This window comes from Jeongeupia chitinilytica, from assembly GCF_014652315.1.
Classification (GTDB): Bacteria; Pseudomonadota; Gammaproteobacteria; order Burkholderiales; family Chitinibacteraceae; genus Jeongeupia; species Jeongeupia chitinilytica.
In genome coordinates, this window is the sequence record NZ_BMYO01000001.1 from 110,674 (window position 1) to 167,046 (window position 56,373).

51 protein-coding genes and 4 tRNA genes (1 of these 55 only partly in view) are annotated in these 56,373 nt (G+C 66.5%); 32 read left to right on the forward strand and 23 right to left on the reverse strand.

The features are described from left to right. The 5 genes in view from IE097_RS00550 to flhF are tightly spaced (at most 33 nt apart) and all read right to left on the reverse strand, a layout consistent with a single transcriptional unit that may run on beyond the window. Window positions 1-464, reverse strand: partial view of an ABC transporter ATP-binding protein gene (locus IE097_RS00550; protein ID WP_229797338.1) — the 5' portion only. The gene continues 289 nt to the left of window position 1, outside the view; only the first 464 of its 753 coding nucleotides appear in the window; its start codon is at window positions 462-464; the stop codon falls past the left edge of the window. Window positions 465-466: 2 nt separating this feature from the next. Next, window positions 467-1,537 carry an ABC transporter permease gene (locus IE097_RS00555; RefSeq protein ID WP_189458203.1) on the reverse strand — a complete coding sequence of 357 codons (1,071 nt, stop codon included), beginning with the start codon at window positions 1,535-1,537 and terminating at the stop codon, window positions 467-469. Between the two features lies 1 nt (window position 1,538). After that, on the reverse strand, window positions 1,539-2,036 hold the full coding sequence (locus IE097_RS00560; RefSeq protein WP_189458204.1) for a GNAT family N-acetyltransferase: 498 nt from the start codon (window positions 2,034-2,036) through the stop codon (window positions 1,539-1,541). A gap of 33 nt (window positions 2,037-2,069) precedes the next feature. Further along, window positions 2,070-2,960, reverse strand: coding sequence for a MinD/ParA family ATP-binding protein (locus tag IE097_RS00565; protein ID WP_189458205.1), 891 nt, complete (start codon window positions 2,958-2,960; stop codon window positions 2,070-2,072). An 11-nt stretch (window positions 2,961-2,971) separates the two neighbouring features. Further along, window positions 2,972-4,471: a flagellar biosynthesis GTPase FlhF gene (gene flhF / locus IE097_RS00570; RefSeq protein WP_189458206.1), complete on the reverse strand. Its 1,500-nt coding sequence runs from the start codon at window positions 4,469-4,471 to the stop codon at window positions 2,972-2,974. A 115-nt stretch (window positions 4,472-4,586) separates the two neighbouring features. On the opposite strand from flhF, the gene IE097_RS00575 reads away from it, so the two are divergent. Further along, window positions 4,587-5,252: an RluA family pseudouridine synthase gene (locus IE097_RS00575; RefSeq protein WP_189458207.1), complete on the forward strand. Its 666-nt coding sequence runs from the start codon at window positions 4,587-4,589 to the stop codon at window positions 5,250-5,252. 57 nt (window positions 5,253-5,309) lie between these two features. Here the strand turns inward: IE097_RS00575 and flhA are convergent, their stop codons facing one another. Further along, a complete protein-coding gene (gene flhA / locus IE097_RS00580) occupies window positions 5,310-7,370 on the reverse strand; it encodes a flagellar biosynthesis protein FlhA (RefSeq protein ID WP_229797340.1) in 2,061 nt (686 codons plus the stop codon). Between the two features lie 27 nt (window positions 7,371-7,397). Continuing rightward, a complete protein-coding gene (flhB, locus tag IE097_RS00585) occupies window positions 7,398-8,534 on the reverse strand; it encodes a flagellar biosynthesis protein FlhB (protein WP_189458208.1) in 1,137 nt (378 codons plus the stop codon). Window positions 8,535-8,654: 120 nt separating this feature from the next. On the opposite strand from flhB, the gene IE097_RS00590 reads away from it, so the two are divergent. The 9 genes from IE097_RS00590 to folE2 all read left to right on the forward strand — a co-directional run bounded on the left by IE097_RS00590 (window position 8,655) and on the right by folE2 (window position 15,068). Further along, window positions 8,655-9,722 carry a flagellar hook-length control protein FliK gene (locus tag IE097_RS00590; protein WP_189458209.1) on the forward strand — a complete coding sequence of 356 codons (1,068 nt, stop codon included), beginning with the start codon at window positions 8,655-8,657 and terminating at the stop codon, window positions 9,720-9,722. Between the two features lie 146 nt (window positions 9,723-9,868). Continuing rightward, window positions 9,869-10,381, forward strand: coding sequence for a flagellar basal body-associated FliL family protein (locus IE097_RS00595; RefSeq protein WP_189458210.1), 513 nt, complete (start codon window positions 9,869-9,871; stop codon window positions 10,379-10,381). Between the two features lie 40 nt (window positions 10,382-10,421). Then, entirely contained in the window at window positions 10,422-11,432 is a 1,011-nt protein-coding gene (fliM, locus tag IE097_RS00600; RefSeq protein WP_189458211.1) for a flagellar motor switch protein FliM, read from the forward strand. Further along, the gene (fliN, locus tag IE097_RS00605; RefSeq protein ID WP_189458212.1) at window positions 11,425-11,865 is read left to right on the forward strand and encodes a flagellar motor switch protein FliN; all 441 of its coding nucleotides are present in this window, start codon (window positions 11,425-11,427) and stop codon (window positions 11,863-11,865) included. The genes fliM and fliN overlap by 8 nt, the downstream gene beginning before the upstream one ends. Window positions 11,866-11,870: 5 nt before the next feature. Beyond that, window positions 11,871-12,296, forward strand: coding sequence for a flagellar biosynthetic protein FliO (fliO, locus tag IE097_RS00610; RefSeq protein ID WP_189458213.1), 426 nt, complete (start codon window positions 11,871-11,873; stop codon window positions 12,294-12,296). Next, window positions 12,293-13,033 carry a flagellar type III secretion system pore protein FliP gene (fliP, locus tag IE097_RS00615; RefSeq protein ID WP_189458214.1) on the forward strand — a complete coding sequence of 247 codons (741 nt, stop codon included), beginning with the start codon at window positions 12,293-12,295 and terminating at the stop codon, window positions 13,031-13,033. The genes fliO and fliP overlap by 4 nt, the downstream gene beginning before the upstream one ends. Before the next feature lie 3 nt (window positions 13,034-13,036). After that, window positions 13,037-13,306: a flagellar biosynthesis protein FliQ gene (fliQ, locus tag IE097_RS00620; RefSeq protein WP_189458215.1), complete on the forward strand. Its 270-nt coding sequence runs from the start codon at window positions 13,037-13,039 to the stop codon at window positions 13,304-13,306. Beyond that, the gene (gene fliR, locus IE097_RS00625) at window positions 13,306-14,094 is read left to right on the forward strand and encodes a flagellar biosynthetic protein FliR (protein WP_189458216.1); all 789 of its coding nucleotides are present in this window, start codon (window positions 13,306-13,308) and stop codon (window positions 14,092-14,094) included. Before fliQ ends, fliR begins: the two co-directional genes overlap by 1 nt. 179 nt (window positions 14,095-14,273) lie before the next feature. Further along, a complete protein-coding gene (folE2, locus tag IE097_RS00630; RefSeq protein ID WP_189458217.1) occupies window positions 14,274-15,068 on the forward strand; it encodes a GTP cyclohydrolase FolE2 in 795 nt (264 codons plus the stop codon). A 46-nt stretch (window positions 15,069-15,114) separates the two neighbouring features. Here folE2 and IE097_RS00635 read toward each other — a convergent pair whose 3' ends face one another. The 5 genes from IE097_RS00635 to rluD form a co-directional block, all read right to left on the reverse strand. Beyond that, the gene (locus tag IE097_RS00635; protein ID WP_189458218.1) at window positions 15,115-16,377 is read right to left on the reverse strand and encodes an inverse autotransporter beta domain-containing protein; all 1,263 of its coding nucleotides are present in this window, start codon (window positions 16,375-16,377) and stop codon (window positions 15,115-15,117) included. 165 nt (window positions 16,378-16,542) lie between these two features. Next, window positions 16,543-16,695, reverse strand: coding sequence for a hypothetical protein (locus tag IE097_RS00640; protein ID WP_189458219.1), 153 nt, complete (start codon window positions 16,693-16,695; stop codon window positions 16,543-16,545). Window positions 16,696-16,743: 48 nt separating this feature from the next. Then, a complete protein-coding gene (locus IE097_RS00645) occupies window positions 16,744-17,325 on the reverse strand; it encodes a hypothetical protein (RefSeq protein ID WP_189458220.1) in 582 nt (193 codons plus the stop codon). Window positions 17,326-17,331: 6 nt separating this feature from the next. Further along, window positions 17,332-18,087: a peptidoglycan editing factor PgeF gene (pgeF, locus tag IE097_RS00650; protein ID WP_189458221.1), complete on the reverse strand. Its 756-nt coding sequence runs from the start codon at window positions 18,085-18,087 to the stop codon at window positions 17,332-17,334. Further along, window positions 18,074-19,123, reverse strand: coding sequence for a 23S rRNA pseudouridine(1911/1915/1917) synthase RluD (gene rluD, locus IE097_RS00655; RefSeq protein WP_189458222.1), 1,050 nt, complete (start codon window positions 19,121-19,123; stop codon window positions 18,074-18,076). The genes pgeF and rluD overlap by 14 nt, the downstream gene beginning before the upstream one ends. On the opposite strand from rluD, the gene IE097_RS00660 reads away from it, so the two are divergent. The 5 genes from IE097_RS00660 (at window position 19,122) to IE097_RS00680 (ending at window position 20,427) form a co-directional block, all read left to right on the forward strand. Further along, window positions 19,122-19,922 (forward strand): outer membrane protein assembly factor BamD, encoded by an 801-nt coding sequence (locus IE097_RS00660; protein WP_189458223.1) that lies wholly within the window; start codon window positions 19,122-19,124, stop codon window positions 19,920-19,922. The two genes, rluD and IE097_RS00660, sit on opposite strands and share 2 nt — an antisense overlap. A 92-nt stretch (window positions 19,923-20,014) precedes the next feature. Continuing rightward, window positions 20,015-20,090, forward strand: a tRNA-Ala gene (locus IE097_RS00665). Between the two features lie 67 nt (window positions 20,091-20,157). Next, window positions 20,158-20,233 (forward strand) — tRNA-Glu (locus IE097_RS00670). A 27-nt stretch (window positions 20,234-20,260) separates the two neighbouring features. After that, window positions 20,261-20,337: transfer RNA gene (locus IE097_RS00675), tRNA-Arg, on the forward strand. A 14-nt stretch (window positions 20,338-20,351) separates the two neighbouring features. Then, window positions 20,352-20,427, forward strand: a tRNA-Glu gene (locus IE097_RS00680). Between the two features lie 59 nt (window positions 20,428-20,486). Here the strand turns inward: IE097_RS00680 and IE097_RS00685 are convergent. After that, the gene (locus IE097_RS00685) at window positions 20,487-21,170 is read right to left on the reverse strand and encodes an alpha/beta hydrolase (protein WP_189458224.1); all 684 of its coding nucleotides are present in this window, start codon (window positions 21,168-21,170) and stop codon (window positions 20,487-20,489) included. A 211-nt stretch (window positions 21,171-21,381) separates the two neighbouring features. Here IE097_RS00685 and glpD point away from each other — a divergent pair, with 211 nt between their 5' ends. From glpD to tpiA, 3 genes are all read left to right on the forward strand, one after another. After that, a complete protein-coding gene (glpD, locus tag IE097_RS00690) occupies window positions 21,382-22,923 on the forward strand; it encodes a glycerol-3-phosphate dehydrogenase (protein WP_189458225.1) in 1,542 nt (513 codons plus the stop codon). Between the two features lie 162 nt (window positions 22,924-23,085). Beyond that, the gene (gene glpK / locus IE097_RS00695; RefSeq protein ID WP_189458226.1) at window positions 23,086-24,591 is read left to right on the forward strand and encodes a glycerol kinase GlpK; all 1,506 of its coding nucleotides are present in this window, start codon (window positions 23,086-23,088) and stop codon (window positions 24,589-24,591) included. Window positions 24,592-24,601: 10 nt separating this feature from the next. Next, the gene (gene tpiA / locus IE097_RS00700) at window positions 24,602-25,351 is read left to right on the forward strand and encodes a triose-phosphate isomerase (RefSeq protein WP_189458227.1); all 750 of its coding nucleotides are present in this window, start codon (window positions 24,602-24,604) and stop codon (window positions 25,349-25,351) included. A 143-nt stretch (window positions 25,352-25,494) separates the two neighbouring features. Here tpiA and IE097_RS00705 read toward each other — a convergent pair whose 3' ends face one another. Beyond that, entirely contained in the window at window positions 25,495-26,865 is a 1,371-nt protein-coding gene (locus IE097_RS00705) for an ATP-binding protein (protein ID WP_189458228.1), read from the reverse strand. Next, window positions 26,862-27,575, reverse strand: a complete 714-nt coding sequence (locus tag IE097_RS00710) for a response regulator (RefSeq protein WP_189458229.1) — start codon at window positions 27,573-27,575, stop codon at window positions 26,862-26,864. Before IE097_RS00710 ends, IE097_RS00705 begins: the two co-directional genes overlap by 4 nt. A gap of 181 nt (window positions 27,576-27,756) precedes the next feature. Here IE097_RS00710 and IE097_RS00715 point away from each other — a divergent pair, with 181 nt between their 5' ends. From IE097_RS00715 to IE097_RS00750, 8 genes are all read left to right on the forward strand, one after another. Beyond that, complete coding sequence (locus IE097_RS00715) at window positions 27,757-28,269, forward strand: Spy/CpxP family protein refolding chaperone (protein WP_189458230.1); 513 nt, start codon at window positions 27,757-27,759, stop codon at window positions 28,267-28,269. An 86-nt stretch (window positions 28,270-28,355) separates the two neighbouring features. Next, window positions 28,356-29,585 carry an MdtA/MuxA family multidrug efflux RND transporter periplasmic adaptor subunit gene (locus tag IE097_RS00720; RefSeq protein WP_189458231.1) on the forward strand — a complete coding sequence of 410 codons (1,230 nt, stop codon included), beginning with the start codon at window positions 28,356-28,358 and terminating at the stop codon, window positions 29,583-29,585. A 31-nt stretch (window positions 29,586-29,616) separates the two neighbouring features. Further along, the gene (locus IE097_RS00725) at window positions 29,617-32,709 is read left to right on the forward strand and encodes an MdtB/MuxB family multidrug efflux RND transporter permease subunit (protein WP_189458232.1); all 3,093 of its coding nucleotides are present in this window, start codon (window positions 29,617-29,619) and stop codon (window positions 32,707-32,709) included. After that, window positions 32,706-35,801: a multidrug efflux RND transporter permease subunit gene (locus IE097_RS00730; protein WP_189458233.1), complete on the forward strand. Its 3,096-nt coding sequence runs from the start codon at window positions 32,706-32,708 to the stop codon at window positions 35,799-35,801. The genes IE097_RS00725 and IE097_RS00730 overlap by 4 nt, the downstream gene beginning before the upstream one ends. Before the next feature lie 3 nt (window positions 35,802-35,804). Next, window positions 35,805-37,250, forward strand: a complete 1,446-nt coding sequence (locus IE097_RS00735) for an efflux transporter outer membrane subunit (protein WP_189458234.1) — start codon at window positions 35,805-35,807, stop codon at window positions 37,248-37,250. A gap of 98 nt (window positions 37,251-37,348) precedes the next feature. Continuing rightward, a complete protein-coding gene (macA, locus tag IE097_RS00740) occupies window positions 37,349-38,515 on the forward strand; it encodes a macrolide transporter subunit MacA (protein WP_189458235.1) in 1,167 nt (388 codons plus the stop codon). Beyond that, on the forward strand, window positions 38,515-40,473 hold the full coding sequence (gene macB / locus IE097_RS00745; protein ID WP_189458236.1) for a macrolide ABC transporter ATP-binding protein/permease MacB: 1,959 nt from the start codon (window positions 38,515-38,517) through the stop codon (window positions 40,471-40,473). Before macA ends, macB begins: the two co-directional genes overlap by 1 nt. A 13-nt stretch (window positions 40,474-40,486) precedes the next feature. After that, the gene (locus tag IE097_RS00750; RefSeq protein WP_229797341.1) at window positions 40,487-41,872 is read left to right on the forward strand and encodes an efflux transporter outer membrane subunit; all 1,386 of its coding nucleotides are present in this window, start codon (window positions 40,487-40,489) and stop codon (window positions 41,870-41,872) included. A gap of 197 nt (window positions 41,873-42,069) precedes the next feature. Here the strand turns inward: IE097_RS00750 and IE097_RS00755 are convergent, their stop codons facing one another. Further along, a complete protein-coding gene (locus tag IE097_RS00755; RefSeq protein ID WP_189458238.1) occupies window positions 42,070-43,068 on the reverse strand; it encodes a zinc-dependent alcohol dehydrogenase family protein in 999 nt (332 codons plus the stop codon). A gap of 108 nt (window positions 43,069-43,176) precedes the next feature. Here IE097_RS00755 and IE097_RS00760 point away from each other — a divergent pair, with 108 nt between their 5' ends. After that, entirely contained in the window at window positions 43,177-44,109 is a 933-nt protein-coding gene (locus IE097_RS00760; protein WP_189458239.1) for a LysR family transcriptional regulator, read from the forward strand. Here IE097_RS00760 and IE097_RS00765 read toward each other — a convergent pair. Further along, window positions 44,097-45,254, reverse strand: coding sequence for a serine hydrolase domain-containing protein (locus tag IE097_RS00765; protein WP_189458240.1), 1,158 nt, complete (start codon window positions 45,252-45,254; stop codon window positions 44,097-44,099). The genes IE097_RS00760 and IE097_RS00765 overlap by 13 nt on opposite strands. A gap of 389 nt (window positions 45,255-45,643) precedes the next feature. Here IE097_RS00765 and IE097_RS00770 point away from each other — a divergent pair, with 389 nt between their 5' ends. The 3 genes from IE097_RS00770 to IE097_RS00780 all read left to right on the forward strand — a co-directional run bounded on the left by IE097_RS00770 (window position 45,644) and on the right by IE097_RS00780 (window position 48,634). Then, entirely contained in the window at window positions 45,644-46,912 is a 1,269-nt protein-coding gene (locus tag IE097_RS00770) for a GDSL-type esterase/lipase family protein (RefSeq protein WP_189458241.1), read from the forward strand. 167 nt (window positions 46,913-47,079) lie between these two features. Continuing rightward, entirely contained in the window at window positions 47,080-48,075 is a 996-nt protein-coding gene (locus IE097_RS00775) for a tetratricopeptide repeat protein (protein WP_189458242.1), read from the forward strand. A 31-nt stretch (window positions 48,076-48,106) separates the two neighbouring features. Next, window positions 48,107-48,634, forward strand: a complete 528-nt coding sequence (locus IE097_RS00780; RefSeq protein WP_229797344.1) for a DUF1697 domain-containing protein — start codon at window positions 48,107-48,109, stop codon at window positions 48,632-48,634. Between the two features lie 9 nt (window positions 48,635-48,643). On the opposite strand, the gene IE097_RS00785 is transcribed toward IE097_RS00780, so the two are convergent. Further along, a complete protein-coding gene (locus IE097_RS00785) occupies window positions 48,644-49,537 on the reverse strand; it encodes a LysR family transcriptional regulator (RefSeq protein WP_189458244.1) in 894 nt (297 codons plus the stop codon). A gap of 122 nt (window positions 49,538-49,659) precedes the next feature. Here IE097_RS00785 and bla point away from each other — a divergent pair, with 122 nt between their 5' ends. Both bla and IE097_RS00795 read left to right on the forward strand, forming a co-directional pair. Further along, window positions 49,660-50,559 (forward strand): class A beta-lactamase, encoded by a 900-nt coding sequence (gene bla / locus IE097_RS00790; protein ID WP_189458245.1) that lies wholly within the window; start codon window positions 49,660-49,662, stop codon window positions 50,557-50,559. Between the two features lie 314 nt (window positions 50,560-50,873). Further along, the gene (locus tag IE097_RS00795; RefSeq protein ID WP_189458246.1) at window positions 50,874-51,311 is read left to right on the forward strand and encodes an Lrp/AsnC family transcriptional regulator; all 438 of its coding nucleotides are present in this window, start codon (window positions 50,874-50,876) and stop codon (window positions 51,309-51,311) included. A gap of 35 nt (window positions 51,312-51,346) precedes the next feature. Here IE097_RS00795 and IE097_RS00800 read toward each other — a convergent pair whose 3' ends face one another. From IE097_RS00800 to IE097_RS00820, 5 genes are all read right to left on the reverse strand, one after another. Beyond that, a complete protein-coding gene (locus tag IE097_RS00800) occupies window positions 51,347-52,048 on the reverse strand; it encodes a phenylalanine--tRNA ligase beta subunit-related protein (RefSeq protein WP_189458247.1) in 702 nt (233 codons plus the stop codon). A 55-nt stretch (window positions 52,049-52,103) separates the two neighbouring features. Then, on the reverse strand, window positions 52,104-53,324 hold the full coding sequence (locus IE097_RS00805; protein WP_189458248.1) for an ATP-grasp domain-containing protein: 1,221 nt from the start codon (window positions 53,322-53,324) through the stop codon (window positions 52,104-52,106). Between the two features lie 79 nt (window positions 53,325-53,403). Then, window positions 53,404-54,609, reverse strand: coding sequence for a hypothetical protein (locus IE097_RS00810; protein ID WP_189458249.1), 1,206 nt, complete (start codon window positions 54,607-54,609; stop codon window positions 53,404-53,406). Beyond that, on the reverse strand, window positions 54,609-54,947 hold the full coding sequence (locus IE097_RS00815) for a Rieske 2Fe-2S domain-containing protein (RefSeq protein WP_189458250.1): 339 nt from the start codon (window positions 54,945-54,947) through the stop codon (window positions 54,609-54,611). The genes IE097_RS00810 and IE097_RS00815 overlap by 1 nt, the downstream gene beginning before the upstream one ends. After that, window positions 54,944-56,332: an iron-containing redox enzyme family protein gene (locus IE097_RS00820; RefSeq protein WP_189458251.1), complete on the reverse strand. Its 1,389-nt coding sequence runs from the start codon at window positions 56,330-56,332 to the stop codon at window positions 54,944-54,946. Before IE097_RS00820 ends, IE097_RS00815 begins: the two co-directional genes overlap by 4 nt. Between the last annotated feature and the right edge of the window lie 41 nt (window positions 56,333-56,373).

A 56,373-nucleotide genomic window follows, 5' to 3' on the forward strand; every position in this document is an offset into this window, starting at 1 on the left:
GCGCGGGCGATGGCGACGCGCTTCTGCATCCCGCCCGAGAGCGACGCCGGCACGTAGTCGGCAAAGGCTTCGAGGCCGACGAGGCGCAGCTTGAGCCGGGCAATCAGCTCGACGGCCGCGGCGTCGAGCGTCGTGTGTTCGGTCAGCGGCAACATCACGTTCTCGAGGACCGAGAGCGAGCCGAACAGCGCGCCGGACTGATAGGCCACACCGAAACGCCGGTACAGCGCCAGCCGCGCCGCGCCGTCGAGCGCGGTCAGCTCTTCGCCGGCCAGCCAGATCCGTCCCGAAAGCGGCCGGTACAGGCCGATCAGGTTCTTCAACAGCGTCGACTTGCCGCAACCGGAGCCGCCGAGAATGACGAAGACTTCACCGCGTTTCACCTCGAACGACACGTCGTCGAGGATCACTTTGTCGTCGTAGCCGCAAACGAGGTGTTCGGCACGGATGATGGGTTCGCTCATCGTCACCACCCGAGGATGTAGAACATGACGGCGAACAGCCCGTCGACGACGACGAGCATGACGATGCTGCTGACGACGGCGCGTGTGGTCGATTCGCCGACCGCCGCCGCACCGGCGCCGGTACGCAGGCCGCGCAGGCAGCCGATGGCGGCGATGAAGAAACCGAACACCATCGACTTGCCGAGGCCGCCGAAAAAATCGCTGAAACCGACGATGGCGGTGGCGCGGTGCAGCGACGTCGCCAGCGGCACGTCGAAGCTCGCCATCACCAGCGCCATCCCGGCCAGGCCGATGACTTCGGCACAAACGGTCAGCATCGGCATGATCAGCGCGACGGCCAGCAGCCTAGGGATCACCAGAAAGCGGAAAGGATCGAGCCCGAGCGTGACCAGCGCGTTGATTTCCTCGTTGACCTTCATCGTGCCGAGTTCGGCGGCGAACGCCGCGCCGGTACGGCCGGCCAGCAGGATCGCGGTCATCAGCGGCGCCAGTTCGCGGACCAGCGACAGGCCGACGAGGTCGGCGACGAACAGTTCGGCGCCGAACTGGCGCATCGGCACCGCCGACTGGAACGACAGGATCACGCCGAACAGGAAGGCGACGAGCGCGATGATCGGCAGCGCATCGGCGCCGGCGCTGCTGGCGACGGCGAAGCCGTTGCGCCAGCGGATCTTGCCGCGTGCGGTGAAGATGCGTGCGATGTCGGCGGTGAAAACACCGATGAAGGCCATCGTCAGCGTGAATTCGCTGGTGACCGCCTTGCCGAAGTCGGCCAGTTCGTCGGCAATGCCGTGCGGTTTGGGAGACTGGACGGTCAGCGGTTTGTCCGGGTTCAGGTCTGCCAGCAAGGCCGCGTAGCGCTCGGGCAGCCCGTCGACGCGCGCACCGCGCTGGATCAGGTCGAACAGCAGGGCGCTGCCGGCACCGTCGCAGTAGTCGACGCCGCTGGCATCGACGACGCACCCGGCGGTGACGGCGCTGCGCGCCTGTGCCCAGATGGCCGCGGCGCCGCCGGCGTCGAGCCGCCCGCGCAATTGCAGTGTGTCGGGACCGACGATCAGCTCGGCGCTCATTTCAGGCCCCGATGTCGTCGAGGAAGCGGTGCATGACCAGCGCGTCGACCAGCCCGAGCCGGGCGTGGCGGAAGGCCTTGGGGAGCGTGCCGACGACAACGAAGCCGAGCTTGCGCCACAGCGCGACCGCCGCATCGTTGGTCGCCACGACGAAGTTGAACTGCATCGCGGCAAACCCGGCACGTTTGGCTTCGATCAGGCAGTGGCGGCCCAGTGCCATGCCCAGGCCACGGCCGTGCGCGCGGGGGGCGATCATGAACGACGCATTGGCAACGTGGTCGCCAAGGTCGCGCTGGTTGGCGACCAGTCTGTAGACGCCGACGACTTCGCCGTCGATCTCGGCCACCCAGCTGCGCACGCCGGGGCCGAACCAGTAGGCATGGGCGTCGTCGCGGCCGGTGCCGGGTGCGAACACATAGCTGTCGCCGTCGGCGACGACGGCGCGGAAGATCGTCCAGATGGCGTCGGCGTCATGCTCGGTGGCGGGGCGGATCGTCATGCGGTTTCCCGTGTTGGCGCCGGCGGCGCCACGCTAACGTTGTAGTCGGTCGGCAAGGATGCGGCTCGACTCGACCAGCCGGTAGGCAAAATCGGCGGCACTGTCGGCTGCGCCGGCCGGGCGGCGCCAGCGCAGCATGGCGTCGGCGAGCTGCCGGAAGGCATGGGCCGATTCGGCATCGGGGAAGGCGTCGAACACCGTTCGCCCCAGTCTTGCGGCGCGCGCCAGTTTTTCGTCCTCCGGCACGAAGCCGATCAGCCGCAGTCTGACCCGGTTGCCGAGATAGCGCGAGGCAACTTGTTGCAGTCGCTCGAACAGCGCACCGGCTTCGCGCGCGCTGCCGACCCGGTTGATCAGGATGCGGAACTCGCTGCGGGCGTATTCGGTGGCCATCAGCTTGATGGCGGCATAGGCATCGGTCAGCGACTCGGCGCGCTCCGACACGATCAGGACGACATCATCGGCGGCCAGCGACAGGCTGGGCACGCCGGGCTCGGTTGCCGGCCGGGTGTCGAGCAGCAGCCAGTCGGTGTCGACGCTGACTGCATCGAATTCGCGTGCCAGCCATGCCGCTTCGGCCTCGTTGAGCCGGGCCAGGACCTGAGGCCGCGCGGCGGCCGGCAGCAGCGAGAAACCGCCCGGCGCCGGGACGATGACGTCGGCGAGCGTGACCTCGCGCCGGAGCGCTTCCTCGAAATCGTACTGCGGCGACAGGCGCAGCCGTTGCGTGGCATTGCCGCTGCCGGTGTGTTCGTCGAGCAGCAGTACCGCGCGTTCGCGCTCGGCCAATGCTGCGGCGAGGTGGATGGCCACCGTGGTTGCACCGGCGCCACCACGGCCGCCGTTGATGCTGACGCTGCGGCACACGGGCCGGGCGACCATTGCCCGGAGCCCGGCGGCCTGGTCGTTCCACAATCTGCTCACGCCGGGACCGCCTAGCCGCGCGGCGTCGGCTCGCCGAAGCCGGCGTCCTCGGTGCTGGCCGCTTGCGCGCCCATGAAGACCGGATACTCGTCGGGTTGCAGCTGGAACGGGCGACCGGGCTCGGCGCGGAAGGCCCGGTCGACGAGGTACTCGGTCCGCGCCGGATGAAGGTCCTCGGGGACGCGCTGGCCGTTGGTGACGAAATGCAGCTTGAGCCGGTGGCGGATCGCGACATCGAGGCAGCCGCCAAGACTCATTGTCTCGTCGAGCTTGGTCAGGATCACGCCGGCGAGCTGCTCGTTCTTGTAGCGGCGCGCAACGTCGTCGAGCGTGGCCGGGGCCGCGTTGGCGGCGAGCAGCAGCAGCGTGTGCGCACGTTCGTGCTGGAACAGCCGCAGCTGCTCGACGATGCGCAGGTCGCGCTGGCCCATGCCGACCGTGTCGATCAGCACCAGATGGCGCGATGCCAGATCGGCCAGCGTCAGTTCGAAATCGGTGTCGTCCTTGACCTCGTGGACCGGTACGCCAAGGATGCGGCCGTAAATGCGCAACTGGTCGGTCGCGCCGATCCGGTAGCTGTCGGTCGTCAGCAAGGCGACCGACTCGGGGCCGTAGGCGAGGGCGCAGCGCGCCGCAAGTTTGGCAACGGTCGTCGTCTTGCCGACGCCGGTCGGGCCGATCAGTGCGTAGACGCCGCCCTGGGCGATCAGGTCGTCACCGTCGCCGACGGCGGCGATGTTGTGGACCAGCGCCGCCTTGAGCCAGCGTGCCCGCAGCTCCGGCGCCATCTGTGCCGGCATCTTGTCGACCAGCTGGCGGGCGAGCGCCGGGCAGAAGCCGGCGGCCAGCAACTGGCGCAGCGCGTCGAGCTTGTCCGGCGACTGGCGCGACAGTTCGCTCCAGGCCATGCCGGCGAGCTGGTGCTCCATCAGCCCGCGCAGCTGGCGCATTTCGCGGGCAATGTCGTCGATCGCGGCCGGCTGGACTGTCGGTGCAATGGCGGGGGCGGCCGGGACGTCGTCGTCGCTGTAGCGGAACGCCGGTGGCGCGGGAATGTCCGGCGCGGTGGCGCGGACCGGCGGGGGCTCGGCGAAGGGCTGGCGTTCCGGGACCGGTTGGCGTTCCCGGACCGGTCTCGGCTCGACCAGTGACGGATCGATCCGCGGCGCGCGGTTGCTGCGCACGACCTGCGGCGCTGGCGCCGGAACGGGAGTGTCGTCGTCTTCGTCGGGAATGGCGTACGAGCGTTCGAGCGCGCGGGTCAGCGGTGGCGTCGACGGTGCCGGCCGGGCGGGCGGCGCCGGCGGATCGATCCGTGCCGACGGGCGGCTTGCGGCAATGGTCTGGGCACTGGTCAGCGCGGCGACATCGGAGTCGGCAACGGCCATGATCTCGACGCCGCCGCCGGCCACCTGCCGGTTCGACAGGATGAGCGCGTCCGGGCCGAGTTCGTCGCGAACCTGGCGCAGCGCGTCACGGGTGGTGGCACCGTAGAATTTCTTGACGACCATTGTCCCAATCGAGCCGGTTGAATCCGGCTATTATCGCCAGCCAGCATGAATTGCACAAACCGTGCCAATCGGTGACCGCGCCGCGTGTCCGCCATCGCGCTTTATCCGGGTCGAAATGCATCCAACCCCGCGTTCCACACCTTATTTTCCGCCGGCCGATGCCGGCCTGACCGTTGTGCATTGCGACGCGTTGCTGCTCGTCGTCGACAAACCCGCCGGTCTGCTGACCGTGCCGGGCCGTGGTGACGACAAGGCCGACTGTCTGAGCGCGCGCGTGCAGGCGGTCTACCCGGATGCGCTGATCGTGCACCGGCTCGACATGGCGACGTCCGGGCTGGTGGTGTTCGGCCGCGGCATCGACGCGCAGCGGCGGCTAAGCCGCGTTTTCGAGCACCGGCACGTGAGCAAGCGTTACGTTGCCGTCGTCGCCGGCGCGGTGCTTGATGATGCGGGCGAAATCGATCTGCCGCTGATGGCCGACTGGCCGAACCGGCCAAGGCAGAAAGTCGATGCCATTCAGGGCAAGCCGGCGCTGACGCGTTTCACCGTTCTGGCGCGCGGGCCGGACTTCACCCGTGTGGCGCTCGAGCCGGTTACCGGCCGGACGCACCAGTTGCGCGCCCACCTGCAGGCCATCGGCCATCCGATTCTGGGCGACGCGCTGTACGCCGGGGAGGCTGCAGCGCGGGCGCCGCGATTGCTGCTGCATGCCGAAGCATTGACCTTGCCCCACCCGGATGATGGCCGTCCGATGGTTTTCGACTCGCCCGCACCGTTCTGAGCGGGGGCGTGGAAGAACCGGGGGCGCGGCAAGGTGCGGATGCCCGGCGAGTGTGGGTCAGGTGCCGCCGAGCACGCCGACGATGCGTATCGTCTTGGTATCGGGGATTTCGGTGTGTGCGATGACGCGCAGGTTCGGAATCGAACGGCGCAGGAAGCGGCTGAGCATCGGCCGTAGCGCGCCCGGGGTGATCAGCACGGTATTCAGGCCCTGCGCCTCCATCTGCTCGGACAGTTGTGACGCCTGTTGCAGCAGCCGTTCGGCCAGCCCCGGTTCGAGGCCGCCACGACCGGCGCTGGCCGACATCAGGATGTTTTCCAGCTGCGGCTCGAGCGCGACGACCGGCAGCTCAGTCTCGCCCGGGAACAGCTGGTGGATGATCGCCCGGCCGAGCGCGACCCGCACCGCGGCGGTCAGCTCGTCGACGTCCTGGGTACGGCCGATGTGCTCGCCCAGTGTCTCGAGGATGGTCCGCAGGTCGCGGATGTGCATGCCTTCGTCGAGCAGGCTCTGCAGCACCTTCTGCAGCGTGCCGACCGGAATCAGCTTGGGCACGAGGTCCTCGACCAGTTTCGGTGATTCCTTGGCGAAGTGATCGAGCAGGGCCTGGACTTCTTCGCGGCCGAGCAGTTCGGCGGCGTGGCCTTGCAGCAGGTTGGAGATGTGCGTGCCGATCACCGTCGCGGTGTCGACGACGGTGTAGCCGAGTGCCTGGGCCTGGTCGCGCAGGCTGGCGTCGATCCAGGTCGCCGGAAGTCCGAAGGTCGGGTCCTTGGTCTGCGTGCCGGCGAGCGAGCCGGCGACATTGCCCGGGTTGATCGCCAGCCACTGGCCGACATAGGCCTCGCCGAGGCCGACGTCGACCCCCTTGAGCTGGATCCGGTACTGGTTGGGCTTGAGTTCGAGGTTGTCGCGGATGTGGACCGCAGGGACGAGGAAGCCGAGCTCCTGGGCGATCTTCTTGCGGATGCCGCGAATGCGCCGCAACAGCTCGCCATCCTGATTGCGGTCGACGAGCGAGATCAGCCGGTAGCCGACCTCGAGGCCGACCGGATCGACCGGCTGGACGTCGCTCCAGCTGACTTCCTGCAAGGGCTGGGGGGCCGCAGCGGCGGCTGCGGCCGGCGTGCCGCCGCCGGGGGCTTCGATCTGTTGCGCCCGCGCGGTGCGTTTTTCCATCCACCACGCCAGGCCGGCGGCGAGGGCGGCAATCAGCAGGAAGGCAACGTGCGGCATGCCCGGAATGACGCCGAGGATGGCGATCACCGCCGCGGTCACGTACAGCACCTGCGGGTTGGCGAACATCTGCCCGAGCATCTGTTCCGACAGGTCCTGCTCGGTGCCGACGCGCGAGACGACGATGCCGGCGGCGACGGAAATGATCAGTGACGGGATCTGCGCAACGAGACCGTCGCCGATCGTCAGCAGCGTATAGGTGCGGCCGGCTTCGGCGACCGGCAGGTCGTGCTGGACCACACCGATGATCAGCCCGCCGATCATGTTGATGACCATGATCAGGATGCCGGCGACGGCGTCGCCGCGGACGAACTTGCTCGCACCGTCCATCGAGCCGAAGAAGTCGGCTTCCTGCGAGATCGCCGATCGGCGCTTGCGGGCCTCCTCTTCGCCGATCAGCCCGGCGTTGAGGTCGGCGTCGATCGCCATCTGCTTGCCCGGCATCGCATCGAGGGTGAAGCGCGCCGACACTTCGGCAATCCGTCCGGCACCCTTGGTAATGACGACGAAGTTGATGATCGTGAGGATGACGAAGGCAATGATGCCGACGGTGAGGTTGCCGCCGATCAGGACGTGGCCGAAGGCCTCGATGACCTGGCCGGCCGCGCCGGCACCGGTGTGGCCTTCGGTCAGCACCAGCTTGGTCGACGCGACGTTGAGGCTCAGCCGCAACAGCGTCGTCACCAGCAGTACGGTCGGGAAGGCCGAAAACTCGAGCGGTTCGCGCGTGTACAGGCTGACCATCAGCACGATGATCGAGATCGCGATGTTGAAGGTGAAGAAGAAATCGAGCGCGAACGGCGGCAGCGGCAGGATCATCATGCCGAGCACCATGAAGACCAGCGCCGGGCCGGCCAGTCGCGTCAGATTGAGATTACGCACACGCCTTCAGTTTCATTGGTGCCACCGTCATCCGGCGGCTTCGGGATCAAGGTCTTTCGGAACCGGCAGGCTGTCGTTCAGCACCGGCTCGGCGCCGCCGTAACGTTGCCAGTGCCGCAGCTGGTAGATGTAGGCCAGCACTTCGGCGGCAGCAGTATACAACGCGGCCGGGATTTCCTCGCCGAGGTCGGCGTGGTGGTAGAACGCACGCGCCAGTGGCGGCGTGCGCACCACGGTGACCTTGTGCTGCCGGCCCAGCTCGATGATGCGTTCGGCCAGCAGGAAGGAGCCCTTGGCGATGACGACCGGTGCGCGCATCGTTTCGGTGTACTGCAATGCCACCGCATAGTGGGTCGGGTTGGTGACGATGACGTCGGCCTTGGGGATTGCGGACATCATCCGCTTTCTGGCCGCCTCGCGCTGCAGTTGGCGGATCCGGCCCTTCAGTTGCGGGTCACCTTCGGATTCCTTCATTTCCTGGCGCACTTCCTCCTTGGTCATGCGCAGGTTCTTGTAGTACTCCCACAGCTGGTAAGGCACGTCGAGCAGCACGATCAACGCCATCGCGCCGACGACCGAGAACAGCGTGAAGCGCGCCATGCCCCACAGATAGGCCAGTCCGTTGTCGGGCGGCATCGCGATCAGCTGGACGAAGTCGGCACGTTCCTTCCACAGCACCAGCGCGGCGACACCGCCGATCAGCCCCGACTTGAGGATGGCCTTGACCATTTCGACGATGCTGCGCACCGACAGCATGCGCTTGATGCCGCTGGCGGGATTGAGCCGGCCGAAGTTGGGGGCCATTGCCTCGGACGAAAACAGCCAGCCGCCCATCAGCATCGGCGCCAGCAGGGCCGCCAGCGCACAGGCGACGAAGACCGGCAGGCAGGCCCAGAGCATGGCTTCGCAGGCCTTGATGAAATGCAGGTGCATCTGCATCGGGTCGACCAGCGTGGCGCGGCTGAAGGTGAACTCGCTGCGCATCACCTGCTTGAGCGCATTCAGCAGCGCAGGGCCGGTCATGGCGATCGCGACCATGCCGGTCATCAGCACGCTGAACGATGCCAGCTCTTGCGAGCGCGGAATCTGTCCCTTCTTGCGCGCGTCCTCGAGCCGTTTGGGCGAGGGCGGTTCGGTGCGTTCGAGGTCGGAATCTTCTGCCATGGTGCGCATACGTTACCGCGTTGCGGTCCGGTCCGGCCAGTGCGGGAAGCGAGCGGTCGCTGCGGGCTTGGCACTGCTTTTGCTTTTATCTACGTTCCTGCCGTTCGTTCCGAGTTTTTCATGGCCACACCCGTCAGTAATCTGTCCTCCTCCGTCGGCCCCGTTTCGACCAGGGCTGCTGCGTCCCGCGATGCCGGTCAGGGTGACGATTTCGGCAATGCGCTGGCGCGGGAGGTTGCTGCGCGCCAGCCGGCGCAGACCGAAGCAGGCAAGGACGCCAAGTCGGCCCGGCAGGACACAAAGGACGACGCGCCCGAGCCCGGCGATGCCGCCACACCATGGCTGGCCTTGCTGCAATCGATGGCTCAGGTCGTGACCCAGCCGCTGCCGAAGGAGGAAGCGGTGACCGGCGAGGCACTCGCGCCGGCTGGTGTCGACCCGCTTGCTGCGGCAATCACGCCGGGTGTCGCGCCAGTCGCTGCCCCTGCGGTTCCCGAGACCGACGAATCCGCCAAGTCCGCGACCCAGCCGCTGACCGCGGCCGTCGCCAAGCCGGCGGCGGCTGAGGTGGATGAAGTTGCCGCCCACGGCAAGCCGTTGCCGGTTGGCCTTGCCGCTGTCGAGGCCGACAAGACCGAACCTGCTCCGGCCGAGTTGCTGGCAGGCAATCGTACCGAGCTGCCGCGAACGATCGAACCGCAGGTGGCCGCGCCGACCAGCAAGCCGACGCCAACGCACAACGTCGTGCCCCACGTGGGGGAGTCGCGCTGGGGTGATGCCGTTGCACAACGCGTGGCGATGATGATTGGCCGGCAGGAGCAAAAGCTCGAAATGCAGCTCAATCCGCCGAACCTCGGACCGATGGATGTGCAACTGACGCTGGCGCAGGACCAGGCCAGCGTCGTCTTCGCCAGCCAGCACGCTGCGGTGCGCGAAGCGCTGGCCGCCGCGACACCGCGCTTGACGGCGCTGCTCGCCGATCAGGGTATCCAGCTCGTCAACGTCCAGGTGGCCAGCGATACCCTGAATCAGCATGCGCAGCAGCAGGCCCAGCCTGATCCGCGTACCCCGCAGCAGGGCCAGCGCAGTTCCGCCGGCACCGGTACGGTCGAACCGGCCGAGCTGCGTGTCGACCTCGGGACCCGACGCCTGCCGGTCAGCGGGGGCGGACTGAGCTTCTATGCCTGATGGCCCGCGCAAGGGCTTGTTTATAATTGACTATTAATCTTTGCTATAATCGCCGCGCTTATCACGAGGCCCCGCGATCGCCGGGGCCGTTTCGACTCGGTCCGTACTGCATGTGATTGCCGGATCGGCGTACTTCAGGTGAATTCATGGCCGAAGCCCAAGCGGCGCCGAAAGGCAACAAGAAACTGATCATTATTGTCGTCGCCGTCGTGGCGGTCCTGCTGATTGCCATGGCAGGCGCTGCCGCCTTCCTGCTGACGCGTTCGGCCGATCACGGTGACGATGCCGGTGTGGAGACGCACGAAACGGGCAAGAAGAAAAAGTCCGAAAAGGATGCCGATCACCCGCCGATCTTCGAAAAGCTGCAGCAATTCACCGTCAATTTGAATTCGCCGGACGAAGATGCCATGCTCCAAACGGATATCGTCGTCGAAATGGCCGATGCCAAGAGCCAGGAGCGGATCAAGGCGCAGATGCCCAAAATCCAGAGTCAGGTGAACCAGCTGTTGCGCAGCAAATCGCCGCAGGACGTGCGTGCCGTCGACGGCATGAGCAAAATCGGCGCCGAAGTCCGCACGCTGATCAACCGGACGCTGGGCGCCGAAGGCGACGACGAGGGCGTGCTCTCGGTCAATTTCACCACCTTTATCGTCCAGTGACGGCGTGTTCATGATGATCGCGCGAGATTCGGGTCTCTAAATGGCAGACGACATCCTTTCCCAGGAAGAGGTCGATGCGCTGCTGCGCGGCGTGACCGGGGAAGAAGACGAATCCGAAGTCGCCAATGACGCCTCGGCGGTCCGTACTTACGACATCGGCCGGCAGGAGCGCATTGTCCGCGGCCGGATGCCGACGCTCGAAATCATCAACGAGCGGTTTGCCCGCAACCTGCGGATCGCCCTGTTCAATTTCATGCGCCGCAATGCCGAGATCAGCATCGGTGCGGTGCGGGTACAGAAATACAGCGAGTTCATCCGCAATCTCGTCGTACCGACCAACCTCAACCTGATCCAGATGAAGCCGCTGCGCGGCACCGGTCTGTTCATCTTCGATCCGGACTTCGTTTTCCTTGTCGTCGACAACCTGTTCGGCTCGGACGGCCGTTACCACGTCCGGGTCGAGGGGCGCGATTTCACGCCGACCGAACAGCGCATCATCCAGCGCCTGCTCGATGTCGTGTTCGAGGAGTACCAGAAGGCGTGGAAGCCGGTGTTCGAGTGCGAATTCAGCTATCTGCGCTCGGAAATGAACACGCAGTTCGCCAATATCGCCACGCCGACCGAAGTCGTCGTTGCATACACCTTCCGGATCGAACTCGGCGCCAGCGGCGGCGATTTCCACGTCTGCCTGCCGTATTCGATGATCGAACCGATCCGCGACACGCTCTACAGCACGATGCAGGCCGACCGGATCGAGTCGGACAACCGCTGGCTGAGCCTGCTGCAGACGCAGGTGCAGAACGCCGAAGTCGACCTGATCGCGACGCTCGGCAACGCCGACATCACGCTGGGTGACATCCTCAACCTCAAGGCCGGCGACGTGATCTCGCTGGAGATTCCACAGGCCATCGTCGCCGAGGTGGACGGCGTGCCGGTGCTCGAATGCAAGTATGGTATTCTCAACGGCCAGTATGCGTTGAAGGTCAACCGGGTGCTCGGCACCCCCGACGGCGCGCAGGATGAAGCAGGTCAGGGGGAAAAGCATGGCTGATGAGAACACGCCAGACAACAGCCAAGCCGACGAAGTAATGGACGACTGGGCCGCGGCAATGGCCGAACAGGCGGCGAGCGAAAGCACCGAATCCGAAACGGTTCAGGCTTCCGTCCAGGCTGCCGACATTTTCGAACGTTTCGACACGACGCCGGCAGCCGGCGCCGGGCGCGGCAATATCGACATGATCCTCGATATTCCGGTGACGCTGACGGTCGAACTCGGCCGGACCAAGATCGCGATCCGCAGCCTGCTGCAGCTGGCTCAGGGGTCGGTCGTCGAGCTCGACGGCTTGGCCGGTGAACCGATGGACGTCCTCGTCAACGGTTGCCTGATCGCGCAGGGCGAAGTCGTCGTCGTCAACGACAAGTTCGGTATCCGTCTCACCGACATCATCACGCCGGCCGAACGGATCCGTCGGCTGCACAAGTAAACTCCATGCGTTTTCTTCCGTATGCGCTTGCCGCGCTGCCGGGTTGCGCGTTCGCGCAAGCGGCGTCGGTACCTGCGTCGCTCGCCGGCAGTGGTCCCGGGCTGGGGCAGTTTGTCCAAGTCTTGCTGATGCTGGGTCTGGTGCTGGCGTTGATCGTCGGCGCGGCTTGGCTGATGCGTCGCTTTTCGCTGCTGCCGGGGCAGGCCGGCAACCAGTTGCGGGTCGTTTCGGGCGTCATGGTCGGGCCGAAGGAGCGGGTGGTGATCGTCGAACAGGGCGAGACCTGGCTGGTGGTCGGCGTGACCGCGCATTCGGTCAACCTGCTGCACACCTTGCCGCGCCCCGACGATGCACCTGCAGCCGGTGCACCGGCGCCATTGCCGCCGTTTGCCGAAAAGCTGGCCGCGCTGATGAAAAAGGCTAGGGCGTGACGCGCGTCCTGCCGGCGTTGCTGCCGCTGTTCGTCGCGAGCGCCGCGGTGGCCGCCGATCCGGGGCTGCCGTTCATGAATGCCACGCAGGCCGCCGGCGGTACCGCCTACAGCCTGCCGCTGCAGACGCTGCTCTTCCTGACCGCACTGACCTTCCTGCCGGCGATGCTGCTGATGATGACGGCGTTCACCCGCATCGTCATCGTGCTCTCCTTGCTGCGCCAGGCGCTCGGCACGACGATGGCGCCGCCGAATCAGGTCGTCGTCGGCCTGTCGCTGTTCCTGACGCTGTTCGTGATGGCGCCGACTTTCGACAAGATCTACGCCCAGGCCTATCAGCCGTATTCGGAACAGAAGATCAGCTTCAACGAGATGGTCGACAAGGGCGCGGTGCCGCTGAAGGATTTCATGCTCAAGCAGACGCGGCAGAAGGATCTGGCGTTCTTCATCGACGTGTCGGGCATGAAAAAACCGAACGGTCCCGAGGACGTCAGCCTGCGCGTGCTGGTGCCGGCCTTCGTGACCAGCGAGTTGAAGACGGCCTTCCAGATCGGCTTTCTGGTGTTCATTCCCTTCCTGATCATCGACCTCGTCGTCGCCAGCCTGCTGATGGCCATGGGGATGATGATGGTGTCGCCGGTGATCATCTCGCTGCCGTTCAAGCTGATGCTGTTCGTGCTCGTCGACGGCTGGACCTTGCTGATGGGCTCGCTGGTACAGAGCTTTTATCTGGGATAGCGCATGACGCCGGAAACCGTAGTCACCGTGATGCAAAGGGCGATGGAGCTGATGGTGCTGCTTGGCGGTCCGCTGCTGCTGGCGATGCTGGCCACGGGTCTGATCGTCAGCATCTTCCAGGCGGCCACGCAGATCAACGAGGCGACGCTGTCGTTCATTCCGAAGCTGATCGTCGCCTTCATCGTCTTCGTCCTGGCCGGTCCGTGGATGATTGAAATGGCGATGGACTACACGGTGCGGCTGTATCAGAGCATTCCGCAACTGATCGGCTGATGTTCACGGTCACGCAAGCGCAGATCGAGCTGTGGCTGGCGCTGTTCTGGTGGCCGTTCTGCCGCTTTTTCGGTCTGCTGATCGCCGATCCGATCTTCTCTAACAAGGTGGTGTCGGTTCGCGTCCGGGTCGGGCTGGCGATTGCGCTGTCCGTGCTGGTTGCGCCGATGCTGACGCCGCCGCCGGGCATCGAGGTCGTCTCGCCGGCCGGCATCCTCATTGCCGTCAACCAACTGCTGATCGGCGTGATGCTCGGCTTTTCGGTCAGGCTGATGTTCAACGCCGTCGACATGGCCGGTCAGGTGATCGGCCTGCAGATGGGCCTCGGTTTTGCCAGCTTCTTCGATCCGCACAGCGCGGCCAACGTGCCGATCGTTGCGCAGTTCATCAACATGGTGCTGCTGCTGGTGTTCCTCGCACTGAACGGTCACCTGATCGTGTTGCGCATCCTGATCGAGAGTTTCGGTGTGCTGCCGCTCGACGCGCGGCCGCTGGGTGCCGGTGGCTTGCGTCTGCTGGTCGAGCAGGGCGCGGCCATCTTCCGGCTCGGACTGATGCTGGCGATGCCGGTGGTGGGGGCGCTGCTGATCACCAACCTGGCGATCGGCATCATGACGCGTGCGGCACCGCAGCTGAACGTGTTTGCCATCGGTTTTCCGCTGCTGCTAGCCATCGGCATCGCGGCGATGTACGTCAGCCTGCCGTACATGGTGCCGCACATCGACGCGATGCTGGCCGCGTTGACGCGCTCGGCGGCGCAGATGTTCGCCGCACTCCGTCCGGGCTGAATGCCGGCCTGCATCGCTGGCGTGCGGCGGTCTGCCCCGCACCGGGTTCGCCCGGTTCATGGCGACATGAATTCCCGACTGGTTTACTCGGTTATTGGTCGCCGTTATAATGGCTCAGCTTTCAATTAATTACCGGTTATCAGCCGCTCGGCACTTATAACCGCTGGAGTGATATCCCGATGAACGCCCCGCAGTCCATCCCTGACGTGCAAAGCACCCCCGACCTGCGCAATATCGCGATCAACAAGGTCGGGATCAAGTCGATCCGCCATCCGGTCCGCGTCGCCGACCGCAGCGAGGGCGTGCAGCACACGGTGGCAACGTTCGACATGTATGTGTTCCTGCCGCAGCACTTCAAGGGCACGCACATGAGCCGTTTCGTCGAGATCCTCAACGGCCAGGAACGCGAGATTTCGGTCGATTCGTTCGAGACCATCCTGCGGCAGATGTGCGAGCGCCTCGAGGCGGACGCCGGCTATCTGGAAATGCGCTTCCCGTACTTCATCAACAAGACCGCACCGGTCTCGGGCGTCGAAAGCCTGCTCGACTACGACGTGTCGCTGATCGGCGAGCTGAAGAACGGCGTGTTCACCCAGCAGCTCAAGGTCCTGGTGCCGGTGACCAGCCTGTGCCCGTGCTCGAAGAAAATTTCGCAGTACGGCGCGCACAACCAGCGCAGTCACGTGACGATTTCGGCGACGCTGGGCGAGCACGTGTGGATCGAGGAACTGGTGCAGATCGTCGAGGCCGAAGCGTCGTGCGAACTGTACGGCCTGCTGAAGCGCCCGGACGAGAAGTTCGTCACCGAGCGCGCCTACGAGAACCCGAAGTTCGTCGAGGACATGGTCCGCGACGTCGCAGCGCGGCTGAATGCCGACCCGCGCGTCGTCGCCTACACGGTCGAGTCGGAAAACTTCGAGTCGATCCACAACCACTCGGCCTATGCGCTGATCGAACACGACAAGCGCGGCTGATTGCTTGCGCATCCGCATCAACGGGGCCTTCGGCCCCGTTTTGCATTCAGGCTGCCGGTGCGCGCTGCAGCCGGATCGCGGGGGTGACCGTGGTGTTGCCGTTGCTGTCGACGATGCGCGCCGCAAGCGTGTAATCGCGACCGTCGGCGGGCAGGGCGATGCGGATGCGCGCCGACAGGGTGCCGGTGCGGCCCAGCAACGTGCTGGTGCCTCCCCCGACGAGCAGCGGTGCCGCGTCGCCGAGCCACGAAAGGCTCACGACCGGATGACGGCACTGGATGCTCAGCGTGGCAACCGCCGTCTGTTCCTGCGCAACGCTGTCCGCCGACAGGCTGGCGCTGAATGCCGGCGCGTCGGCCGTCCGGCTTTCTGTGGCGACGCTGCCGTTGCGGTCGACGAAATCGTCGCGACGCCGGAACAGCGACGGTTGCGGGTCGCTGCCGCGCAGTTGCCGGGCGAGCGGAACTCCGAGCCGGTAGCTCATCGTTGCCTGGACCTGCCAGTCGCTTTCGTCGTTGTCATCGCGACGGTAGCTGGCGCCAAAACGCAGCAGCGGCACCGGCGTGTACTGCAACGAGGCCGAGACGGCGGACGGATTGTCCCGACCGGTCCCGCTCCCCGGCAGCGTGATGTCGTCACCGCGATAACGCTCGTACTTCACGCTGCCGCCCAGTTGCGGATAAGAGGGCAGGTGGGCCTGTGCGTTCAGATCGAATCCGGCGGCGGCGCGTTCGCTGCGCTCGCCGTCGTCCTGCCAGTGACCGGCCGGGACGTAGGTATTGACGGCAATGCGGAGGTAGTCGGTGCTGCCGCTGGCGCCGAGGCCGACGCGGGTGGTATTGCCGCCGATTTCCTGATCGACGAAGGCGCTGTAGCCGCCTAGCCAGGTGCCGAAATGCTCGCGCTGCACCACGCCGGCGTTGCTCACGGTCCGCGCGTTGTCGTTGTGGACACCGAACTGCGCAAACCGGCTGCGTGATCCGGTTGCACCGAGCGGCAGCAGCAGGTCGGCATTGGCGCCGCCGAGGCGGCCGCTATCGTCGATCCGGGCATCGACTCGCGCTTCGCCGTACTGGTCCAGCAGCGATTCGAGTCCGTTGCCGGTGCGGTCCAGCAGTGTCGAACGCCAGCCGTACTGGCCGGCGGAAAGCGACTGTTCGGTCATGGTCGCGAGTGCCTTTTCGCCGTCGTTCTGCGTGATCCCGTTGCCGATGTCGGGTAGCGCGGCCGCGCCGCTTCCGGTTCGGAACGGCGCCTCGCCTGCCCAGGCCGGGCCGGCAAGCAGAAACAGGGCAAGGAGTCGGAGCATCGGTACTCGGCGCAAGGGCAAACCGCGATTCTGACAAAGCCTGCGCTGCGCGCCCCGTAACAATTTCACCCCGGGTGCGGCAAGCGGCGGGCCGGCTGGCGTATCATCCGGGCCTGCCCGCAATGACCGGAATCCTGTCGTGTATATCCTGCTGATCGGCTATCTCTATGTTGTGGTGATGTTCGCTGCCGCGAGCGGCAGCATCGCCAAGGCGATCGTCTGGATCGTGCTGCTTGGCGTCCTGCCGACGTGGTTGCTGATCTGGCTGAAGCGGCGCGGGCAGATCGTGCGCGAACGCAAGGCCGGCGAAGCCGCCATTGCATCCGTCGGCGCAGCGGCGTCGGCCGGTGATTCCGCGTTTTGGGATCATGCTGTTGAAGACAGCGACAGCAGCGACAGCAGCGACAGCAGCGACAGCAGCGACAGCAGCGACAGCAGCGACAGCAGCGACAGCAGCGACAGCAGCGACAGCAGCGACAGCAGCGACAGCAGCGACAGCAGCGACAGCAGCGACAGCAGCGACAGCAGCGACAGCAGCGACAGCAGCGACAGCAGCGACAGCAGCGACAGCAGCGACAGCAGCGACAGCAGCGACAGCAGCGACAGCAGCGACAGCAGCGACAGCAGCGACAGCAGCGACAGCAGCGACAGCAGCGACAGCAGCGACAGCAGCGACAGCAGCGACAGCAGCGACAGCAGCGACAGCAGCGACAGCAGCGACAGCAGCGACAGCAGCGACAGCAGCGACAGCAGCGACAGCAGCGACAGCAGCGACAGCAGCGACAGCAGCGACAGCAGCGACAGCAGCGACAGCAGCGACAGCAGCGACAGCAGCGACAGCAGCGACAGCAGCGACAGCAGCGACAGCAGCGACAGCAGCGACAGCAGCGACAGCAGCGACAGCAGCGACAGCAGCGACAGCAGCGACAGCAGCGACAGCAGCGACAATCGCGACTAGGGTTGCAGCCAGATCAGGCTGGCCATGCGTCCGGTAGTCCGGTCGCGGCGGTACGAGAACCAGCGTTCCGCATCCGACACCGTGCACAGGCCGCCACCGTAGACACGGCTGACGCCGAGCGCGGCCAGTCGCTGGCGCGCCAGCAGCTCGATGTCGGCCCAGTATTTGCCCGCACTCGCGGCAGGGCGAAAGGCCCGGGCGGCGTTCGCGTCGTGCGCGGTGAAGGCATCGAGGACATCGCTGCCGACCTCGAAGGCATCGCGACCGATGGTCGGGCCGAGCCAGGCCATCAAGGATTCGCCCGGCACATCCATGGCGGCAACGGTGGCTTCGAGCACGCCGTTGCACAGGCCGCGCCAGCCGGCGTGCGCGGCGCCGACAACGGTGCCCTCATCGTTGCACAACAGCACCGGCAGGCAATCGGCGGTCATGATCGCGCACACGGCACCGGGGGCATGCGCGACGCTGGCGTCGGCGGTACGGTCGGCTTGAGGCTGGCCGGCGTCGAGCACCGTCGTACCGTGGACCTGCGTCAGCCACAACGGTGTGGCCGGTAGTCCGGTTGCGAGCGCGGCGCGGTTGCTCGCGACTGCCTGCGGATCGTCGCCGACGTGATCGCCGAGATTGAAGCTGGCGTAGGGCGGGGCGCTGACACCGCCGAGCCGGGTCGTCTGCAGCGCGCGAACGCGTGCCGGTGCAGGCCAGTCGGGGATCAGTCCGTGCGAGGCGGGGCCGTGCTCAGTCACGGACATAGACCAGTTCCATATCGTGGTCGTCATCGTCGTCCCAATCGTCCTCGTCGACCTCGTCGGCACCGGCTTCGACGCGCAGCGCGGCGAGCAGTCCTTCGAAATCGGGCGGCAGTGACGACTTCCAGGTCATTGTCTTGCCGCTGGCCGGGTGAACCAGGCTGAGCTTTTTGGCGTGCAGCGCCTGTCGGCCGAAATCCTCGAGCGCGAGCATGATCTCGGGCGCGAACAGTTTGGCGCGGCCGCCATAGACCGGATCGGCCGCCAGCGGATGCCCGATGTGCGCCATGTGGACGCGGATCTGGTGGGTGCGGCCGGTTTCCAGCTTGCATTCGACCAGGGTGTGCGCGCTGAAGCGTTCAAGTACCCGGTAATGCGTGACTGCCGGTTTGCCGGTGCCGACGACCGCCATCTTGGTCCGCTCGCGCGGGTGTCGGCCGATCGGCGCGTCGACACGGCCGTCACGCTTCACCAGACCCTGCGCGATGGCAAAGTAATGGCGGCTGACGGTTCTTGCCTGCAGCTGTTGTACCAGCGAAGTCTGTGCCTGCAAGGTGCGGGCGACGACCATCAGACCGCTGGTGTCCTTGTCGAGCCGGTGGACGATGCCGGCGCGCGGCACGCCCTTGAGGCCCGGATAGTGGTGCAGCAGGCCGTTCAGCAGGGTGCCGGACCAGTTGCCGCTGCCCGGATGAACGACGAGGCCGGCCGGCTTGTTGATGATGAGCAGCGTCTCGTCCTCGTAGACGACGTCGAGCGCAATGTCCTCGGGCTGGAAGGCGACCTCGTCCGGATTGGCCTGGATATCGACCGCAATGGTTTCGCCGCCCCAGAGCTTGAGTTTCGGGGCCGCAGTCTGCCCGTCGACGGTGACGAGGCCGTCCTTGATCCAGCCGGAAAGCCGGCTGCGGGAGTAATCGGGCAGCAATTGCGCCAGCGCGGCGTCGAGGCGCGATCCGGCGACATCGGCCGGTGCAGTCAGGACACGCGGCTCGCTTATGTCGCTATAATCGTCGGGTTCTAAATCAGGAAGCATCATGGGCAAGATTCTACCGCGATTCCTGGCGTGCGCTTCGGTCGCCGTATTGTTGGCCGGCTGCGCGTCGACGCCGACGGATGACGACGAAACCAAGGGCTGGACCGCAGAAAAGCTGTACAGCACCGCCAAGGCCGAGCAGGCCGATCGCAACTTCGAGAAATCGACCAAGCTCCTGGAAAAGCTCGAGGCGCGCTATCCCTACGGCCGCTACGCGCAACAGGCGCAGCTCGAGGAGGCGTACAACCATTACAAGGCGCAGGAGCCGCTGCTCGCGCAGGCGGCGATCGACCGCTTCATCAAGAGCAATCCGGTCCATCCGAGCATGGACTATGCGCTTTACCTCAAGGGGTTGGTGAGCTTCAACGAAGTGCAGGGCTTCCTGTCGGCGATTTCCAAGCAGGACATGTCCGAGCGTGATCCGAAGGCCGCGAAGGATTCGTTCGATGCCTTCAAGGATCTGGTGCAGCGCTTCCCGGAAAGCCGGTACGCCGCCGACGCACAGGTACGCATGGGGTATCTGATTGGCGCGCTGGCGAGCTACGAGCTGCACGTCGCCAAGTATTACTACAAGCGCGGCGCCTATCTGGCGGCGGCCAACCGCGGCAAGTACCTGATCGAGACCTATTCGAACACCAAGCAGGTCGAAGCGGGGCTGGCGATGATGGTGATCAGCTACAACAAGCTTGGCCTGAACGATCTGCGTGATGACGCCAAGCGCGTGCTGCTGAAGAACTATCCGAACACGCAGACGCTGGAGAAGGACTTCTTCGACGATCCGTCGTGGTGGACACCGTTCTGACCGAATCAGTAGAAAAACGGGGTTTATCGAAAAATAATTCAAAAAGTGCTTTACAACGATAAAACCCGTTTATATACTGTGCATCTCTTTTGGGGGGTATAGCTCAGTTGGGAGAGCGCTTGCATGGCATGCAAGAGGTCATCGGTTCGATCCCGTTTACCTCCACCAGATTGAAAATCGGCCGCTTAGGCGGCCGATTTGAATTTAAAGCAGTAAGCAGCAAAAGTTAAACGACGTCCCCATCGTCTAGAGGCCTAGGACACCACCCTTTCACGGTGACTACCGGGGTTCGAATCCCCGTGGGGACGCCAAAAGAGCAGTAAAGTTGAAGTTACAGTGCACCCGTAGCTCAGTTGGATAGAGTATCTGGCTACGAACCAGAGGGTCGGGCGTTCGAATCGCTCCGGGTGCACCACTTCTTCAACCGCAGTCCCCATCGTCTAGAGGCCTAGGACACCACCCTTTCACGGTGACTACCGGGGTTCGAATCCCCGTGGGGACGCCAATACTAAAAACGGTCTGACAGCAATGTCAGACCGTTTTTTTCGTTCAGCGCGAGCCGGATCAGGTACCTGCCGCATCGGCAATCAGCCGGGCGATCTCGATCGGACGCGATACCAGCGATGCGTGACTGGCGGGCAGCGAAATGGTCGTTGCCTTCATTCGCCCGGCCATCCAGCGCTGGGCTTCCGGCGGGATCATGTGGTCGTTTTCCGAAACCTGGTACCAGGACGGAATCGTTTTCCACGCCGGCGTGGTCACCGTGTCCTCGAAACAGCGTCCGGCGATCGGTTTCTGTACCGCCGCCATCAGACGTGCTTCAACCTCGCTGCAGTCCTGCGCAAAGCTTTCCCTGAACAGGCCGCGTTCAATCCACAGGCCGTTGTCCCGCGGCCGTATGCTTTGTGCGCCCGACGGGGCCGCCTGCCGGGCGAAAATCCCGCCGAGGCTTTCACCGCTGTCGGGGGCGAAGGCCGCGACATAGACCAGCGCCTTGACGCGGGTGGCCGTCGACGCGGCTTCCGTGATCACGGCACCGCCGTAGGAATGGCCGACGAGGACGGTCGGCGTGTCCTGCATTGCCAGCAGGCTGCGTGTCACCGCGGCATCGTCGGCCAGCGAGGTCAGCGGCAACTGGGCTGCCGATACGTCGAAGCCGAGATCTTCGAGCAGGGGAATGACCCTGCTCCAGCTTGAGCCGTCCGCCCAAGCGCCATGTACCAGTACAACCCGGATGTTCGTTGCCATGTCGCTACTCCCAAGGTGCGACGGGCTGTCGCACCGATCGTGTCAGCTTAGCAAGGCGGGCGGGTCGCTGGCGGGATTGGCGCGGTCAGCCGTCGGAACGGGGGCGGTTAGCTGAATCAACCGAATCAAATTTTCGCCCCCCGACTGGTAGTCGAAGTTCCGATGACTACACTTTGAGCAGATCAAATCGTCGAGTGGTCCGAAACCCGCCATGAACAGATTGCCCGGTCTTCCTTCCTGCGACCTGCTGATCGTCGGTGGCGGCATCAACGGTGCCGGCATCGCACGCGATGCGGCAGGGCGGGGGCTGAACGTGGTGTTGTGCGAGCAGGACGACCTGGCCGGGCATACCTCGTCGGCCAGCACCAAGCTGATCCATGGTGGTCTGCGCTATCTGGAACACCGCGAATTCGCGCTGGTGCGCAAATCCTTGCAGGAGCGTGAAACGCTGCTGCGCCTTGCACCACACATCGTCCGGCCACTGCGTTTCGTCATGCCCCACGACGCGAACCAGCGCCCGGCCTGGCTGATCCGGACGGGCCTCTTCCTCTACGACCACCTTGCCGGTCGGCAACTGCTGCCGGGTTCGGCGCGCGTTGCGCTGGCCCGGCATCCGGCCGGGCGGGGCCTCAAGTCCGGATTCCGGACCGGATTCACCTATTCGGACGGCTGGGTCGACGACGCGCGTCTCGTGGTGCTGAATGCGCTCGACGCCAGCGAGCGTGGCGCCCGGATCCTCACGCGGACGCGCTGCCGCGGCATCGTGCGCGAGGCCGATCACTGGCTTGCGACGCTGCAGCAGCAGGACGGCAGCACGCTGCAGCTGGCGGCGCGGGCGATCGTCAACGCCACCGGCCCCTGGGCCGGCGACTTTGCCAGCCCGACGGACCCGGCGGCGGCGCGCCAGGGGCTGCGGCTGGTCAAGGGCAGCCACATCGTCGTGCGCAAGCTGTTCGACCATCCGTACGCTTACGTCTTTCAGAATCCGGACCGCCGCATCCTCTTCGCGATTCCCTTCCTGCGTGATTTCACGCTGATCGGTACCACCGACGTCGACTTCAGTGGCGACCCGGCGACGGTGGCGATCGATGCCGGCGAAGAGCGCTACCTGTGCGAAATGGCCAGCCGCTATTTCGACAAACCGGTTACCCCGGCGCAGATCGTCTGGCGCTACTCGGGTGTGCGGCCGCTGCTCGACGACGAAAGCCGCACTGCGTCGGTGGTGACACGCGACTACCGGCTGCAGTTCGAACCGCCCGGCCTGCTGCACGTCCGGGGCGGCAAGCTCACGACCTACCGCCGTCTGGCCGAAGAGGCCATGCACATTCTCCAGCCGCACCTTGGTCATCGCGCGCCGGACTGGACCGCGGGGCAACCGTTGCCCGGCGGCGATATCGACACGCCCGGCACCCTGAGCGCGGTCCCGGATTTCGACGCCTTCCTCGCCCGTTTCCAGTCGCACTACCGCTGGCTGCCCGATTCGCTGGCCGAGCGTTACTGCCGCCAGTACGGCAGCCGGGCGGCACGGGTCATCGGCGACGCCGTTTCCGTGCCGCAGCTCGGGCTGGAGCTGGTTCCCGGCCTGTACGAGGCGGAAGCCTGCTACCTGATCGAACATGAATGGGCACAAACCAGCGACGACCTGCTGTGGCGCCGCACCAAGCTAGGCCTGCGTTGCCTGCAGGGCGATGTCGAACGGCTGACTGCCTGGCTGGATCGGCGGGCCGCCACGATGACTGGGGTGGCGGCCTGATGCGTCGGCGGGCTTGGCGGGCCGGGACAGCCAGTCGCGCGAGGCGACGAAGGCTGGCGGATGGCGTAAAAAAGGGGTGCCGGGAAGCCTGATATTCCCGGCGCGTTTCTTCGGGCCGGCGCGTAGAGTCGACGGCTCGTCAATGCAAGCAAAGGATGGGGCATGCCGTATCTGATGGCGCTGGACCAGGGCACGTCGAGTTCGCGTGCGGTGATCTTCAATGAGCGCGGCGAGATCGTCTCCAGCGCGCAGCGCGAGTTCACCCAGCATTTTCCGCAGCCGGGCTGGGTCGAGCACAACCCGCAGGAAATCTGGCAAAGCCAGCTGCAGACCTGCCGCGAGGCGATCGCCAGGGCCGGCGTCCGCACCACCGACATCGCGGCACTGGGGATCACCAACCAGCGCGAAACCACACTGCTCTGGGACAGAAAGACCGGCGAGCCGGTTTTCAATGCCATTGTCTGGCAGGACCGCCGTACCGAAGTGCTGTGCGATGCCTTGCGCGAGGCCGGGCTGGAAGCCGCGGTGAGCAGCAAGACCGGCCTCGTGATCGATCCGTATTTTTCCGCCACCAAGGTGCGCTGGCTGCTTGACCAGATTCCCGGCGTGCGGCAGCGCGCCGAGCGCGGCGAACTCGCTTTCGGCACCGTCGACAGCTGGCTCGTCTGGAAGCTGACCGGCGGACGCCTGCATGTCACCGACGTGACCAATGCCTCCAGAACGATGCTGTTCAACATCCATACCCGGACTTGGGACGACGAGCTGCTGGCCGCGCTCGGCATTCCGGCATCGTTGTTGCCCGATGTCTTCCCGTCCAGCCACATCCACGGCGTCACCGAGCCCGAATGGTTCGGCGCACCGGTACGCATTGCCGGCATCGCCGGCGATCAGCAGGCCGCGCTGTTCGGCCAGGCATGTTTTACCCGCGGCCAGGCCAAGAACACCTACGGCACCGGCTGCTTCATCCTGATGCATACCGGCGAATCGGCGGCCGTGTCGCAGAACGGCCTGATCAGCACCGCCGCGTGCAGTGTCGGCGCCGCGCCGCACTACGCGCTCGAAGGCAGCGTCTTCATCGGCGGTGCGGTGGTGCAATGGCTGCGAGACGGGCTCAAGGCGATTTCGAGTTCGTCCGACATCGAGAGCCTGGCGTTTTCGGTCCCCGACGCCGGTGGCGTGGTGTTCGTGCCGTCGTTCACCGGTCTGGGCGCGCCATACTGGGTGCCGACGGCGCAGGGCGCCATCGTCGGCCTGAGCCGCGGTACCACGGTCGCCCACGTTGCGCGTGCCGCGCTGGAGTCGATCGCCTTCCAGAGCACGTCGGTGCTGGCCGCGATGCAGCGCGATGCGGTGTCGCCGATCGGCGAACTGCGTGTCGACGGCGGTGCGGCGGCCAACAACCTGCTGCTGCAGTTCCAGGCCGACCTGCTCGGCATTCCGGTGGTGCGGCCAAAGGTGATCGAATCGACAGCGCTCGGTGCGGCCTACCTTGCCGGGCTGGCCGTCGGCCTGTTCGGCAGCGAGGCCGAACTCGATGCGCAGCGACAGGTCGACCGGACCTTCGTCCCGTCGATCAGCCGGGACGAGGCGGCGCAGCGGATGGCGCAGTGGGAGGTCGCGGTCGAGCAGGCGATGCTGCCGGCCAGACGTGCGGCCGGGCCGGCTTGAGGAGGACGCGATGCGGCCGCAATGGGTGATCGGCAACTGGAAAATGAACGGCGGCCTGGCTGCCAATCAGGCCCTGCTGGCCGGCGTGCTCGATGCGGCCAGGCTGGTCGGGTCCGTCCGCATCGGCGTCAGTGCGCCGTTTCCCTACCTGCTGCAGTGCCAGCAAATGCTGGGCGAGTCGAGCGTGGTCTGGGGGGCGCAGGACATTTCCGCCGAAATCGGCGGGGCGTTCACCGGCGAGGTCAGCGGCGCGATGCTGTCCGATTTCGATTGCGGCATCGTCATCGTCGGGCATTCGGAACGGCGCATCTATCACGGGGAATCCGAGGGCCGTGTGGCCGAAAAGGCGCTGCGCGCGGTCGAGAACGGCATGCGCCCGGTGTTCTGCATCGGCGAAACGCAGGCCCAGCACGACGCCGGGGAAACCGAAGCGGTGCTCGCGCGGCAATTGTCGCCGCTGTTCGTGCTGCTGAACGACACGCGACTGGCGATGGTCATCGTCGCCTATGAGCCCGTGTGGGCGATCGGTACCGGCAAGACGCCGACGCCGGAGGGCGCGCAGGCCGTGCACCGGTTCATCCGCACGCAGCTGGCGGCGCACGGGCTGGCCGACACGCTGCCGGTCATCTACGGCGGCAGCGTCAAGCCGGACAATGCCGCGCGCTTTTTTGCCCAGCCCGACATCGACGGCGGGCTGATTGGCGGCGCGTCGCTCGATGCCGCCGAGTTTCTCGCCATCGTCAAAGCAGCGCAGCGCTGATCGCATGCAGCGCGCGGCCAATGTCCTTGGGGCACGTCCTGCGGTCGAAAATCGACGCTGCCGGCAGGGCGGGTGCAACGCGGACGGTCGGATCACGACGGCAAGCGTGCACGACGCCGCCAGCAGGATCGGACTGGCTGCGCTCAGCCGAGCGGCAGCGTCAGCACGACGGTCAGCCCGCCGCCGGGACGGTCGGCAAGCGTGATTTCGCCGCCGTGGCTGCGCGCCGTCGCCCGGGCGATCGCCAGACCGAGCCCGCTGCCGCCGGTGTGGCGCGCGCGCGAGGCTTCGAGCCGCACATAGGGCTCGAACACGCGTTCGCGGTCGGCCTCGGGAATGCCCGGGCCATGATCGCCGATGCGGATTTCCAGCGTGTCGCCTTGCTCGCTCACGTCGACGGCAATCTGCGGTCCGCCGTAGCGGCGGGCATTGTCGAGCAGGTTGGAGAGGCAGCGCCGCAATGCCAGCGGCCGTCCGGTCAGCGGCCGGCGGGTCCCGCCGTTCAGTACCGGTTCGGCGCCCAGTGCCTCCATGTCTTCGATCACGCCGTCGAGCAAGGCGGTCACATTGATCTTCACGGTCTTCTCGCTGCTGGCATCGGCGCGCAGGAAGGCCAGTGTGTTGTCGATCATCTCGTCCATCTCGAGCAGGTCGTGCTCGATGTCGCCCTTGAGCCTGGCATCGTCGAGCTTTTCCAGTCGCAGCCGCACCCGGGTGATCGGCAGGCGCAGATCGTGCGAGACGCCGGCCAGCGTCTGCGCGCGGGTTTCCAGATAGCGCTTGAGTTCGCGCTGCATCGCGTTGAAGGCGCGCGCCGCGTCGGCGACTTCCTGCGGGCCGGTTTCCTGCAGCGGCGGCTGGTCGAGGTTCTTGGCCAGACCGGTGGCGGCGGCGGCAAACATCGCCAGCGGCCGGGTCAGCCGGCGCACCGCCCAGAACGACAGCAGGCTGACCGCGGCGCCGACCAGCAGCAGCCAGCCGAGCAGCCGGTAGGGGTCCTGCCGGCTCGATTGCGGGATCGCGAAACTGAACGTCGCCACGCTGCCGTCGCCGAGGCGGGCCTGGGTCTGCACGAATACCAGCGGCATCGGCTTGGGCGGGCCTTCGCGTTCGGTCATGCGCGGCCGCCGGTGATGGTCGTACGGTGCGCTCTTGAGCGAGAGCACCTGGAACGGGGTCGACAGCTTGTCGTGCAGGACTTCGGCGAAGGCATCGGCATCCTCGCCGGGTGTTCCGACCGGCGTTTTCCACGGCTCGGCCAGCGTCAGGTGGGTCGGCGGAGCGTCGAGCACCCGCACCAGGCGCTCGCGCTCGCCGGCCGGCGTTTCGTTCAGCACCGACACGATGTCGGCGATCCGCTGCGCGGCGTATTCGCCGCGGATGAAGCGCGTGTAGCGCAGCCGGTCCTGCATCACCAGCCACATGCCGGCGAGGTTGGCGACGATCAGGCCGATCATCAGCGCCAGCACGAGCTGTCCCAGCAAGGTCCTGGGGCCGGGCCACCAGCGGCTCATGCGCGGCGCTCCACCGTCGTCGCCAGCACATAGCCCTCGCTGCGTACGGTCTTGATCAGTACCGGTTCGCGCGCGTCGTCGCCGAGGCGGCGGCGCAGCCGGCTGATCATCACGTCGATGGTCCGGTCGAACGGCCCGGATTCGCGCCCGGCGAGCACGTCCATCAGCTGGTCGCGCGACAGCACGCGGTTGGCGTTTTCGGCCAGCGCCGACAGCAGGCGGAATTCGCCGCTCGACAGTGGCGTGACGACGCCGTCGCTGCCGACCAGATGCCGTGCGCCGAGGTCCAGCGTCCAGCCGGCAAAGGCCAGCTCGCGTACGGTTTTCTCGTCGCCGCCGCGCTCGTGCGCCCGCCGCAGGATGCTCTTGATCCGCGCCAGCAGCTCGCGCGGGTTGAACGGTTTGGGCAGGTAGTCGTCGGCCCCCATTTCCAGACCGATGATGCGGTCGAGCTCGTCGCCGCGCGCGGTGAGCATCAGGATCGGTACGGTCGATTCGGCGCGCAGGTTGCGGCACAGGGTCAGGCCGTCGTCGCCGGGCAGCATCAGGTCGAGGATGACGAGGTCGAAAGTGCCGGCGGCCAGTGCGGCGGCCATGGCCTTGCCGTCGGCGGCCTCGGTGACGTCGAACCCCTGGTCACCCAGATAGCCCGAGAGCAGGGTGCGCAGGTCGGCGTCGTCGTCGACGACGAGCAGCGATTTGGCGTGCATGTTCAAGCCCCGGTAGTCCATTCTGGTCCAAGGATAACGCCCGCGCGTGACCCGGGGGCGCATGTGGCAGCGTGTTTACCGGGTTTTACATCCTGTTTACAAAAAGCGCGTTTGTGCGCAAACACGGTTCACATCCCCGCGGTGTAATGGCCTCGCTCTCAACGAGAAGGAGAAACCGAACATGAAACGCAATCGCCAGATCGTCTCCAGCCTTGTCGCAGCACTGCTGCTTGGTTCTGCCGCATCGGCCATGGCCGCGCCGCCGGCCAGCGCTCCGGACGCTGCGCGCGGCTGGGGGCAGCACCAGCGCATGAGCCCGGAACAATGGCAGCAGATGACCGATGCCCGTCTCGCCAAAATGGCCGAAAAGCTGAAGATCACCCCGGCCCAGCAGGGTGCATGGGATGCCTACGCCAAGAGCTTCCGTGACACCTTCACACAGCCGCCGGCCCGCCAGAAGCAGGACGGCATTGCTGCCGCCGAGCAGCTGCGCCAGCGCGCTGCGATGATGCAGGAACACGCCAGGCGCACGCTGCAGCTGGCCGACGCGACCGAAACGCTGGCCAAATCGCTGACGCCGGAGCAGAACAAGACGCTTGACGCGATGGTCGGCCGCTTCGGCCCCGGCATGCACCACAAGGGCATGCACGGCCCGCGTGGCGCCCGTCCGGTGCCGGCTGACGCAACCAGGTAAGCGTTGTCATTCCCGTTGTAGCCAGGGCCGTCGTACGACGGCCCGTTTCCACGTTTAAACTAGCCGATTTGCTTACGGATTCCTCCATGTCCAACGCTGCCCCAGAAGCCCGTCCGTCACACCGTCGCTGGTGGATTGCCGCGATCATCGTCGTGCTCGCCGGCGGCGGCTGGTTGCTGAGCCGCGAGGCGCCGCCGCAAGGCGCCAAGCCGGGCGGCCGCGGCGGCATGGGCATGAGCGGCCCGCAACCGGTACAGGCAAAGCCGGTGGTCAAGGGCGAGATGCCGGTGATCCTGTCCGGGCTCGGCACGGTGACCGCGGCCAATACCGTGATCGTGCGCAGCCAGGTCGACGGCCAGCTGATGAAGCTGCATTTCACCGAAGGCCAGGTCGTCAGGCAGGGGCAACTGCTGGCCGAGATCGACCCGCGGCCGTTCCAGGTCGCGCTGACGCAGGCCGAGGGCCAGATGGCCAAGGACATGGCGCTGCTGGCCAACGCCCGTGCCGATCTGGCGCGCTACCAGCAACTGCTGAAGCAGGAATCGATCGCCAAGCAGCAGGTCGACGCGCAGGTCGCGCTGGTCGGCCAGTACGAAGGCGCAATCAAGGCCGACCAGGGGGCGATCGATGCCGCCAGACTCAATCTCACCTACTCGCGCGTCACCGCGCCGGTCGCCGGCCGTGTCGGCCTGCGCCAGGTCGACCCGGGGAATCTGGTCAAGTCCGGCGATACCAACGGGCTGGTGGTGATCACCACCGTGGCGCCGATCAATGTGCTGTTCACGCTGCCCGAGGCGCAGCTGTCGCAGGTGCTGGCACCGCTGAACCAGGGCGAAACGCTGCCGGTCGAAGCGTGGGATCGCGGCCTGAGCAAGGCGATTGCCACCGGCAAGCTGCTGACGATCGACAACCAGATCGATACCACCACCGGCACGGTCAAACTCAAGGCGCAGTTCGCCAACGACGACGGCATGCTGTTTCCGAACCAGTTCGTCAATGCGCGGATCAAGGTCGCCGACCTCAAGGACGTGGCGATCGCGCCGTCCGCGGCGATCCAGCACGGCAGCCAGGGCAGTTTCGTCTGGGTCGTCGGCGCCGACGGCAAGGTCACGCAGCGCGTGGTCAAGACCGGTCCCGCACAGGGCGAGCGCATCGTCATTACCGAAGGCGTCGCGCCGGGCGACAAGGTCGTCACCGACGGCGCCGACCGCCTGCGCGACGGCGCCGCAGTCGAGGTGGTCGATCCGAACAAGCGCAACGCCAGCGGTACCGCGTCGCGCCCGCAAGGCCGTCGTCACCACAAGGCCGAACAATGATGCATCGCGCCTGTACCTGCGGGGCTGACGCATGAATCCGTCCCGGTTGTTCATTCTCCGCCCGGTAGCGACCTCGCTGCTCATGGTCGCCATCCTGCTCGCCGGCCTGGTCGCCTATCGCATCCTGCCGATCTCGGCACTGCCCGAAGTCGACTATCCGACGATCCAGGTCGTCACGCTGTATCCGGGCGCCAGCCCCGACGTGACGACGTCGTCGATTACCGCGCCGCTCGAGCGCCAGTTCGGCCAGATGCCGGGGCTCAAGCAGATGAGCTCGCAAAGTTCGGGCGGGGCATCGGTCATCACGCTGCAGTTCGGCCTCGAACTCGGGCTCGACGTCGCCGAGCAGGAAGTGCAGGCGGCGATCAACGCCGCGAGCAACCTGCTGCCGTCCGACCTGCCGAATCCGCCGGTCTACAACAAGGTCAACCCGGCCGACGTGCCCGTGCTGACCCTGGCGGTGATGTCGAAAACCATGCCGCTGACCCGGGTGCAAGACCTGATCGATACGCGCGTCGCCGCCAAGATCTCGCAACTGCCGGGCGTCGGCCTCGTCAGCGTGTCGGGCGGCATGCGTCCGGCGGTGCGGGTGCAGGCGAATCCGCGCGCGATCGCCGCGCTGGGGCTCGACCTCGACACGATCCGTACCGCAATCGGCAATGCCAACGTCAACGGCGCCAAGGGCAATTTCGACGGACCGAACAAGGCGTCGACGATTTCGGCCAACGACCAGCTGCAGTCGCCGCAGGCCTACCGCGATCTGGTCATTGCCTACAAGAACGGCGCGCCGATCCGCCTGGGCGATGTCGCCGACGTCGTCGACGGTGCCGAGAACGACAAGCTCGCCGCATGGGCGGACGACCGCGCCGCGCTGGTGATCAACGTCCAGCGCCAGCCCGGTGCCAATGTGATCCAGACGGTCGACCGGATCAAGAGCCTGCTGCCGCAACTGCAGGCCGCACTGCCCGGCGCGCTCGAGGTCAAGATCCTCACCGACCGGACGACGACGATCCGCGCCTCGGTGAAGGACGTGCAGCACGAGCTGCTGCTGGCGATCTTCCTCGTCGTTGCCGTGATCTTCGTGTTCCTGCGCAACGTCTCGGCGACGCTGATTCCGGGCATCGCCGTGCCGCTGTCGCTGATCGGCACCTTCGCGGTGATGCATCTGGCCGGCTTCTCGATCAACAACCTCAGCCTGATGGCGCTGACGATCGCGACCGGCTTCGTCGTCGACGACGCGATCGTGATGATCGAGAACATCGCCCGCTACATCGAGCAGGGCGACGGGCCGCTCGAGGCCGCGCTGAAGGGCGCCGGCGAGATCGGCTTCACCATCATCTCGCTGACGTTCTCGCTGATCGCGGTGCTGATTCCGCTGCTGTTCATGGGCGACGTCGTCGGCCGGCTGTTCCGCGAGTTCGCGATCACGCTGGCGGTGTCGATCGTGATCTCGATGATCGTCTCGCTGACGCTGACGCCGATGATGTGCGCCAAGCTGCTGAAGCACGTGCCCGAGGAAAAGCAGGGCCGCTTCTACCACGCCGCCGGCGCCTTTTTCGACCGGATGATCGCCTACTACGGCAAGAAGCTGACGTGGGTGCTCGAGCACCAGGTCGCGACCTTGTGGGTGGCGATCGGCACGCTGGTGCTGACCGGGTTGCTGTACGTGTGGATTCCGAAGGGCTTCTTCCCGCAGCAGGACACCGGCGTGATCCAGGGCATCACCGAGGCGCCGCAGTCGGTGTCGTTCCCGGCGATGGCCGAGCGCCAGCAGGCGCTGGCGAAGGTCGTGCTCGAGGACCCGGATGTCGAGAGCCTGTCGTCGTTCATCGGCGTCGACGGCACCAACGCGACGCTGAACAGCGGCCGGATGCAGATCAATCTGCGGCCGCTGGACCAGCGTGACGACCGTGCGCCGGCGATCATCGCCCGGCTGAACGAGAAGCTCGCCCACGTCGAGGGCATCCGGCTCTTCATGCAGCCGGTGCAGGACCTGACGATCGAAGACCGTGTCAGCCGCACCCAGTACCAGTTCACGCTCGAGGCGTCCGATCCGGCCCTGCTGTCCGAATGGACGCGCAAGCTCGTCGACCGGCTGAATCACGAACCGTCGCTCGCCGACGTGACCAGCGACCTGCAGGACCGCGGCCTCGTCACCTACGTCGACATCGACCGCGATGCGGCGGCCCGGCTCGGCATCACCGTGCAGGCGATCGACAATGCGCTGTACAACGCCTACGGCCAGCGGCTGGTGTCGACGATCTTCACCCAGTCGAACCAGTACCGCGTGGTGCTCGAAGCCGAACCCGACATGCAGCGCGGCCCGCGTTCGCTGAACGACCTCTACCTGACGTCGAGCAACGGCACGCAGGTGCCGCTGGCGAGCATCGCCCAGGTGTCCGAGCGCTACGGCTCGCTGGTGATCAACCACCTCGGCCAGTTCCCGTCGGTAACGATCTCGTTCAACCTGGCGCCGGGAGCATCGCTCGGCCATGCGGTCGAGGCGATCAAGGCGGCCGAGACCGAGATCGGCGTACCGGTCGCGGTACAGACGCAGTTCCAGGGCGCGGCGCTGGCGTTCCAGGCGGCACTCGACAACCAGCTGTGGCTGATCCTCGCGGCGATCGTGACGATGTACATCGTGCTCGGCGTGCTGTACGAGAGCTACATCCACCCGGTGACCATCCTCTCCACGCTGCCGTCGGCCGGGGTCGGCGCGCTGCTGGCGCTGATGCTCTCGGGCAATGACCTCTCCGTGATCGCCATCATCGGCATCGTGCTCTTGATCGGCATCGTCAAGAAAAACGCGATCATGATGATCGACTTCGCGCTCGACGCCGAACGCGAGCAGGGACTGCCGCCGCGCGAAGCGATCTATCAGGCGGCGCTGCTGCGTTTCCGGCCGATCCTGATGACGACGATGGCGGCCCTGCTCGGTGCGCTGCCGCTGATGCTCGGTACCGGGGTCGGCGCCGAACTGCGGCATCCGCTCGGCGTCGCCATGGTCGGCGGGCTGATCTTCAGCCAGGTGCTCACGCTGTTCACCACGCCGGTGATCTATCTCGCGTTCGACCGGCTGGCGCGGCGCGTCAAGGCGGGCCGGACTGCGGCGGCGGACGCATGAACCTCTCGAAACTCTTCATCCACCGGCCGGTCGCGACGACGCTGCTGATGCTCGGCATCGTGCTGGCAGGGCTGATCGGCTTCAAGCTGCTGCCGGTCGCGCCGTTGCCGCAGGTCGATTACCCGACGATCTCGGTCTCGGCCAGCCTGCCCGGCGCCAGCCCGGAAACGATGGCCGCGACGGTGGCGACGCCGCTCGAACGCGCCTTTGCCCGCATCGCCGGCGTGACCGAAATGACCTCGTCGAGCTCGCTCGGCAGAACGTCGGTAACGCTGCAGTTCGACCTCGACCGCGACATCAACGGCGCCGCGCGCGACGTGCAGGCGGCGATCAACGCGGCCAAGGCGCTGCTGCCGACCAGCCTGCCGAGCAACCCGAGCTACCGCAAGGTCAACCCGTCCGACGCGCCGATCATGATCATGGCGCTGACCTCGCCGACGATGAGTCAGGGCCAGATGTACGACTTCGCCTCGACGGTGATCGCGCAGAAGCTGCTGCAGATCAGCGGCGTCGGCGACGTCAACGTCGGCGGCAGCTCGCTGCCGGCGGTACGGGTCGAACTGAACCCGGATGCGCTCGCGCATCAGGGCGTATCGCTCGACGCGGTGCGCACGGCGATCAACCAGGCCAACGTCAACCGTCCCAAGGGCTCGGTCGAGGAGGGCAATCGGCGCTGGCAGATCGCCGCCAACGACCAGGCCAGGAAGGCGGCCGACTACATGCCGCTGATCGTCCATTACCAGAACGGCGCAGCGGTGCGGCTCTCGGACGTTGCCAACGTGCGCGATGCGGTCGAGAACAGCCGCAATGCCGGTTCGGCCAACGGCAAACCGTCGGTGCTGCTGATCATCACCCGCGCCCCGGGTGCGAACATCATCGACACCGTCGACCGGATCCGCACCGAGCTGCCGATGCTGCGCGCATCGCTGCCGGGTGCGGTCGACCTGTCCGTGCAGATGGACCGCTCGCCGACGATCCGCGCCTCGCTCGCCGAGGTCGAGCGCACGCTGCTGATCGCCGTCGCGCTGGTGATCCTCGTCGTCTACCTGTTCATCGGCAACGCCCGTGCGACGCTGATTCCCTGCGTCGTCGTCCCGGTATCGCTGATCGGCAGTCTGGCGGCGATGTATCTGCTCGGCTATTCGCTCAACAACCTCTCGCTGATGGCGCTGATCATTGCCACCGGCTTTGTCGTCGACGATGCGATCGTCGTGCTCGAAAACGTCGCCCGGCACATCGAGGAGGGCATCGAGCCGTTCGCCGCCGCACTGCAGGGCGCGCGCGAGGTCGGCTTCACCGTGCTGTCGATGAGCATTTCGCTCGTGGCGGTGTTCATTCCGCTGCTCCTGATGGGCGGCCTGCCGGGCCGGCTCTTCCAGGAGTTCGCGGTCACGCTGTCGGTGGCGATCCTGATTTCGATGGTCGTGTCGCTGTCGATGACGCCGATGATGTGCGCGCGGCTGCTGCGTGCCGACGATCACGTTCGCCGGCCCAACCGGCTGATCCGCGGCTTCGGTCACGTGTTCACCCGGTTGCAGCGCGGCTACGCGGCGTCGCTGTCGTGGGCGCTCAGGCACTCGCTGCTGACGGTGCTGATCCTGATCGTCACGGTGATCTTCAACGTCCATCTGTACAAGACGATTCCGAAGGGTTTCTTCCCCGAGCAGGATATCGGCCGCGTGTCGGGCTTCATCCAGGCCGACCAGAGCATTTCGTTTCAGGCGATGAAGGTGAAGATGCAGGCGTTCATCGACATCGTCCACGCCGACCCGGCGGTCGCGACGGTGACGGCGTTCACCGGCGGTCGTGGCGGCACCAACAGCGGATCGATGTTCATTTCGCTCAAGCCGCTGTCCGAGCGCAGCGAATCGGCGCAGCAGGTGATCGCCCGGCTGCGCGGCAAGCTTTCGCACGTGCCCGGCGCGCGTCTGTTCATGGTGCCCGATCAGGACATCCGCATCGGCGGCCGGCAGGGCAACGCGTCCTACCAGTTCACCCTGCAGGGCGACGACCTGCAGACGCTGCGTGCGTGGGAGCCGAAGATCCGCGAGGCGCTGTCGGCGATGCCCATCCTGACCGACGTCAACACCGACCAGCAGGACCGCGGCGTCGAAACGGCGCTCGAAGTCGACCGCGATGCCGCGTCACGGCTGGGGCTGACCGCCAAGGACATCGACAACGTGCTGAACAACGCCTTCGGCCAGCGTCAGGTGTCGAACATCTATTCGACGCTGAACCAGTACCACGTGGTGATGGAAGTCGCGCCGCAATACGCGCAAAGCCCGCAGGCGCTGGAGAAGCTGTTCGTCATCGGCCCGAACGGTGCGCAGGTGCCGCTCTCGGCGTTTGCGCACTGGGCGCCGGCGTTCACGCCGCTGTCGGTCAACCACCAGGGCCAGTTCGCCGCGACGACGATTTCGTTCAACCTCGCGCCCGGCGTATCGCTGTCGCAGGCGACCGAGGCGGTCAACGACGCGATGGCGCGGCTCGGCGTGCCGACCAGCGTACAGGGCAGCTTCGCCGGCACGGCCAAGGCCTTCCAGAGTTCGGTGAACAACCAGCCGCTGCTGATTCTGGCGGCGATCATCGCCGTCTACATCGTGCTCGGCATCCTGTACGAGAGCCTGGTTCACCCGCTGACCATCCTCTCGACCCTGCCGTCGGCCGGCATCGGCGCGCTGCTGGCGCTGATGGCGTTCAAGACCGACTTCAGCCTGATCGCGCTCGTCGGCGTGCTGCTGCTGATCGGCATCGTCAAGAAGAACGCGATCATGATGATCGACTTCGCGCTCGACGCCGAACGCAACGAGGGGCTGAGTTCGCGCGACGCGATCTACAAGGCCTGCCTGCTGCGCTTCCGGCCCATCCTGATGACGACGATGGCCGCGCTGTTCGGCGCGCTGCCGCTGATGCTCGGCCACGGCGACGGTGCCGAGCTGCGCCAGCCGCTCGGCATCGCCATCGTCGGCGGTCTGGTGATGAGCCAGCTGCTGACGCTCTACACGACCCCGGTCGTCTACCTTTACCTCGATCGCTTGCGCCTGTGGGGCAGCCGCCAATGGGCGACGCTGTACCGGCGCAAGGAGGCCTGATCCATGTACCGTATCCGCATCCTTCCCCTGATCCTTGCCGCCGCGCTGGCCGGCTGCGCCGTCGGTCCCGACTACCAGCGTCCCGACTCCGCGGCGACCGCGTCCGGCCCCGCGGCCGCCGATGCGTTCCGCGAGGTGCCCGAAGGCTGGACCGTCGCCAGTCCGGCCGACCACGTGCCGCGCGGCGCGTGGTGGACGGTGTACGGCGATCCGCTGCTGAACGAGCTGGCCGCACAGGTCGACGTTTCGAACCAGAACGTGGCGGCCGCGATCGCGCGCTACCGTCAGGCACGCTCGAGCGCGCAGGAGGCGAGGGCGGCGTTCTTTCCGACGCTGGGCCTGAGCTACGGCGCCAGCCGCAACGGGTCGTACGACAAGAACACCCAGGCGGTGCAGATCCAGAACAGCCAGACGCTGTCGCTCGACGCGAGCTGGGAGCCGGACATCTGGGGAGGCATCCGCCGGCAGGTCGAGTCGTCCGATGCCGGCGCCGAGGCCAGCGCGGCCGATCTGGCTGCGGCGCGGCTGTCGGCACAGGCCGAACTGGTGCAGGACTACCTGCAACTGCGGATCACCGACGCGCAAAAGCGCCTCGCCGACGAAACCGCCGCCGCCTATGCGCGTTCCCTGAAACTGACCCAGAACAAGTACGCCGCCGGCATCGTCACCAGGGCCGACGTCGCGCAGGCACAAAGCCAGCTCAAGAGCGCCGAGGCGCAGGCGATCGACCTCGAACTGAGCCGCCGGCAGCTCGAACACGCGATCGCCATTCTCGTCGGCAAGGCGCCGTCGCAGTTCTCGCTGGTCGCCGATCCGGGCTGGCAACCGGCGCTGCCGATGATCCCGGCCGGCGTGCCGTCGCAGCTGCTCGAGCGCCGTCCCGATGTCGCCAGCGCCGAACGCGCGGTCGCGTCGGCCAACGCGCAGGTCGGCGTCGCCAAGGCGGCGTTCTTCCCGTCGCTGGTGCTCAAGGCCAGCGGCGGCTTCCAGAGCGCCAGCCTGTCGGACTGGTTCAACGCGCCGGGCCGGGTCTGGGCGCTCGGGGCGACGGTGGCTGAGACGATCTTCGACGCCGGCGCGCGTTCGGCACGCAGCGATCAGGCGGTGGCCGCCTACGACGCGTCGGTGGCGACCTACCGGCAGACCGTGCTCGGCGGCCTGCAGGAGGTCGAGGACAATCTGGCCGCGATCGACCTGCTGGCCAAGGAGGTCGACGCTCAGAACGACGCCGTTGCCGCCGCGCGCGAGGCCGAACGGCTGGCGTTGAACCAGTACACGGCCGGCACGGTCGATTACCTCAACGTCGCCAGCGCCCAGGCCACACGTTACGCCAGCGAGAAGACCGCGCTGCAGCTGGTCGGCCGGCAACTGTCGGCCAGCGTGCTCCTGATCAAGGCGATCGGTGGCGGCTGGGACGGCAACGTGACGCCGCAGCTCGCCCGGCCGTGATTATTGCCAACAAGAAATTACAAATGGCGCGAAGGTTGCAATAGCGTTGCGCCTAGACTGCGGCGGTCTATCCCGTCTACCCGCACGGACCGTCCCGCATGAAAAAGAAGCCGTTGCGCTGGCTGACCGCCATTGCGCTCCTTGTCCCGGCCGTCTGGCTGATCGCCCGCCTGGCCTTTCCGCCGGCACCGCCGCATTACCTGACCGCGCCGGTGGCGCGGATGGACCTCGAAGAGACGGTGCTGGCCAGCGGCACGCTCAAGCCGGTCAAGCAGGTCAGCGTCGGCGCGCAGGTCAACGGCCAGCTCAGGTCGCTCAAGGTCAAGCTGGGTGACCGGGTCAGCAAGGGCCAGCTGCTCGCCGAGATCGACCCGGTGCTGCAGCAGAACGAGTTGCGCAAGGCCGAGGCCGGCCTCGCCCGGGCCGAAGCCGACAAGCGTGCGAAGGCGGCGCAGCTGGTGCAGTTCGAACTGGCGCTGAAGCGGCAGAAGACGATGCTGGTCAGCGACGCCAGTTCGCGCGCCGACCTTGAAACCGCGCAGGCCCAGCTCGACTCGACCCGTGCCGAACTCGCCGCGCTGGCGGCGCAGATCCGCCAGGCGACCGTCGACGTCGATACCGCCAGGGCCAACCTCGGTTACACCCGCATCGTGGCGCCGATGGATGGCGAGATCATCTCGGTCGTCACCCAGGAAGGCCAGACCGTCGTTTCGGCGCAGAGCGCACCGACGATCCTGATCATGGCCAACCTCGACACGATGACGATCAAGGCGCAGGTGTCCGAGGCCGACGTCGTCCGCGTCAAACCGGGCCAGCCGGTGTACTTCACCATCCTCGGCGCGCCGGGCAAGCGCTTCTACAGCACGCTGCGCGCGATCGAACCGGCACCCGAATCGATCGGCACCGAAAGCAGCCAGAGCACGACCGGCAGCACCACGACCGCGGTCTACTACAACGGCCTGTTCGACGTCCCCAACCCCAACCACGTGCTCAAGACCTCGATGACCGCACAGGTCTCCGTCGTCCAGGGCGCGGCCAAACAGGTGCTGGCGGTGCCGGTCGCCGCGCTCGGCAAGCAGGAGAAGGACGGCCGTTACGCGGTGCGCGTGCTCGAACAGGGCAAGCCGCAGGACCGCAAGGTCCGCATCGGCCTGAACGACAACGTCAATGCGCAGGTGCTCGCCGGCCTGAACGAGGGCGACAAGGTCATCGTCGGCGACCCGGCCCAGCTGCCGGTCGAGAAACCGAGCGAAGTGGGGTTCTGATGAGCGCGCCGCTACTGGTCCTGAGCCAGCTCGAGCGCCGCTTTCCGGCCGGCGACACCGAAGTCACCGTGCTGAAGAACATCAACCTGACGATCCACGCCGGCGAGATGGTCGCCATCGTCGGCCAGTCGGGCTCGGGCAAGTCGACGCTGATGAACATCCTCGGCTGCCTCGACAAGCCGTCCTCGGGCAGCTACCGGATTGCCGGGCGCGAGACGCGCGAGCTGGCCGGGGACGATCTGGCGACGCTGCGACGCGAGTACTTCGGCTTCATCTTCCAGCGCTACCACCTGCTGCCGCACCTGAGCGCCGAGGAGAACGTCGAGATTCCGGCGGTCTACGCGAGTACCGAGAAGGGCTTCCGGCGCGAACGCGCGCGCGGCCTGTTGGCGCGGCTCGGTCTGGCCGACCGCTGCGGCCATCGGCCGGGGCAGCTGTCGGGCGGCCAGCAGCAGCGGGTCAGCATCGCCCGTGCCTTGATGAACGGCGGCGACGTGATCCTCGCCGACGAGCCGACCGGCGCGCTCGACAGCCACAGCGGTGCCGAAGTGATGGCCATCCTGCGCGAGCTGCACCAGCGCGGCCACACGGTCATCATCGTCACCCACGACATGCAGGTGGCGAACAACGCCGGCCGCATCATCGAGATTCGCGACGGCGAGATCATCGCCGACCGTGCCAACCCGGCTGCCGGGCACGCAGCACCGGCCAGGCTGGAAAAACCGGCGCGCCATGTCGCCCGCAACCTGCTGCACGCGAACTGGGGGCGCTTCGGCGAGGCGTTCAAGATGGCGTGGATCGCGATGGCCTCACACCGGATGCGCACCTTGCTGACGATGCTCGGCATCATCATCGGCATCACCTCGGTGGTGTCGGTCGTCGCGCTCGGGCAGGGCGCCAGGCAGAAGGTCGTCGACGACATCAGCACCATCGGCACCAACACGATCGACGTCTACCCGGGCAAGGACTGGGGCGACGATAAGGCGGCGGGCATCCGCACCTTGCTGCCCGGTGATGTCCGCGCGCTGGCGTCGCAGTTTTACGTCGACAGCGTCACGCCCGAGGTGTCGACGACGCAGCTGGTCCGCTACCGCAACATCAAGGTCAACGCGCTGGTCACCGGCGTCGGCGAGCAGTATTTCCGCGTCCGCGGCATGACGATGGCGCACGGCGCGGCGTTCGGCGAGGCCGACGTGACCCGGCAGGCGCAGGTCGTCGTCATCGACGACAAGACGCGCCGGAAGCTGTTTCCGCACGACGAGAATCCGGTCGGCGAGGTGATCCTGCTCGGCGGACTGCCGAGCCGCATCATCGCCGTCGCGGCAAAGAAGGAAAGTCCGTACGGCAACGACTCGAACCTCAACGTCTGGGTGCCGTACACGACGGCGCAGGGCAGGCTGACCGGGCAGCGCCATTTCGGCAGCATCACCGTCCGCGTGCGTGACGGCATGCCGAACGATCTGGCCGAGCAGAGCCTCGTCAGGCTGCTGACGCAGCGCCACGGCAGCAAGGATTTCTTCACCTTCTCGAGCGACAGCGTGCTCAAGACGGTCGAGAAGACCACGGCGACGCTGACCCTGCTGGTGTCGGCGATCGCGGTGATCGCGCTCGTCGTCGGCGGCATCGGCGTGATGAACATCATGCTGGTGTCGGTGACCGAGCGGACGCGCGAGATCGGCATCCGCATGGCCGTCGGCGCGCGGCAGGGCGACATCATGCAGCAGTTCCTGATCGAGGCCGTGCTGGTGTGCCTGATCGGCGGGCTGATCGGCGTCGCGCTGTCCTACGGCATCGGCGCGCTGTTCTCGCTGGTCGTGACCGCGATGACGATGAAGTTTTCGGTGATGTCGATCGTCGCCGCCTGCGTGTGCTCGACACTGATCGGCGTCGGCTTCGGCTTCCTGCCGGCGCGCAATGCCGCGCGGCTGGATCCGATCGAAGCACTGGCACGCGAATGAGATGAAAACCGTGATGAAAACAAATGTGATCCGACCGGCCGTACTTGCGCTGGCCTTGTCGCTCGCGGGCTGCGGCAGCCTGCTCAAGACCGATTACCAGCGGCCGGCGCTCGACCTGCCTTCGGCCTGGCAAGGGCAGGGCGGCGTTGCCGTCGCAACCGGCGAGCGCTGGTGGCGCGCCTTCGATGATCCGCAGCTCGACGCGTTGATCGAAGGTGCGCTGTTGAGCAACAACGACCTCGCCGCCGCGGCGATCCGGGTCCAGCGGGCAAGGCTGCAGGCCGGGCTGGTCGACACGAATCTGACGCCCGATGTGGTCGTCGGCGCCAACGGCAGTGCGAAAAAGGACGTCAAGCACGGCGGGCCGTCGGTGCGCGGTTACGACGCCAGCGTGGCGGTGAGCTACGAGGTCGACCTGTGGGGCCGGCTGGCGCGCGCCCGCGACGCTGCGGCATGGGAGGCCGAGGCGACCGAGCTCGACCGGCAGAGCACGGCGCTGACGCTGGTCGGCACCACGGCGCAGCTGTACTGGCAGATTGCCGAGCTGAACCAGCGCATCGCCAACGCCGACGCCAGCCTGGCCGACATCCGCCGAACGCTCGAACTGGTGACCGTCCAGCACCGGGCCGGCGCCGTCGGCGGGCTCGACGAAACGCAGGCGGCGCTCAATGTCGCCAACCAGCAGGCCGAGCGGACCGAGCTGCTGCGCCAGCGTGATGCCGCCCGCAACGCGCTGGCCCTCCTGTTCGACCAGGCGCCGGCGCACCGGATGTCCGAGCTGCCCTATCTGCCGAAAACCGCGTTGCCACCGGTGGCCACCGGTGTCCCGGCCGACGTGCTGTCGCGCCGGCCCGATGTGGCCGCGGCCGAGTGGCGGCTGAAGCGCAATCTGGCCAATGTCGATGCGACCCGCGCCGACTTCTATCCGAAGCTGACGCTGACCGGTTCGCTCGGCAGCGCCGACCCGAAACTCACCGACCTCCTGAGCAATCCGGTCGGTACGCTCGGCGCCGGGCTGCTGCTGCCCTTCGTGCAGTGGAACACCCTGCAGCTGAAGGTCGACATCTCGAAATCCGAGTACGACGAATCGGTCGTGCTGTTCCGCCAGACCCTGTACAAGGCGCTGACCGATGTCGAGGACACGCTGTCGGCCGGGACGCAGCTGGCGGATCGCGGCGAGGCGCTGCAGCGCGCGTACGCGCTGTCGCTGAAGGCCGAAAGCATCGCCGAAGTACGCTACCGCGCCGGCCAGACCGGGGTGAAGGACTGGATCGACCAGCAACGCGCACGGCGTGCCGCCGAAGACGCGCTGGCGCAGAACCGGCGCGACAGCCTCGACAACCGGATGAAGCTGTATCTGGCTTTGGGCGGCAGCGACACGGTACGCGCGCCGGGCTGACTCGATGCAACAGCGAATGGAGCTACAAAAACGGTTCCAGCTGGCGGACGAGCCGAAGCAGTTTGCCGCCGCCCGAAGCACAGCAACCGGAATGGACAAGTGGTCCATGAGGACGTCCCGAAGGAAGCCCCCTTGCGGGGTTGCGGAGCATCGGACGGCGGAAAAATGCACAGGCGAAGCCGCCGAATGGGATCGTTTCAGCGCTCGAGGCGGACGACGACCTTCCCGAACGCCCCGCGGCCGACGTGGTCGATCGCCGCCGGCAGGTCCTCGATGCCGTAGACGGTATCGATCACCGGCTTGATGCCGTTCACGTCGATCGCACGGACGAGGTCTTCGAGCGCGCGGCGGTGGCCGACACCGATGCCCTGGATCGTCAGCCGCTGCTTCAGGAAGGGGATGACCGAGCCGCTGAACTGCGGTCCGCCCAGCAGACCGATCACCGACGCACGGCCGCCCGACGCCAGTACTTCGAGGGCTTCGCCGAGATCGCTGCCACCGAGCGCGATCAGCTGGTCGACGCCGCGCCCGCCGGTAGCGTCGAGTACGCGCTGCGTCCAGCCTTCACCGCGCAGTACGCCGTGCTGCACGCCCAGTTCGCGGACCCGGTCGAGCTTGGCCGCGCTGCCCGACGTGGCGACGACCTCTGCACCGTGCGCCAGCGCAATCTGGGCGCCGAACAGTGCCACGCCGCCGGTGCCCTGCACCAGCACGGTCTCGCCGGCGCGCAGGCCGCCTTCTTCGACCAGCGCATACCAAGCGGTCAGCGCCGCGCACGTCAGCGTGCTGGCTTCCAGATCGGACAGCGTCTGCGGTGCGACGACCAATTGGTCCTGCGGCAGCACGACGTACTGTGCCAGCGTGCCCGGTGCCGGGCCGCCGAGCGCGACACCGGGGACCGTCGGCGCCTTGCCGTCGATCCAGTGGGTCCAGAACGTGCTGATCACGCGCTGACCGGCCTGCACCCGGGTTACGCCGTCGCCGACGGCAACGACGCTGCCGGCCATGTCCGAGCCCGGCACCTGCGGGAACGACAGCGGATAACCCATGCCGGTTTCGATCACCAGCTTGTCGCGGTAGTTGAGCGAGACCGCGGCGACCCTGACCAGCACCTCGCCCGGGCCGGGTTGCGGGATGTCGCGCTCGACCAGCGCCAGTTGATCGATGCCCGTACCGTTCATTTGCCATTGCTTCATTTGCTTTCTCCAGCGCCACCGTGGCGATGACTGAAGCATATTGGCGATGACCGATCTGCAGTTGCGGCATATATTCACCTTATTGGCGACTATATGGAATCAATGGCGATGGCGGGATTCGATCGACTGACCGGTGTGGCAGCCTTCGTCTGCGCGGTCGAGGCCGGCAGTTTCAGCGCCGCTGCGGTGCGGATGAACCTGTCGCGCTCGGCCGTCGGCAAGAGCATTGCCCGGCTCGAGGCACGCATCGGCGTGCGGCTGTTCCAGCGCACCACGCGCAGCCAGAGCCTGACCGACGACGGCCAGCTGTTCTACGAGCGCTGCCTCGCGGCGCTCGGCGAACTCGAGGCGGCCGAGGACGAGCTTGAACAGGGCCGGCGCGAGCCGGCGGGAAGATTGCGCATCACCCTGCCGGCACTGTTCGGCCGCCGTTGTGTCGCGCCGGTACTGCTGGAGATGGCGCAGCGTTACCCGAAGCTCGAACTCGAGGTGGCGTTCAGTGACCGGGTCAGCGACCTGATCGAAGAGGGCTACGATCTGGCGATCCGCAGCGGTGGCCTGCCCGACAGCACGGCGCTGGTCGGCCGCCAACTTGGTGCGCAACACGTGATCGTCTGCGCGGCACCGTCCTATCTTGCGGCGCACGGTACGCCGCAGACGCTGGCCGACCTGGCCGGCCATGACGGCATCGTTTACTGCCGTGATGCGCGCACCTCGCAATGGCGTTTTGTCGATGCGGGTGGTGGCGAGCTGATCGGTCCGGTCCGGGCGCGGCTGCGCCTCGACGACATCGAGGCGCTGGCCGAGGCGGCGATGGCCGGCGTCGGGTTGACCCGCTTGCCGTACTGGCTGGCCGAGGAACACCTGCGTGCGGGCACGCTGGTGCACGTGCTGCCCGGGGTGCAGTCGATACCGCGTCCGATGCACATCGTCTGGGCCGCGTCGCGCTATCTGCCGTACAAGGTGAGGCTGGTGATCGATGCGCTGCTCGAACGGATTCCACCGCTGCTGACCGCACCGCCGCCGTTTCAGGCGCCGTAGACGGCGTTGCGCAAGTCGACGGCGAAGCGGCCGGTCAGTCCCTCGACCGTGGTATTGGTCAGTACGATCACTGTGAGCTTTTCGACCGGATCGACGAACCAGCCATGGCCGTAGGCGCCACCCCATTGCCAGGTGCCCGGCGACTGCGGGCTGGCCGCCGCAGCCGGGTCGAGCAGCACCGCGCCGCCGTAGCCGAAGCCCCAGCCCGGGCCGCGGGTGTCGATGTACAACGCGCCGGTCTGGTTGCGGCGCAAGGCCTGCGACATCGCTGCTGAAACGACGCTGCGGTCGGTGCGGACGCTTTCGAGGAAACGCAGGAAATCGCCCGCGCTGCCGACCATGCCGCCGCCGGCCGACGGGAACGAGGCCGGATCGAAAACCCGGCCGGGCGCGAACGAGAGTCCGGCCAGCGACGGATCGAGGAAGGGCACGACAGCGTGCGTGCCCATCCGCACCGGCGGCGCACCGTCCGGATGGTCGGCATACGGCGTCGCCAGCCGTTGCGGATCGCGCACGCTGAACGCGGTGTCGGTCATGCCGAGCGGCTCCGTGACCGTTTCCGCCACCAGTTCGGGCAGCGTCCGGCCGGTGAGGCGGGCCATCGCTGCGCCGAGCACGTCGGTGCCGACCGAATAGTGCCAGCGGCTGCCCGGTGCAAACAGCAGCGGCACGCTGGCGATGCGCTGCAACTGCTCGGTCATGACGAGCCCCGGCGCATCCAGTCCGTCCGAAATGCCGGCGCGGTGATAGGGGCCGTCGGCCGCTTCAAAAAAGCCGTAGCTGAAGCCCGCGGTGTGCGTCAGCAGGTGGTGGACGGTGATCGTCGCGGCCTCGCCGTTGGCAAGCCGGGGCGTGAACGCCGGCAGCAACGCGGCCAGCGGGGTATCCAGCGCCAGTTTTCCCTGTTCGACGAGCGCCAGCGTGGCCGCGCTGACGAGGGGCTTGGTCAGCGATGCGAGCCGGAACAGCGTATCCGCCGTCATGGCTCGGTCGTGCTCGCGGTCGGCCTGTCCGGCCGCGCGGGTGTAGACGAGATCCCCGTCGCGGGCAACCAGCACCACCGTGCCTACGAGGCGCTGCTCGGCCAGCGCCAGATCGATGGCGGCATCCAGGCGGACATTCAGGGGAGGCAGGTGGCGATCCATCCGGGCAGCCTTTGCTTGAGCGGGATTGAAACGGTGACCGTTCTATAAGTCGGACAGAAGCCCCGTTCCGTCAAGGTGCCCGTGCCGGCCCGGGGGCGCGGCCCCGGCTGCAGCGGACCGGACTGCGTTCGCCGGTCGGCCATCGTTTGCGTCATGCCGACTGTTGCGGTGCAGGTGCACCGGTTTGACGTTGATAGTTTTTAACTATAGATTTTCGGTGTGGGTAGCGAAGAGCACTTCGCCGTGCCGACGATCTGCCGCGGTCTTGCGGCAAACAGGCCTGTCTGTCCGGCGATTGGCGCCGGCTATTAGTTGCTGGCAATCGGAATTGAATGATCAATTTTTGCTATGACTATCGGCGGGTGGAAAACGACAACGAGGAGAAAGCAATGAAACTGATGCTGTGCATGATGGCGGGCCTGCTCGCGACCAGCGCGTCAGCCTGGGCAGAGTCGGCGTGCGAGGCTGCGTGGGACAAGAGCAGGGTGTACACCGGCGGCCAGCGTGTCAGCCACCAGTCGACGCGCTACGAGGCGCGCTGGTGGACGCAGGGCGAGAATCCGTCGCGTTCCGGCCAGTGGGACGTGTGGAAGTCGCTCGGCGCCTGCCCGGCCGAACCGCAGCCGGTGATCGCACAGGTCAGCGTCGGCGGCCGCGTGCAGGTCGATGCGCCGGATCGCGTGACGTACAGCTGGCCGGGTGTGTACTTCGAAGGCCGCTTCCGCGGTACCGGCGTCGGTCTGGTGTTTGACGATGCGTTCGGTCAGTACAACGTCGAAATCGACGGGCAAACCAAGGCCAAGGTCGTCAAGCCGGGCAAGACCACGTACTGGATCAATGGCCTGAGCAATGGCGAGCACAGCGTGCGCGTGTCGCTGCGCAGCGAACTCACCGGGTCGCCCGATGCGGCCCAGCCGGTCAACACGCCGGGGAGCTTCGGTGGCCTGGTCGCTGCGCCGGGTGGCCAGTTGCTGGCCCCGCCGGCCGCACCCGCGCGGCAGATCGAATTCATCGGTGATTCGTACACGGCCGGTCTGGGGGCGGAATCGGGTCGCAAGGACTGCACCGAGCAGGAGGTTGCCGGTTTCTCGAACGCCGACGTGTCGTTCGGCGCGCTGACCGCCCGCCACTACGGCGCCGCTTACCAGATCAACGGCTATTCCGGGCTGGGCATGGTGCGCAACTACGCTGGCAACATCGCCAACGTCAATTACCGTACCTTCTACGACCGTGCGCTGACCGGTGTCGACGGCAACGTCTGGAGCAATCCGGGCAACTGGAAACCGCAGGTCGTCGTGGTCGGACTCGGCATCAACGACTTCTCGACCGCAGTCGGCGCCGGCGAGGCCTACACGCCAGAGACGCTGCGCACCGCGTACAAGTCGGCGTACCGCGGCTTCATCGACAAGCTGCGGGGCCAGTACGGCGATACGCACGTGATCGTCAGCGCCACCTATCTGTGGCCGGACAACAAGCTGCAGGAAGTCGCGCAGGAAGTCGTGGCCGAGGCCAGGGCCGCCGGCGATCAGAAGATCAGCTACTTCTACTACGACGGCCTCGACAGCCTCGGTTGCGGCTGGCATCCGTCGGTGAAGGATCATCAGGCCATCTCGGCCAAGCTGGTGTCGGCCATCGACGGCCTGGGGCTCTGGCGCTGATCCGCCTTCGTCGTCCTCTCTTGGGCGGGTCGTCGACCCGCCCTTTTTTCGATACAGCGCGGTATCTTCCGTACGGCCGAATCGGGCGGACAGGCGACGGGCCGGGCCGGTGACGGCAGGTGGTGTCATCCCTATAGTGGCCGTTTTAACCGGACCGGAATGCCAACATGTCTTTCGTCGCAGAATCCTCAGCCTGGTACCTGCAGCCTGGACGGCAACTGGTCGAAATCGACCGCCTGCTGGCAGCACCCGAAGCGCCGTCGGTGCAGGCGGCGCGGCTGATCGAACGCGGGCGCTGTCTGGAAGCGCTATGGCAGCCGCAATCGGCGCTGACCGCCTACGCCGAAGCCGACGGTCTGCTCGCCACCGCCGATACCGCCGACGCGGCCCTGCGCTGCCGTTCGCGACTGGGCGCCGCGGCCATCCACTACGCCCACGCCGATTACGCTGCCGCGCTCCAGGCCTGGCAGCAGGCCCTGCCGCTGGCGCTGGACGATGCGCTGGCGACGAGCGAGGCGCTGCTCGGGGTGGGCCGGGTCTGTCAGGCTCTCGGCGACGCCGAAGCCGCGCTGCGGTACAACGCTGCCGCCCTGCGTGCTGCCAGTACCGCCGGTGACGGCCGCGTTCAGGCCATGATCGCGCTCAATGTCGTCGCCAGCCTCAATGCGCTGGGGCGGTACGAGGAAATGGCGGTGACGCTGGCCGACGCCGCCCGACTGATCGCGGCGACACCCGGCCGGCCGTTCGAAGCCGAATGGCAGGTCTATGCCGGCATCGTCGCACAGGCGAGCAACCGGCTGCGCGACGCCGGCCGCAGTCTCGACACCGCGCTGGCGCTGGCGGATGGCGCCAACAACCACTGGGTGCGTGCGTTTGCCCTGTTGCAGCAAGGCAAGTTGTGCACGCGTCTGCATGACGGCCGTGGTGCACTCGCGGCACTGCATGCCGCACGCGAAATCGGCGAAACCATGGGCATCGCGCACACGCTGATGGACATTCACGGCCAGCTGGCGAAGGTGAACGAGGCGCAGGGCAATCTCGGCGATGCGCTCGAACACTGCAAGCTGCATCACCAGTACTACCGCTGGACGCACGACGGGCTGAACCGCGACGCACTGGCGCTGCTGACGGCGTCATCCGCGGGCGAGCGGCGGGCGCACTGAGCTGCGGCGAGGCGGGGTGATGGAGCACGCGGTGTTCTTTCGCAACCTCAACCTCGGGCGGCCGAACTGCCCGGATCGCGTTCAGTTCGAGACGGCCTTTCTCGATGCCGGCGCAGTGCGCGCGGCGTCTTTTCTGGTCAACGGTACGCTGGCGTTCTCGGTCGCGCCGGGCATGACTGCAGAGGCCGTGCTGTCCCGCGCCTGCGGCCTGTTGCGCGAGCGCTGCGGCCTGAAGGAACCGGCCTTCCTGCGCCGGATGGATGCACTGGCCGCGCTCGTCGCTCAAGATCCCTTCGCCGGCATCGATCATGCCGCGGTCTATGGCTGCTATGCGACCTTCCTGCACCACGACGCAGCCGTTGCCGATGTAACCGCGTTGCGATCGGCGAAAGGGGACGTCGACGTGCTCCGTCTGAGCAGGACCGAAGCGCTGAGTGTGGCGTACAGGTTCGGCGCCAGCCCGGGTAGCCCGAATGCGCTGCTGGAAAGCAGACTCGGCCTGCCGGCAACGACGCGGGTGTGGAACACTGTAGTCCGCCTCGTCGCACGGCACGGTTAGCGCAGCTTCTCATCCCGCACCGGAATCGTCGCCGGATGCCGCGTTGGCTTCGCCGCAAATCCAGTCACGAAACAGCTGCATGGCCGGTGTCGGCGGGCGCGACTTCAAGCCTGTCAGCCAGTAGGCGCCGGTATGGACTTCGGTGGCGAACGGGCGGACGAGCTGGCCGGCCTGCAGTTCGCGCGCGAACATCCGTGGCGGGGCCAGCGCGATGCCGGCGCCCTGCATGGCCGCTTCGACCATCAATCGCGAGGAATCGAAAACCGGACCGGTGGCCGGCGACGGCGCCAGCCCGGCGGCGACAAACCAGTCGGGCCATTCGTCGCTGCGGTAGGAGCGCAGCAGCGTCTCGCGGCCCAGATCGGCCGGCGCGGCCAGTCTCCGGGCGATGGCCGGCGTGCACAGCGCGGTCAGCGGTGCGTCGAGCAGCCGGGTCGCGTGCGTGCCGGGCCAGACGCCGTCGCCGAAGCGGATCGCGAAGTCCAGTCCCTCGGCGGCCAGATCGACCAGATTGTTGTGGGTCAGCAGCCGCAATTCGACAAAGGGATGGGCTTCACCAAACCGCCTGAGCCGGGGCATCAGCCAGCCGACCGCAAAGGTGCCGACCACGCCGACCGTGAGGACTTCGTGGAAGTGGCCGCCGTCGAACTGCTTGAGCACCTGCTCGATCCGGCCGAAGGCATCGCTGAGCACCGGCAGCAAGGCGCGCCCTTCGTCGGTCAGCGCCAGTCCCCGGGGCAGGCGCTTGAACAGCGTGCAGCCCAGCCGGTCCTCGAGGGCGCGGACCTGCTGGCTGACGGCGGCCTGCGTGACATTGAGTTCCTGCGCGGCACGGGTGAAGTTCAGCTGCCGGGCCGACGACTCGAAGGCGCGCAGGGCGTTCAGCGGCAGATGGGGACGCATGGTGCGGAAGCTGAAAGATTTTCTGGGGTCATCGGGCAATTATTCTCGTTTGTCCGTCGCCCGCAAAGCGTCGATAGTTCGTCTGTTACCGAACGGAACGACATGCTGTCGAGGTTGAAACGATGTCCCATTCTCCCGAACGCCGCCGACTGCTGCTGGCAGCTGCTAGCCTGCCTTTTGCCTTGGCACTCAAGAGCCGCGCGGCCACCATGCCGGTGCTCGAAACGAACGACGCACGCTTTGCCGAGCTCGAACGCCGTTATGACGGGCGCCTGGGCGTATCGGCGCTCGATACCGGCAGCGGGGCGCGGCTCGGCTACCGGATGGACGAGCGCTTTGCCTTCTGCAGCACCTTCAAGGCGATGCTGGCGGGGGCGATCCTGGCCCGCAGCGTCGGCGACGCCGGGCTGCTGCAGCGTCGGATCCGCTATACGCAAGCTGATCTGGTCAGCCATTCGCCCGTCAGCGGTTCGCGCGTCGTCGACGGCATGACCGTCGCCGAACTGTGCGCCGCGGCGATCCGGTACAGCGACAACACGGCTGCCAACCTGCTGATCCGCCAGCTAGGGGCGCCGGCGGACGTCACCGCTTTCGCGCGCAGCATCGGCGACGACGTCTTCCGGCTCGACCGCTGGGAGACCGAACTCAACACCGCGCTGCCGGGCGACCTGCGCGATACGACGACGCCGGCGGCGATGGCACGCAGCCTGCAGGCGCTGACGCTTGGGGATGCGTTGCCGGTCGCGCAACGGGTGCAGCTGCAGGAGTGGTTGCGCGGCAACACCACCGGGGCAAAGCGGATCCGCGCCGGTGTGCCGGACGGCTGGTCGGTCGGCGACAAGACGGGTTCGGGCGACTACGGCACGACCAATGACATCGCCGTGCTCTGGCCGCCGGGCCGGATGCCCATCGTGCTCGCGGTCTACTTCACCCGTCCCGTGCAGGATGCCGGGTGGGCCGACGCTGCAATCGCCGATGCTGCACGGCTTGTGGTCAAAACCTTCGTCCGGACAGGCCGGTGATCGGACAAGCCGGGTCCCGGCAATTGCCGCCGACCGGGAACGACCTTCGTCCTTGCCGGCGCCGGATTGCGAGTCCTTGGCGTTTGCCCCGGACGGCGGAACGGCATGCCCGGGGCGGTGTGCCGCGTATCATTGGCGCGACGCGTGATGCCTGCGGACAGTCACATTCAGATGTCCTGACGTTTTGAAGGACAATGCCGTTGTGATACACATCGGGGCCGGGACGCTGCGGTTTGCGCTGCTGCACCTGCCGCGGCGTTTCGCACCATCCGCCTAACCGGCCATTCTGCACAACCGGCGCCTTGCAACGCTACATGAAGAAAATTGACGAAGTCGACCAGAAGATACTGGAAATCCTGTCGACGGATGCCCGTGCCCCGATTTCCGAGATCGGCCGGCGCGTTCACAAATCGCGCACGGCGGTCGAGGCGCGCATCGCGCGCATGGAGAGCGACGGCGTGATCCAGGGATATCAGGCCATCCTCGGCGAGCCGGGCATGCTTGCGGTTCCCCCCAACGAGGCCTTCCTGATCATCAAGCATTCCGGCGGCAGCGATTGCCACCTCGTCTGGAACGAGATCAAGGGTTATCGCAACGTGATCGAGTGCCATTCGCTGTTCGGACCGCTCGACCTGATCGTCAAGATTCGCTACACCCAGTTCGACGAGCTGATGGCGTTGAAGGAGCGCGTATCCGGTGTACGCGAGGTGCGCGAAGTCACGATCTGCCCGGTACTCAAGACCTGGACCTGAGTACCGTCAGCACGCAGGATCAAGCAGCATCGGTATCAGGCGATGCTTTCTTCCGGGCGTCGCTGGTAGACCCGGGCTGGCAGGACCGAGAACACGCTGTCCGGACTGGTTTCGGCCAGCAGGTCGGCAGCGCGGCGCGCCACGTTGTAATTGTGGTGGTAGCTGGTGTGCTGGTGTCCCAGCACGACCAGAATGATCTCCCGCGTCTGCTCGCCGATCTTGAACTGGTCGGCGTCGGCGTCGAGCGCGCCGATGCTGGCCAGCGCCTGGCCGTCGACCGAGTACAGCAGCGAGCCCGCGGCAATCGTCTTGGCCTTGCGTGAAAACAGCGGCGTAATGGTTTCATTGCCGTCGGCAATGTCGATCTCCAGACTGCCACTCAGCCCGCTTGCCGTATGTCCGCCGATGCTGGCGCCGAACAACAGCGAGGCGGTGTTGTAGGCGTCGACCACGTTGTTGATCAGTTTCGGACCGTTGCTGATGAAATGGTGGATCAGGCGTTCGTTGGCGGGCCGGGTATCGGCAAAGCCCAACTGGCTCAACTGCTGCTGGTAGCCGGTCACCTCCGGTTGGCGCATGAAGCGCTCGCCGTCATCGACGATGTGCTGCAAGGCGCCCATCAGATGGCGTTCGTAGTGTTTGGTATGGAAAACCGTGACGCCGGAGATGCGGGCCACGCACGCGTTGGCAACACCGGCATCGGCGGCGGCGGCGGAAATCAGGACTTGCTCGAGCATTGGAATTCCTGCATAGCGGTATTCAGAAGTGGGCTGGGCGGATGCACTGCATGGCTCAGACGGCCGCAAGCGTGCGGCAATGCGCGTCGTCGCTGGCCAGTTGCGCCGGGTCGGGGCTCGCCAGCCAGACGATGCCGGGGCAGGTCGCCAGGTCGACCGTCGGCACGACGGGTTCGCCCTGTGAAATGAAGGCGCGATGGCCGCGATACGAGCGCAGCTGTCGCAGCGCGGCGTGATCCGCAGCAACCGGGCCGGGGTGAATGCCCTTTTGCCGCGTGATCAGGAACACAATGCGGCCATGCTGCCGGCGTTGTACCTCCGCGGTGTCGATCGCCCGGCCAAGGCTGGCGTCGACGGCGAGATCGAGCAGGTTGGGGCTGTAGCAATCGTTGAACAATGCGGGCGCCACGCCGCCATGCATGCGCGCGCCGGCTTCGATCATCACCGGGCCGTCGTCGCTCCAGATCAGTTCCATGTGCAGCGGCCCAAGCTGCAGCTTCAGCGCCGCGGCGGCCTGGCGGGCATAGTCCAGCAGCGGTGCGTACGCTGGATCGTGCGGATCCAGCACTTCGAGGCCGGCGTAGACAAAGCGGGAGCCGTTGGACTCGATCTTCTCGTAGACGCAGACCGATGCCACGGTGTAACCGCCGGTGTGGGCGACCAGATCGACAACGTATTCCGGCCCCTCGACAAAGGGCTGGACGACGAAACCCTGGTTGATTTCACCCAGATCATTGATCTGCTGCCATGCAGACTCACGCAAGGCCCGGCGTGCACCGTCGCGACCGTGGGCGAAGCGGACGCCGTCGGTGCTCGCCGAATTGACCGGCTTGACCACGTAGGCGATATCTACCAGCTCGGCCGTCGCCGCGTCGATCTGCTCGGGGCTGCGGATGAACAGCGAGGGGATGTGCCGCAAGCCGGCGTCGGCCAGGGCTTGCTGCATCGGGTACTTGTTGCGCCGCAGCGCGGTGCTGTCGGCCGGATTGCCCGGCAGCCCCAGCCGTAGCGCCAGCGCGTCGGCGGCGGCGACCGCCATTTCGCAGCCGGCGACGACCGCGATGGCTTGCGTCGCGCCAAAGCGTTCCAGGGCTTCGTCGATGTCGAACAGCCTGCCCTCGAGAAAGCCGCCGGGCTGGAAACCGCGGGCGAAGCGGGCGGAGATGTTCGGGGACGAACGTACCGCGACGCAGGCGTAGCCCAGGCTGGCGAACTTGGGCGCATACAGCGCGCCGCTGGAAAACGGGTCGACGATGATGACGTAGGGCGATGACATGGCAAATCTCTCGCAATAGGGATGGAACGCGCCGCCGCGGCGAAGGCGCGCGACGGCAGGAAAAACGGCCCGGCGGTGGTCAGCCCGGCTCGGCCAGCGCCCGTACCGGCTGGCCGACCAGGCGCGGCAGCACCAGCACGCTCAGCAGCAGGGCCAGCGCAACCAGCACGAACACCAGCGGTGCGGCCTGATGGCCGAACAGCCGTTCGGTGATCAACCCGGCCAGGACCAGCGGCGCGGCACTTTGCAGCAGCAGGTAGTAGAACGCGCTGACCGAGGCGATGCGGTCGGCGTCGGCCGGGGACCGGGCCAGATCGATCAGTTTCTTGCGCAACTGGATGCGCAGATGGTTGATCGAGTAGCCGATCAGCAGGCAGGCGCCGATCGAGACCGCGGCGGTGCCCGAGTACACCAGCACGGCGTCCATCAGCACGATCAGCAGTGGCGGCAGGTATTCGGGCAGCCTGGCTGTCGGCAGCACCGCCGCCAGAAAGGCGCCGACACCGGCGACGCCGCTGGCCAGCCCGAAATCCGCCGCGCTCCAGTGCCTGAGTGTCTGGTAGATCACCGGTGTCAGTGTGTTGAAGGCACCGATGTGAAAGCCGATCATCCCCAGTCCGAGGCACAGTGCGCGCAAAGTCTGCCCGTGCTGAAGCTGCGCATCGTGGCCTTCGCGTCCCTGCGGTGCCGCTACCGCAGCCCGCTCGCCTTGCAAGCGGCCCAGCGGCGACAGCAGCACGAGCAGCGCTGCAAGGCTGGCGGTCGCGCAGAACAGCGGCACGAAGCGGTCGATGCCGAACCTTTCCAGTGCGAGCCCGCCCAGCGCCGCACCACCAAAGGCGCCGAGCTGGATCGCCGTCTGCATCCAGCGCGCCGATGACGCGCTGCTGGCCAGCTTGGCCAGCGTGAAGCGGGTGTTCACGGCCTCCAGCGTACTGGTGGTGAAAAAGCCGAGCAGCCCGACCAGCAGCGCGATCAGCACGAAGCCGTACAGCGCGTGGAACAGCCCGGCGAGCGCGCCGCCGAGCACCAGCAGAAAGCCGAGCATGCGCGCCAGCAGCGTCTGGCGAAGGCCGGGCACCCAGGCCTTGCCCCCACGCCGCGCCAGTCTTTGCAGGCTGAACGGCAGCAGCACCGAGACGCACAGCACCAGGCCCAGCGCCAGCGGCGAGCCGGTGATCTGCAGCGACGACCAGAACAGCCCGATCATCAGCCCCATGTCGATGCCGGTGAACAGGCTCACGATCGCGTAGAACGTCAGCATCTGGCGTTTTTCGGTGCGCATCAGGCGTCCTCGCACGCGCTGTCGCGCTGGTTGACCGGCAGCATCTCGGTCCAGACGCGGATGTCCTCGTTGGCGGTGACGAAGGAAATCTGGTCTCCGCGACGGATCGCCGGCAGGGCGCCGCGTTCGATCGAGTGGATCGGGTAGGCATTGTCGTGCCAGGGGCAGACCAGCTTGGCCGCGCACGCTGCGCGCCGGCCCAGGTTGAGTGGCCCGCCGCGATGCGGGCATTCGCTCGGTGCGATGACCGGCTTGGCACCGTTCTGCAGTACGAAGTAGCGGCGTGCGCCGACTTCGAGCGAGTTGAAGCTGTCCAGCGGCAAGGTGGTGATTTTCATGCCGCGTGCTCCAGGCTGGTGACGGTGTACGAGCAATGCTCGGCGGTGATCACCGAGCCGTGCAGCATGCCGCGCGGAATCACCACGTGCTGGCCGGCACCGAGTTCGAGCTGGGTGAACGGGCTGCACACCAGTTTCAGCGTGCCCTTGTCGACGACGAAGAGCTCGGTGGCGCCGTGGACATGGGTGACCGACAGATCGTCGCGGCATTCGTGGAAGGTATGGCTGGGCGCACCGGCGGGCTGGGGCGGCACCGGCTGCGGTTGCCAGTCGGCGAGCTGGTCGTGCCAGGCGATGTGGGCGAACAGCTCGGCATCCGCGACGTCCTGCAGCAGGCGGAACTCCTCGAAGCCGCGAATGATGTCCGGCAGCACCTGCTTGCCGTAGTGCGCAACGACCGGCCGGATCAACTGTTCGAAGGCCATCTTGCCGTGATGCACGTCGATGTGGGCGTGCTCGTCGAAGTACAGCGTGCCGACAGTGTCGCCAAAGGCAATCCGCATCGCCTCGGCCTGGGCCCGCGTCACCAGCGCCAGGCTGGCTTCGGTGTAGAACAGGGCGCCGAGATAGCGGAAGAAGTGCCGGTGGTTGGCCGAAACGTAGTGGAAATAATTGGTCAGGGCCAGCGAAGTGGCGGTATAGAACTGCCAGTAGTAATGCACGCCCGAATTGAGTCCGCATTGCGCCAGCAACGATTCGAAAATCACGCTGTGCTTCTTTTGCGGTACGCCATAGCCGTATTCGTCGATCAGGATCTTGAACAGCTCGCTTTGCGCAGGACCGAAATTGCCCAGCACGTTGCGCGCCATGGCGGAGGCTTCGCTGAGAAAATCGCCGGCACACTGGATCAGGAAAAAGCGTGCGGCATTGGCCGGGTCACGCGATTGGCCGATGTGCTCGACCAGGCTCGACGGTGTACGGGCGATCTTGTCGAGTACTTCGTCGGCATAGGCCTTGAATGCGTCGACATCCCAGTTGCCGCTGATGCTGACGGCCTCGTCGAGCCAGCCGAAGACGTGACGTTCCAGTTCGGGGCGGATCGCCGCACCGGCGCGGCGGAGATCCTCGTCGTAAAAGGCATTGAATTCCGCCAGCGCGAGCTTGCCCTGCTGCGGCAGGAACACCAGATCCTGCTCGTAGATGTTGAGCAGCAACCGCTGGCCCATCAGGTGCGACGGCTGATCCAGCTCCGCCTGGGTCAGGACGTGTCCGAAATCGAGCTGGTTCAGATCCTGGGGGCGAACCGGCCGCACATAGGGGCTGTCGCAATAAAAGCTTTGCGGCTGGTCGAAGAGCGAGTGGCTGGCGAATCCGGAGAATGCCTGCTTGTGCAGCGCCGGATCCGTATGGGAAGGATGGTCGAGTAGCGTGCCGACGGACGACATGATGATTCCCTTTCATTTTCATTTGAAAACAATGAGGAAAT

Coding starts and splice junctions, on each gene's coding strand:
- IE097_RS00575 (WP_189458207.1), top strand. CDS start 4,587: ATGCATCCAACCCCGCGTTCCACACCTTATTTTCCGCCGGCCGATGCC.
- IE097_RS00555 (WP_189458203.1), bottom strand. CDS start 1,537: ATGAGCGCCGAGCTGATCGTCGGTCCCGACACACTGCAATTGCGCGGG.
- IE097_RS00795 (WP_189458246.1), top strand. CDS start 50,874: ATGAAGAAAATTGACGAAGTCGACCAGAAGATACTGGAAATCCTGTCG.
- flhF (WP_189458206.1), bottom strand. CDS start 4,471: ATGGTCGTCAAGAAATTCTACGGTGCCACCACCCGTGACGCGCTGCGC.
- IE097_RS00710 (WP_189458229.1), bottom strand. CDS start 27,575: ATGCACGCCAAATCGCTGCTCGTCGTCGACGACGACGCCGACCTGCGC.
- IE097_RS00730 (WP_189458233.1), top strand. CDS start 32,706: ATGAACCTCTCGAAACTCTTCATCCACCGGCCGGTCGCGACGACGCTG.
- fliM (WP_189458211.1), top strand. CDS start 10,422: ATGGCAGACGACATCCTTTCCCAGGAAGAGGTCGATGCGCTGCTGCGC.
- fliO (WP_189458213.1), top strand. CDS start 11,871: ATGCGTTTTCTTCCGTATGCGCTTGCCGCGCTGCCGGGTTGCGCGTTC.
- IE097_RS00660 (WP_189458223.1), top strand. CDS start 19,122: ATGGGCAAGATTCTACCGCGATTCCTGGCGTGCGCTTCGGTCGCCGTA.
- glpK (WP_189458226.1), top strand. CDS start 23,086: ATGCCGTATCTGATGGCGCTGGACCAGGGCACGTCGAGTTCGCGTGCG.
- fliQ (WP_189458215.1), top strand. CDS start 13,037: ATGACGCCGGAAACCGTAGTCACCGTGATGCAAAGGGCGATGGAGCTG.
- macA (WP_189458235.1), top strand. CDS start 37,349: ATGAAAAAGAAGCCGTTGCGCTGGCTGACCGCCATTGCGCTCCTTGTC.
- flhB (WP_189458208.1), bottom strand. CDS start 8,534: ATGGCAGAAGATTCCGACCTCGAACGCACCGAACCGCCCTCGCCCAAA.
- fliN (WP_189458212.1), top strand. CDS start 11,425: ATGGCTGATGAGAACACGCCAGACAACAGCCAAGCCGACGAAGTAATG.
- IE097_RS00785 (WP_189458244.1), bottom strand. CDS start 49,537: ATGCGTCCCCATCTGCCGCTGAACGCCCTGCGCGCCTTCGAGTCGTCG.
- IE097_RS00755 (WP_189458238.1), bottom strand. CDS start 43,068: ATGAAGCAATGGCAAATGAACGGTACGGGCATCGATCAACTGGCGCTG.
- IE097_RS00765 (WP_189458240.1), bottom strand. CDS start 45,254: ATGGATCGCCACCTGCCTCCCCTGAATGTCCGCCTGGATGCCGCCATC.
- IE097_RS00750 (WP_229797341.1), top strand. CDS start 40,487: ATGAAAACAAATGTGATCCGACCGGCCGTACTTGCGCTGGCCTTGTCG.
- macB (WP_189458236.1), top strand. CDS start 38,515: ATGAGCGCGCCGCTACTGGTCCTGAGCCAGCTCGAGCGCCGCTTTCCG.
- IE097_RS00640 (WP_189458219.1), bottom strand. CDS start 16,695: ATGGCGGCTTCGCCGGCCTTGCGTTCGCGCACGATCTGCCCGCGCCGC.
- IE097_RS00815 (WP_189458250.1), bottom strand. CDS start 54,947: ATGAAAATCACCACCTTGCCGCTGGACAGCTTCAACTCGCTCGAAGTC.
- IE097_RS00590 (WP_189458209.1), top strand. CDS start 8,655: ATGGCCACACCCGTCAGTAATCTGTCCTCCTCCGTCGGCCCCGTTTCG.
- IE097_RS00635 (WP_189458218.1), bottom strand. CDS start 16,377: ATGCTCCGACTCCTTGCCCTGTTTCTGCTTGCCGGCCCGGCCTGGGCA.
- IE097_RS00775 (WP_189458242.1), top strand. CDS start 47,080: ATGTCTTTCGTCGCAGAATCCTCAGCCTGGTACCTGCAGCCTGGACGG.
- IE097_RS00720 (WP_189458231.1), top strand. CDS start 28,356: ATGTCCAACGCTGCCCCAGAAGCCCGTCCGTCACACCGTCGCTGGTGG.
- glpD (WP_189458225.1), top strand. CDS start 21,382: ATGAACAGATTGCCCGGTCTTCCTTCCTGCGACCTGCTGATCGTCGGT.
- IE097_RS00705 (WP_189458228.1), bottom strand. CDS start 26,865: ATGAGCCGCTGGTGGCCCGGCCCCAGGACCTTGCTGGGACAGCTCGTG.
- IE097_RS00715 (WP_189458230.1), top strand. CDS start 27,757: ATGAAACGCAATCGCCAGATCGTCTCCAGCCTTGTCGCAGCACTGCTG.
- bla (WP_189458245.1), top strand. CDS start 49,660: ATGTCCCATTCTCCCGAACGCCGCCGACTGCTGCTGGCAGCTGCTAGC.
- folE2 (WP_189458217.1), top strand. CDS start 14,274: ATGAACGCCCCGCAGTCCATCCCTGACGTGCAAAGCACCCCCGACCTG.
- IE097_RS00770 (WP_189458241.1), top strand. CDS start 45,644: ATGAAACTGATGCTGTGCATGATGGCGGGCCTGCTCGCGACCAGCGCG.
- IE097_RS00595 (WP_189458210.1), top strand. CDS start 9,869: ATGGCCGAAGCCCAAGCGGCGCCGAAAGGCAACAAGAAACTGATCATT.
- IE097_RS00735 (WP_189458234.1), top strand. CDS start 35,805: ATGTACCGTATCCGCATCCTTCCCCTGATCCTTGCCGCCGCGCTGGCC.
- IE097_RS00760 (WP_189458239.1), top strand. CDS start 43,177: ATGGCGGGATTCGATCGACTGACCGGTGTGGCAGCCTTCGTCTGCGCG.
- IE097_RS00805 (WP_189458248.1), bottom strand. CDS start 53,324: ATGTCATCGCCCTACGTCATCATCGTCGACCCGTTTTCCAGCGGCGCG.
- rluD (WP_189458222.1), bottom strand. CDS start 19,123: ATGATGCTTCCTGATTTAGAACCCGACGATTATAGCGACATAAGCGAG.
- IE097_RS00725 (WP_189458232.1), top strand. CDS start 29,617: ATGAATCCGTCCCGGTTGTTCATTCTCCGCCCGGTAGCGACCTCGCTG.
- IE097_RS00685 (WP_189458224.1), bottom strand. CDS start 21,170: ATGGCAACGAACATCCGGGTTGTACTGGTACATGGCGCTTGGGCGGAC.
- IE097_RS00810 (WP_189458249.1), bottom strand. CDS start 54,609: ATGCGCACCGAAAAACGCCAGATGCTGACGTTCTACGCGATCGTGAGC.
- tpiA (WP_189458227.1), top strand. CDS start 24,602: ATGCGGCCGCAATGGGTGATCGGCAACTGGAAAATGAACGGCGGCCTG.
- fliR (WP_189458216.1), top strand. CDS start 13,306: ATGTTCACGGTCACGCAAGCGCAGATCGAGCTGTGGCTGGCGCTGTTC.
- IE097_RS00800 (WP_189458247.1), bottom strand. CDS start 52,048: ATGCTCGAGCAAGTCCTGATTTCCGCCGCCGCCGCCGATGCCGGTGTT.
- IE097_RS00820 (WP_189458251.1), bottom strand. CDS start 56,332: ATGTCGTCCGTCGGCACGCTACTCGACCATCCTTCCCATACGGATCCG.
- IE097_RS00560 (WP_189458204.1), bottom strand. CDS start 2,036: ATGACGATCCGCCCCGCCACCGAGCATGACGCCGACGCCATCTGGACG.
- pgeF (WP_189458221.1), bottom strand. CDS start 18,087: ATGTCCGTGACTGAGCACGGCCCCGCCTCGCACGGACTGATCCCCGAC.